Annotated in this window: 53 protein-coding genes (2 of these 53 running past the window's edge); 36 read left to right on the forward strand and 17 right to left on the reverse strand. The window is 67.1% G+C overall.

The genetic code is table 11. The features are described 5' to 3' along the window. The 7 genes from dxs to O4H32_RS08055 form a co-directional block, all read left to right on the forward strand. Window positions 1–1,288, forward strand: partial view of a 1-deoxy-D-xylulose-5-phosphate synthase gene (gene dxs / locus O4H32_RS08025; protein WP_269358179.1) — the 3' portion only. It extends 575 nt beyond the left edge of the window; only the last 1,288 of its 1,863 coding nucleotides appear in the window; its start codon lies beyond the left edge, outside the window; it ends in the stop codon at window positions 1,286–1,288. After that, window positions 1,285–2,097: a GTP cyclohydrolase FolE2 gene (gene folE2 / locus O4H32_RS08030; RefSeq protein WP_269358066.1), complete on the forward strand. Its 813-nt coding sequence runs from the start codon at window positions 1,285–1,287 to the stop codon at window positions 2,095–2,097. Before dxs ends, folE2 begins: the two co-directional genes overlap by 4 nt. A gap of 140 nt (window positions 2,098–2,237) precedes the next feature. Continuing rightward, complete coding sequence (rpsF, locus tag O4H32_RS08035) at window positions 2,238–2,609, forward strand: 30S ribosomal protein S6 (protein ID WP_269358067.1); 372 nt, start codon at window positions 2,238–2,240, stop codon at window positions 2,607–2,609. A 19-nt stretch (window positions 2,610–2,628) separates the two neighbouring features. Further along, the gene (gene priB, locus O4H32_RS08040; protein WP_269358068.1) at window positions 2,629–2,922 is read left to right on the forward strand and encodes a primosomal replication protein N; all 294 of its coding nucleotides are present in this window, start codon (window positions 2,629–2,631) and stop codon (window positions 2,920–2,922) included. A gap of 46 nt (window positions 2,923–2,968) precedes the next feature. After that, window positions 2,969–3,241 (forward strand): 30S ribosomal protein S18, encoded by a 273-nt coding sequence (gene rpsR / locus O4H32_RS08045; RefSeq protein ID WP_043683419.1) that lies wholly within the window; start codon window positions 2,969–2,971, stop codon window positions 3,239–3,241. 16 nt (window positions 3,242–3,257) lie between these two features. Continuing rightward, entirely contained in the window at window positions 3,258–3,713 is a 456-nt protein-coding gene (gene rplI / locus O4H32_RS08050; RefSeq protein WP_269358069.1) for a 50S ribosomal protein L9, read from the forward strand. Window positions 3,714–3,824: 111 nt separating this feature from the next. Next, window positions 3,825–5,195: a replicative DNA helicase gene (locus tag O4H32_RS08055; protein ID WP_269358070.1), complete on the forward strand. Its 1,371-nt coding sequence runs from the start codon at window positions 3,825–3,827 to the stop codon at window positions 5,193–5,195. A 42-nt stretch (window positions 5,196–5,237) separates the two neighbouring features. Here O4H32_RS08055 and O4H32_RS08060 read toward each other — a convergent pair whose 3' ends face one another. Genes O4H32_RS08060 through O4H32_RS08070 form a run of 3 tightly spaced genes read right to left on the reverse strand, consistent with a single transcriptional unit; the run spans window position 5,238 to window position 7,764 of the window. After that, the gene (locus O4H32_RS08060; RefSeq protein WP_269358071.1) at window positions 5,238–6,155 is read right to left on the reverse strand and encodes a TIGR01777 family oxidoreductase; all 918 of its coding nucleotides are present in this window, start codon (window positions 6,153–6,155) and stop codon (window positions 5,238–5,240) included. Between the two features lie 15 nt (window positions 6,156–6,170). Continuing rightward, window positions 6,171–6,755 (reverse strand): lipocalin family protein, encoded by a 585-nt coding sequence (locus O4H32_RS08065; RefSeq protein ID WP_407932634.1) that lies wholly within the window; start codon window positions 6,753–6,755, stop codon window positions 6,171–6,173. Window positions 6,756–6,789: 34 nt separating this feature from the next. Continuing rightward, the gene (locus O4H32_RS08070; protein WP_269358073.1) at window positions 6,790–7,764 is read right to left on the reverse strand and encodes a MerR family transcriptional regulator; all 975 of its coding nucleotides are present in this window, start codon (window positions 7,762–7,764) and stop codon (window positions 6,790–6,792) included. 120 nt (window positions 7,765–7,884) lie between these two features. Between O4H32_RS08070 and O4H32_RS08075 the strand changes: the two genes are divergently transcribed. Genes O4H32_RS08075 through O4H32_RS08115 form a run of 9 tightly spaced genes read left to right on the forward strand, consistent with a single transcriptional unit; the run spans window position 7,885 to window position 16,462 of the window. After that, entirely contained in the window at window positions 7,885–9,189 is a 1,305-nt protein-coding gene (locus O4H32_RS08075; RefSeq protein WP_269358074.1) for an NAD(P)/FAD-dependent oxidoreductase, read from the forward strand. Further along, window positions 9,186–10,016: a DUF1365 domain-containing protein gene (locus tag O4H32_RS08080; protein WP_269358075.1), complete on the forward strand. Its 831-nt coding sequence runs from the start codon at window positions 9,186–9,188 to the stop codon at window positions 10,014–10,016. Before O4H32_RS08075 ends, O4H32_RS08080 begins: the two co-directional genes overlap by 4 nt. Beyond that, the gene (locus O4H32_RS08085) at window positions 10,013–11,236 is read left to right on the forward strand and encodes an SAM-dependent methyltransferase (RefSeq protein WP_269358076.1); all 1,224 of its coding nucleotides are present in this window, start codon (window positions 10,013–10,015) and stop codon (window positions 11,234–11,236) included. The genes O4H32_RS08080 and O4H32_RS08085 overlap by 4 nt, the downstream gene beginning before the upstream one ends. Before the next feature lie 28 nt (window positions 11,237–11,264). Next, on the forward strand, window positions 11,265–11,876 hold the full coding sequence (locus O4H32_RS08090) for a chalcone isomerase family protein (protein WP_269358077.1): 612 nt from the start codon (window positions 11,265–11,267) through the stop codon (window positions 11,874–11,876). Beyond that, window positions 11,873–13,177 carry an MFS transporter gene (locus tag O4H32_RS08095; protein WP_269358078.1) on the forward strand — a complete coding sequence of 435 codons (1,305 nt, stop codon included), beginning with the start codon at window positions 11,873–11,875 and terminating at the stop codon, window positions 13,175–13,177. The genes O4H32_RS08090 and O4H32_RS08095 overlap by 4 nt, the downstream gene beginning before the upstream one ends. A 4-nt stretch (window positions 13,178–13,181) precedes the next feature. After that, a complete protein-coding gene (locus tag O4H32_RS08100) occupies window positions 13,182–13,718 on the forward strand; it encodes a DUF3833 domain-containing protein (protein WP_269358079.1) in 537 nt (178 codons plus the stop codon). 4 nt (window positions 13,719–13,722) lie between these two features. Then, window positions 13,723–14,505, forward strand: coding sequence for an SDR family NAD(P)-dependent oxidoreductase (locus tag O4H32_RS08105; RefSeq protein WP_269358080.1), 783 nt, complete (start codon window positions 13,723–13,725; stop codon window positions 14,503–14,505). Between the two features lie 5 nt (window positions 14,506–14,510). Then, on the forward strand, window positions 14,511–14,975 hold the full coding sequence (locus O4H32_RS08110; protein ID WP_269358081.1) for a nuclear transport factor 2 family protein: 465 nt from the start codon (window positions 14,511–14,513) through the stop codon (window positions 14,973–14,975). Beyond that, entirely contained in the window at window positions 14,972–16,462 is a 1,491-nt protein-coding gene (locus tag O4H32_RS08115) for a cryptochrome/photolyase family protein (RefSeq protein ID WP_407932633.1), read from the forward strand. The genes O4H32_RS08110 and O4H32_RS08115 overlap by 4 nt, the downstream gene beginning before the upstream one ends. 20 nt (window positions 16,463–16,482) lie before the next feature. Here the strand turns inward: O4H32_RS08115 and pdxA are convergent, their stop codons facing one another. From pdxA to O4H32_RS08135, 4 genes are read right to left on the reverse strand one after another with little or no spacing between them, the layout of a single operon-like run. Further along, on the reverse strand, window positions 16,483–17,499 hold the full coding sequence (gene pdxA / locus O4H32_RS08120; protein WP_269358083.1) for a 4-hydroxythreonine-4-phosphate dehydrogenase PdxA: 1,017 nt from the start codon (window positions 17,497–17,499) through the stop codon (window positions 16,483–16,485). A gap of 16 nt (window positions 17,500–17,515) precedes the next feature. Continuing rightward, on the reverse strand, window positions 17,516–19,291 hold the full coding sequence (locus O4H32_RS08125) for a PhoH family protein (RefSeq protein WP_269358084.1): 1,776 nt from the start codon (window positions 19,289–19,291) through the stop codon (window positions 17,516–17,518). 24 nt (window positions 19,292–19,315) lie between these two features. Next, entirely contained in the window at window positions 19,316–19,786 is a 471-nt protein-coding gene (locus O4H32_RS08130; RefSeq protein ID WP_269358085.1) for a peroxiredoxin, read from the reverse strand. Further along, entirely contained in the window at window positions 19,783–20,232 is a 450-nt protein-coding gene (locus O4H32_RS08135) for an Mth938-like domain-containing protein (protein ID WP_269358086.1), read from the reverse strand. Before O4H32_RS08135 ends, O4H32_RS08130 begins: the two co-directional genes overlap by 4 nt. 170 nt (window positions 20,233–20,402) lie before the next feature. Here O4H32_RS08135 and alaC point away from each other — a divergent pair, with 170 nt between their 5' ends. Genes alaC through thrC form a run of 3 tightly spaced genes read left to right on the forward strand, consistent with a single transcriptional unit; the run spans window position 20,403 to window position 24,288 of the window. Next, window positions 20,403–21,590 (forward strand): alanine transaminase, encoded by a 1,188-nt coding sequence (alaC, locus tag O4H32_RS08140; RefSeq protein WP_269358087.1) that lies wholly within the window; start codon window positions 20,403–20,405, stop codon window positions 21,588–21,590. Beyond that, a complete protein-coding gene (locus O4H32_RS08145) occupies window positions 21,587–22,891 on the forward strand; it encodes a homoserine dehydrogenase (protein WP_269358088.1) in 1,305 nt (434 codons plus the stop codon). Before alaC ends, O4H32_RS08145 begins: the two co-directional genes overlap by 4 nt. Then, on the forward strand, window positions 22,888–24,288 hold the full coding sequence (gene thrC / locus O4H32_RS08150) for a threonine synthase (protein ID WP_269358089.1): 1,401 nt from the start codon (window positions 22,888–22,890) through the stop codon (window positions 24,286–24,288). Before O4H32_RS08145 ends, thrC begins: the two co-directional genes overlap by 4 nt. A gap of 42 nt (window positions 24,289–24,330) precedes the next feature. Here the strand turns inward: thrC and O4H32_RS08155 are convergent, their stop codons facing one another. After that, window positions 24,331–24,756 (reverse strand): Lrp/AsnC family transcriptional regulator, encoded by a 426-nt coding sequence (locus tag O4H32_RS08155; RefSeq protein WP_269358090.1) that lies wholly within the window; start codon window positions 24,754–24,756, stop codon window positions 24,331–24,333. A 139-nt stretch (window positions 24,757–24,895) separates the two neighbouring features. On the opposite strand from O4H32_RS08155, the gene O4H32_RS08160 reads away from it, so the two are divergent. Beyond that, entirely contained in the window at window positions 24,896–25,981 is a 1,086-nt protein-coding gene (locus O4H32_RS08160) for an ornithine cyclodeaminase (protein ID WP_269358091.1), read from the forward strand. Between the two features lie 64 nt (window positions 25,982–26,045). Then, the gene (gene rocF / locus O4H32_RS08165) at window positions 26,046–26,966 is read left to right on the forward strand and encodes an arginase (RefSeq protein ID WP_269358092.1); all 921 of its coding nucleotides are present in this window, start codon (window positions 26,046–26,048) and stop codon (window positions 26,964–26,966) included. 54 nt (window positions 26,967–27,020) lie between these two features. Here the strand turns inward: rocF and hpnE are convergent, their stop codons facing one another. The 3 genes from hpnE to hpnC are packed head-to-tail and all read right to left on the reverse strand — an operon-like array spanning window position 27,021 to window position 30,068. After that, on the reverse strand, window positions 27,021–28,331 hold the full coding sequence (gene hpnE / locus O4H32_RS08170) for a hydroxysqualene dehydroxylase HpnE (RefSeq protein WP_269358093.1): 1,311 nt from the start codon (window positions 28,329–28,331) through the stop codon (window positions 27,021–27,023). Further along, complete coding sequence (gene hpnD, locus O4H32_RS08175) at window positions 28,328–29,191, reverse strand: presqualene diphosphate synthase HpnD (RefSeq protein ID WP_269358094.1); 864 nt, start codon at window positions 29,189–29,191, stop codon at window positions 28,328–28,330. The genes hpnE and hpnD overlap by 4 nt, the downstream gene beginning before the upstream one ends. After that, window positions 29,181–30,068, reverse strand: coding sequence for a squalene synthase HpnC (hpnC, locus tag O4H32_RS08180; protein ID WP_269358095.1), 888 nt, complete (start codon window positions 30,066–30,068; stop codon window positions 29,181–29,183). The genes hpnD and hpnC overlap by 11 nt, the downstream gene beginning before the upstream one ends. A 113-nt stretch (window positions 30,069–30,181) precedes the next feature. On the opposite strand from hpnC, the gene alr reads away from it, so the two are divergent. The 9 genes from alr to O4H32_RS08225 all read left to right on the forward strand — a co-directional run bounded on the left by alr (window position 30,182) and on the right by O4H32_RS08225 (window position 39,144). Further along, entirely contained in the window at window positions 30,182–31,297 is a 1,116-nt protein-coding gene (gene alr, locus O4H32_RS08185; protein ID WP_269358096.1) for an alanine racemase, read from the forward strand. Window positions 31,298–31,319: 22 nt separating this feature from the next. Next, window positions 31,320–32,036: an SDR family oxidoreductase gene (locus O4H32_RS08190; RefSeq protein ID WP_269358097.1), complete on the forward strand. Its 717-nt coding sequence runs from the start codon at window positions 31,320–31,322 to the stop codon at window positions 32,034–32,036. Continuing rightward, window positions 32,036–33,394 (forward strand): DNA repair protein RadA, encoded by a 1,359-nt coding sequence (radA, locus tag O4H32_RS08195; protein ID WP_269358098.1) that lies wholly within the window; start codon window positions 32,036–32,038, stop codon window positions 33,392–33,394. The genes O4H32_RS08190 and radA overlap by 1 nt, the downstream gene beginning before the upstream one ends. A 10-nt stretch (window positions 33,395–33,404) precedes the next feature. Then, a complete protein-coding gene (locus tag O4H32_RS08200; protein WP_269358099.1) occupies window positions 33,405–34,181 on the forward strand; it encodes a sulfite exporter TauE/SafE family protein in 777 nt (258 codons plus the stop codon). 262 nt (window positions 34,182–34,443) lie between these two features. Then, window positions 34,444–35,142, forward strand: a complete 699-nt coding sequence (locus O4H32_RS08205; RefSeq protein ID WP_269358100.1) for a 3-deoxy-D-manno-octulosonic acid kinase — start codon at window positions 34,444–34,446, stop codon at window positions 35,140–35,142. 14 nt (window positions 35,143–35,156) lie between these two features. Further along, window positions 35,157–36,254, forward strand: a complete 1,098-nt coding sequence (locus O4H32_RS08210; RefSeq protein ID WP_269358101.1) for a polyamine ABC transporter substrate-binding protein — start codon at window positions 35,157–35,159, stop codon at window positions 36,252–36,254. A gap of 5 nt (window positions 36,255–36,259) precedes the next feature. Then, window positions 36,260–37,384, forward strand: a complete 1,125-nt coding sequence (locus tag O4H32_RS08215; RefSeq protein WP_407932635.1) for an ABC transporter ATP-binding protein — start codon at window positions 36,260–36,262, stop codon at window positions 37,382–37,384. 48 nt (window positions 37,385–37,432) lie between these two features. After that, on the forward strand, window positions 37,433–38,338 hold the full coding sequence (locus O4H32_RS08220) for an ABC transporter permease subunit (protein WP_269358103.1): 906 nt from the start codon (window positions 37,433–37,435) through the stop codon (window positions 38,336–38,338). Next, the gene (locus O4H32_RS08225; protein WP_269358116.1) at window positions 38,335–39,144 is read left to right on the forward strand and encodes an ABC transporter permease subunit; all 810 of its coding nucleotides are present in this window, start codon (window positions 38,335–38,337) and stop codon (window positions 39,142–39,144) included. Before O4H32_RS08220 ends, O4H32_RS08225 begins: the two co-directional genes overlap by 4 nt. Here O4H32_RS08225 and O4H32_RS08230 read toward each other — a convergent pair whose 3' ends face one another. Beyond that, window positions 39,145–40,620 carry an inorganic phosphate transporter gene (locus O4H32_RS08230; RefSeq protein WP_269358118.1) on the reverse strand — a complete coding sequence of 492 codons (1,476 nt, stop codon included), beginning with the start codon at window positions 40,618–40,620 and terminating at the stop codon, window positions 39,145–39,147. It abuts the gene before it with no gap. Window positions 40,621–40,743: 123 nt separating this feature from the next. Continuing rightward, window positions 40,744–41,553, reverse strand: a complete 810-nt coding sequence (locus O4H32_RS08235; RefSeq protein ID WP_269358120.1) for an EcsC family protein — start codon at window positions 41,551–41,553, stop codon at window positions 40,744–40,746. 154 nt (window positions 41,554–41,707) lie between these two features. On the opposite strand from O4H32_RS08235, the gene rpiA reads away from it, so the two are divergent. Both rpiA and phoU read left to right on the forward strand, forming a co-directional pair. Then, complete coding sequence (gene rpiA / locus O4H32_RS08240) at window positions 41,708–42,388, forward strand: ribose-5-phosphate isomerase RpiA (protein ID WP_269358181.1); 681 nt, start codon at window positions 41,708–41,710, stop codon at window positions 42,386–42,388. A 128-nt stretch (window positions 42,389–42,516) separates the two neighbouring features. Then, window positions 42,517–43,260: a phosphate signaling complex protein PhoU gene (gene phoU, locus O4H32_RS08245; RefSeq protein ID WP_269358122.1), complete on the forward strand. Its 744-nt coding sequence runs from the start codon at window positions 42,517–42,519 to the stop codon at window positions 43,258–43,260. A gap of 32 nt (window positions 43,261–43,292) precedes the next feature. On the opposite strand, the gene O4H32_RS08250 is transcribed toward phoU, so the two are convergent. The 4 genes from O4H32_RS08250 to argA all read right to left on the reverse strand — a co-directional run bounded on the left by O4H32_RS08250 (window position 43,293) and on the right by argA (window position 46,961). Next, entirely contained in the window at window positions 43,293–43,565 is a 273-nt protein-coding gene (locus tag O4H32_RS08250; RefSeq protein ID WP_269358124.1) for an oxidative damage protection protein, read from the reverse strand. 75 nt (window positions 43,566–43,640) lie between these two features. Next, window positions 43,641–44,549, reverse strand: coding sequence for a dTDP-4-dehydrorhamnose reductase (gene rfbD / locus O4H32_RS08255; protein ID WP_269358126.1), 909 nt, complete (start codon window positions 44,547–44,549; stop codon window positions 43,641–43,643). Continuing rightward, window positions 44,536–45,609 (reverse strand): dTDP-glucose 4,6-dehydratase, encoded by a 1,074-nt coding sequence (rfbB, locus tag O4H32_RS08260; RefSeq protein WP_269358128.1) that lies wholly within the window; start codon window positions 45,607–45,609, stop codon window positions 44,536–44,538. Before rfbB ends, rfbD begins: the two co-directional genes overlap by 14 nt. Beyond that, a complete protein-coding gene (gene argA, locus O4H32_RS08265; RefSeq protein WP_269358130.1) occupies window positions 45,606–46,961 on the reverse strand; it encodes an amino-acid N-acetyltransferase in 1,356 nt (451 codons plus the stop codon). The genes rfbB and argA overlap by 4 nt, the downstream gene beginning before the upstream one ends. A 95-nt stretch (window positions 46,962–47,056) precedes the next feature. Between argA and hrpA the strand changes: the two genes are divergently transcribed. The 4 genes in view from hrpA to O4H32_RS08285 are tightly spaced (at most 28 nt apart) and all read left to right on the forward strand, a layout consistent with a single transcriptional unit that may run on beyond the window. Continuing rightward, window positions 47,057–50,896: an ATP-dependent RNA helicase HrpA gene (gene hrpA, locus O4H32_RS08270; RefSeq protein ID WP_269358132.1), complete on the forward strand. Its 3,840-nt coding sequence runs from the start codon at window positions 47,057–47,059 to the stop codon at window positions 50,894–50,896. 28 nt (window positions 50,897–50,924) lie between these two features. Beyond that, window positions 50,925–54,404 carry a DNA polymerase III subunit alpha gene (gene dnaE / locus O4H32_RS08275; protein WP_269358134.1) on the forward strand — a complete coding sequence of 1,160 codons (3,480 nt, stop codon included), beginning with the start codon at window positions 50,925–50,927 and terminating at the stop codon, window positions 54,402–54,404. Then, window positions 54,401–55,498 carry a glycosyltransferase family 4 protein gene (locus O4H32_RS08280; protein ID WP_269358136.1) on the forward strand — a complete coding sequence of 366 codons (1,098 nt, stop codon included), beginning with the start codon at window positions 54,401–54,403 and terminating at the stop codon, window positions 55,496–55,498. Before dnaE ends, O4H32_RS08280 begins: the two co-directional genes overlap by 4 nt. Continuing rightward, window positions 55,495–55,997 carry the 5' portion of a polysaccharide deacetylase family protein gene (locus tag O4H32_RS08285; protein WP_269358138.1) on the forward strand. Its footprint extends 340 nt past the window's final position, so 503 of the gene's 843 nt are visible here — the first part of the coding sequence; it begins with the start codon at window positions 55,495–55,497; its stop codon lies beyond the right edge, outside the window. The genes O4H32_RS08280 and O4H32_RS08285 overlap by 4 nt, the downstream gene beginning before the upstream one ends.

Raw genomic sequence — 55,997 nt, forward strand, 5'->3', positions numbered from 1 at the left:
CGCCCGGCTGCTGTCGGGTCAGTTCTATGCCCACGCCAAGCACATGGGGCGGGCCGTGCTGCAGCATGTGCCGCCCGTGCTGGCGCTGGCGCGCAAGCTCGAAGGCCACGCCAAGGGCATGCTGTCGCCGGCCACGCTGTTCGAGGAGCTGGGGTTCAATTACATGGGGCCGATCGACGGCCACGACCTGGACGTGCTGATCCCCACCCTGGAAAATCTGCGCCGCCTCGGCGGCCTGCAGTTCCTGCACGTGGTGACGCGCAAGGGCCAGGGCTACAAACTGGCCGAGGCCGATCCGGTCCTGTATCACGGTCCGGGCAAATTCGACCCCTCGGTCGGCATCCAGAAACCCGCCGCGCCCGCGCGCCGGTCGTTCACCCAGGTGTTCGGCGACTGGTTGTGCGACATGGCCGCCGCCGACACACGGTTGGTCGGCATCACGCCGGCCATGCGCGAAGGCAGCGGCCTGGTCGAGTTCGAGCGCCGTTTCCCGCAGCGCTATTTCGACGTCGGCATCGCCGAACAGCACGCCGTGACCTTTGCCGCCGGCCTGGCTTGCGAGGGCTGCAAGCCCGTGGTGGCGATTTATTCCACCTTCCTGCAGCGCGGCTATGATCAGTTGATCCACGACGTGGCCCTGCAGAATCTGGATGTGACCTTTGCCCTGGATCGTGCCGGGATCGTCGGCGCCGACGGGGCGACCCATGCCGGCAATTACGATATCGCCTACCTGCGCTGCGTCCCGAATCTGGTGATCGCCACGCCCTCGGACGAGCGCGAGGCCAGGCTTTTGCTCAATACTTGCTTTCTTCATCCCGGACCGGCCTCGGTCCGCTATCCGCGCGGCGCCGGCTGCGGCGCCGATCCGGGCGACAGCCTGGATCCGGTGGAGATCGGCCGGGCCGTGGTGTGCCGCGAAGGCCGGGACATTGCGCTGCTGGTGTTCGGCACCCTATTGCCGGAAGCCGCCCGGGCGGCCGAATCGCTGGACGCCACGCTGGTGGACATGCGCTTCGTCAAGCCCCTGGACGAGGCGCTGCTGCGGCGGCTGGCCGACGATCACACCCTTTTCGTCACGGTCGAAGAGGGCGCCGTCATGGGCGGCGCGGGCAGCGCCGTGGCCGAATGGCTGAGCCGGGAGGCGATCGTCCGCCCGATCCTGCAACTAGGCTTGCCGGATGAATTCATCGATCATGGGGACCAGAAGGCCATTCTCGCCGGGCTCGGCCTGGATGCCGATGGAATCGAGGCGTCGATACGCCAGCGCTTGAAAAGGAATGCTTCATGAACACCCTGCTGGACCCGGTGGCGATGGCGATGCCGGACGTGCAAAGCGGGCCGGACTCGCGCCGGGTCGCCATCCAGCGAGTGGGCGTGCGCGGCGTGCGCCACCCTCTGGTGGTGTCGGCCGGCGCCAGTCAGCCTCAGGCGACCGTCGCCGATTGGGAAATGACCGTGGCCCTGCCGGCCGACGAGAAGGGCACGCACATGTCGCGCTTCATCGCCTTGCTGGAATCGCGGCGCGCCCAGCCGATGACGCCCTCTGACTTGTGCGCCCTGGCGCAGTCCATGCTGGACCTGCTCCATGCCGACGCGGGCGATGTCGTGGCGGGTTTCCCCTATTTCATCGAGAAGCCCGCGCCGGTGTCCGGCGTGCGCAGCCTGATGGACTACCGGGTCCGCTGGTCCGTCCGCGCCCGTCGCGGCGAGACGCCGCGCTTCTCCCTGTCCGCCCAGGTGCCGGTGACCAGCCTGTGCCCCTGCTCGAAAGCGATCTCCGAATACGGCGCCCACAACCAGCGGTCACACGTGACCGTGGACCTGGAGTACGACACGGTCCAGTCCGTCGACCTGGACGCGCTGATCCGCGGCGTGGAATCCCAGGCTTCGTGCGAACTGTGGGGATTGCTCAAGCGCGCCGACGAGAAATTCGTCACCGAGCGCGCCTACGAGAACCCGAAATTCGTCGAGGACCTGGTGCGCGACGTCGCCGTGATGCTGCAGCGTCTGCCCGGCGTGGCGTCCTACCAGGTCACGGCGGAAAATTTCGAGTCCATTCACAACCATTCCGCCTACGCGGTGGTGAGCAGCCGCTAGATCTGCTAGAATGCCGGGTTACTTGCTCGACCGTGCCTGTGGCATGCCTTTTTTGGCGTGTCCGCGGCGTCCCGGAATGGGGGCCGCACGATGCCGGCGGGCTGTCTGTCAACATCACAGATATCCATAAGGAGTCTTACATGCGCCACTACGAAGTAGTGTTCATCGTGCATCCCGATCAGAGCGAGCAGGTGCCCGCCATGATCGAGCGCTACCAGGCCATGGTCACCAGCAATGGCGGCCAGATCCACCGCGTCGAGGACTGGGGCCGCCGCCAGCTGGCCTACCCGATCCAGAAGCTCGTCAAGGCCCACTACGTGTGCTTCAACATCGAGTGCGGCCAGGCCGCCCTGGATGAGCTCGAACACTCGTTCCGCTACAACGACGCGATCCTGCGCCACCTGTTCGTCAAGACCAAGCACGCCCACACCGAGCCGTCGATCATGATGAAGTCGGTCGAGCGCGAGGAAGCCCGCAAGGCGACCGCTACCGAGTCCACCACGAATTCCTGATCCGGAGCCCGCGCATTCCGTGAACCGGGTCGAAATCGCAGCGCGCGTGGCCGAGGCCGAGCCGCTGCGCCACACGCCGGCGGGCACGCCGGTGCTGCGGCTCCGGATGGCACATGAATCCGAGGTCCTGGAAGCCGGGTCTCCCCGCACCGTCCGCATGGAACTGCAGGCGGTGGCCCTGGGAGACGTGGCCCGGGAACTGGCCGCAGCGCCCATCGGCGCCCTCGTGCAGGCCATCGGGTTCCTGGCGCCCCTCCGGCAGGGTTCGGACCGGCTGGTGTTCCACATCCAGCGGATCGCGCAGGCACACTGAATGAACATGCCGGGCATGGCCCGGCCACAAAAGAAAGGCAATCATCATGGCTTACTTCAAGAAAACCAAGGAAAAGCGCAAGTTCGGGCAACAGAATCCGCTGTTCAAGCGTCGCAAGTTCTGCCGCTTCACCGTCGCCAAGGTCGAAGAGATCGACTACAAGGATCTGGACACCCTGCGCGATTTCATCCAGGAAAACGGCAAGATCATCCCGGCCCGCCTGACCGGCACCAAGGCGCACTACCAGCGCCAGCTGGACACCGCCATCAAGCGTGCGCGCTTCCTGGCCCTGTTGCCGTACACCGACAACCACAACTGATCCGAGGTCTCCCATCATGCAAGTCATTCTGCTTGAAAAAGTCGTCAATCTCGGCAACCTGGGCGATGTGGTCCGTGTGCGCGACGGCTATGCCCGCAACTACCTGATCCCCCAGAAGATCGCCCGCCGTGCGACCGACGCCGCCCTGAAGGAATTCGAGGCCCGCCGCGCCGAGCTCGAAAAGCACCAGGCTGAAAAGCTGGCCGCGGCCCAGGCCGTCGGCGAAAAGCTGTCCGGCTACGTGCTGACCATCAGCCAGAAGGCCGGCGTCGACGGCCGTCTGTTCGGTTCGGTCACCAACATGGACGTGGCCGCCGCGCTGCAGGCCGTCGGCTTCGCCGACGTGCACAAGGCCCAGGTCCGCATGCCCGACGGCGCCATCAAGACCGTGGGCGAGTTCCCGCTGCAGGTCGCGCTGCACGCCGACGTGGTGGCCGATATTTCGGTGACCGTGCAGGGCGAAATGGCCTGAGGCACCGCATCGCCGCGCCCCATGCCTCGTGGTAACGTAGGGATGGCGCGGCGCCGCTGAAAAGGGTCGGCGTATCGCCGGCCTTTTTTCATTTTGATCCGAGGACAAGGTTTGGAAATCGAAGCCGACGCGCAACTGGATTATCTGCGTGTGCCGCCGCATTCCATCGAGGCCGAGCAGTCGGTGCTGGGTGGCCTGCTGCTGGACAACGCCGCATTCGACCGGGTCGCGGACGTCCTCACCGAGGACGACTTCTACCGTTTCGACCACCGCCTTGTCTGGCAGCACATTACCCGGCTGGTCGGGCTGGCGCGGCCAGCCGATGTCGTCACGGTTCACGAATCCCTGGCCATGGCCGGCAAGGCCGACGAATGCGGCGGCCTGCCCTATCTGAACGCCCTGGCGCACAACACGCCCTCGGCCGCCAACATCCGCCGCTACGCGGAGATCGTGCGCGAGCGGTCCATGCTGCGCAAGCTGGTCTCCATCGCCGACGAAATCTCCTCGGCCGCCTTCAATCCCCAGGGCAAGGAAGCCCGACAGATCCTCGACGAGGCCGAGTCGCGCGTCTTCCAGATCGCCCAGGAAGGCGCGCGCGGCATGGCGGGTTTCCAGGAGATCCGTCCGTTGCTGGCCCAGGTGGTCGAGCGTATCGACGAACTCTACCATCGCGAGGGTGATTCCGACGTGACCGGGGTGCCGACCGGCTTCAATGATCTGGACCGCATGACCTCGGGCCTGCAGCCGGGCGATCTGGTGATCGTGGCCGGACGTCCTTCGATGGGCAAGACCTCCTTTTCCATGAATATCGGCGAACACGTCGCCATCGAGCAGGGTCTGCCGGTGGCGGTGTTTTCCATGGAAATGGGCGCGGTGCAACTGGCCATGCGCATGATCGGCTCGGTCGGCATGCTGGACCAGCACCGCATGCGCACCGGCAAGCTGAACCAGGACGACTGGCCGCGCCTGACCCACGCGGTGCAAAAGGTCGAGGAAGCCCAGATCTACATCGACGAGACCCCCGCGCTGACGGCCATGGAGCTGCGCGCCCGCGCGCGGCGTCTGTCGCGCCAGTGCGGCCAGCTCGGGCTGATCATCATCGACTACATCCAGCTGATGTCAGGCAATGGCGGAGAAAACCGCGCCACGGAAATCTCCGAGATCAGCCGGTCGCTCAAAAGCCTGGCCAAGGAACTGAACTGCCCGGTGATCGCGCTCTCGCAGCTCAACCGCAGCCTCGAACAGCGTCCCAACAAGCGGCCCGTGATGAGCGACCTGCGAGAATCCGGGGCCATCGAGCAGGACGCCGACGTGATCATCTTCATCTACCGCGACGAGGTCTACAACCCCGATTCGCCCGACAAGGGCACGGCCGAGATCATCATCGGCAAGCAGCGTAACGGCCCGATCGGCACGGTGCGCCTGACCTTCCAGGGTTCCAGCACCCGCTTCCTGAACTTCTCCGCCGCGCCGGGGTTCTGAACAGTCGCCAGCAAGGGCGGACCGGCCCCCGGGCTGCGATGATCAGTGCGCCGCCGGCGCTTTTGGAGCGTGCAGCAGTTGCGCCAAGGCCTCTGTCAGTTCCGGGTGCTTCCAGGTGAATCCCGCCGCTTCCGCCCTGATGGGCGCCAGTCTTTGACCGCCGAGCAGCAGCACGGACATTTCGCCCAGGGCCAGGCGCAGCGCCCAGGCCGGAACGGGCATCATCGCGGGGCGCCGCAAGGCTCGAGCCAACCTCCGGGTGAAGTCGCTGTTGCGCACGGCTTCGGGCGCGCAGGCATTGAACGCGCCGCTGCATTCGTGTCGCAGCAAATGGTCGATCAGTGCCACCTGGTCGTCGATGTGGATCCAGGGCATCCACTGCCTGCCGTCACCCAGGCGTCCGCCCAGTCCAAGGCGAAAGACGGGCAGCAGCCGTGTCAACATGCCGCCTTGCGCAGCCAGCACGGGCGCGGTGCGCAGCAGCGCGACCCGGACACCCCACTGACTCGCGCGTTGCGCTTCCTGCTCCCAGGCGACGCACAGGCGGCTGCCGAAATCGTTTTGTCCCGGCTCGCTGTCCTCGTTCAGCCATTCATCACCCCGGTCGCCATACCAGCCGACCGCCGAGCCCGACAGCAGGATACGGGGCGGAACGGTCTGCCGGCCCATCCAGTCCACCAGCGTACGCGTAAGATCCACACGGCTGCGCCACAGCACGGTGCGGCGGGCTTCGGTCCAGGGGCGGTCGACAATGGGCGCGCCCGCCAGGTTGATCACGGCGTCCATGGGGTCGACGTCATCGAGATCCTGCAGCCGCGCAATACCCTGTGCGCCACTGCACAGTTCGGGAACCTGGAGCGGATTGCGGCTCCAGACCCACAGTTGGCGCCCCTGTGACCGCCAGTATTGGCAGAGCGCCCGGCCGATCAGGCCGGTGCCGCCGGTGAGCAGAATGCGCATGGCGTTTTCCCTTCGTTACGATGCCGGGTCCCGGCGCGTCTGGGGCACCCAGATCAGTGCCGAAGTATCGACGCCCAGCGCCTGGGCGCGGGCCAGAATGGCTTCGCGTTGCCCGGCGTCGAGCTGTTTGTCGCGAGCGAGGATCCAGGCATAGCCTGTATCCGGTCCGATCACCAGCGACCACCGGTAGTCGGGATCGAGTGCGGCCACGTGGTAGCCACCGTAGAAGGGCCAGAAGAAAGAGACTTTGAGCGAGCCCGTCGTGGATGAACCGATGAACCGCGCATGTCCGACCGCTTCGCGCCATTGGCCCTTGGCGGGGAGAAAGCCGCGATTCACCACGCGCACGCTGCCATCTGGCAGCGGCGTATAGGTGGCCGAGACATCGGTCATGCCCCGCTCGAAAGAATGATCGAGCCGGGCCAGTTCGTACCAGTGCCCCTGGTAACGCTGCAGATCGAATGGGGTGACGGCGGTCACGCCGGGCGGGGGCCGGGTGCTGGCGCAGCCCGCCAGCAGCAGCGCGCAGCCGGCGGCCAGCAGGGAGGGAAGCGCCCGCCTTTGCTGGCGGGAAAGGCCTGCGAACAGGGTGCGGAGCATGTCGGAAAACGGGCGCATGATGTCCTCGATCGATTCAGTGGGCGTGCCGCCATTGGGATACCAGCGGCTGCAGGCCGGACAGGTGCCGGATGGCGCTGACGCCGGGCATGGACCATTGGTACAGGGCCGCGCATGAGCCGCCGACCCATAGCGCCGTCGCGGCGGGCAGTTGGGCACGAAGCGCGCGCAAGTGGGTGCGCACCTCCGCGGCTTTGTGCACATTGCTGAAGCTCAGGGCCACCACATCGGCTTTGTGGGCCTGTGCGGCCTGGACAATATCGGTCACGGGGGTCTGCGTGCCCAGAGAGACACAGGCGCAGCCTTCCAGCACCAGCAAGGCTTCGACCATCAGCAGACCGAGGCCATGCTGCTCCTGCGGCACCGTTGTGAGCAATACCTTGGGGCCCTGTGCAACGGGCTGGGGCGTCAGCGATGCGATGGCGTGACGCAGCACGCCGGTAATGATCTCGGTGTACAGGTGTTCTTCGTAAATCTCGAAGCGGCCTTGCGACCAGGCATCGCCGACAGCGGTGGTCAGCGGGGCGACCAGATCGGTCACGAAAGGCGCCAGACCCATGCGCATCTGGGCATGCCCGAGCCCATGCCGCAGGGTCCGTGGATCATGCGCGGCGATGGCCTCGAGCAGTTCCTCGATCAATGGATCAGTCGCTTGATGTTTATGCTTTGTCTTGGACAAATCAGAAGTGGCGTCAGTCGTACGCCGCGCCAGCATGTCGTGCAGCTGTTCAATCTCCAGCCCGACGACCTTTCCGGGCCGCATGCCGGCATCCAATAGCCGCGCGATCAGTTTGAGTCGTTGAACCTGCGCGGCGCTGTAGAGCCTGTCTCCGGACGCATCCCTGTCAGGTCTCGGAAAACCATAACGTTTCTCCCAGACGCGCAGCGTGTCTTTGGCCAGGCCTGTTTCGCGCGCGACGGTGGCGATCGACAAGCCGGCATCGTCTGCGGAAGGCTGTGTGTCGCTGGGGTTGGAAGCGATCTGGCTCATGATGGGCTGAAGAATGGGTTGATCGAATTGTCTAGGACAAAACTGGTTTTGTCTAGTATATTACGTCATCAGTGTAGCGTGCGGGGAGATGCCCGTGCGTGACGATGCATCGGGGAAATCATGAAAGTCGCTGTCATTGGATCGGGCATTTCAGGCTTGGCGGCTGCTCACCGCCTGAAAGGCCATGCGCGGGTGACGCTGTTCGAGGCGGGAGGCTATTTCGGTGGCCACACGCACTCCGTACAGGTCGACTTGCCGGATGTCCATGGCCGTCGGGTCTCTCATGCGGTCGACACGGGGTTCCTGGTTTTCAATGAACGGACGTACCCCGGGCTCATTGCCCTGTTCCAGGAGTTGGGCGTGGCTACCGCGCCTTCCGACATGTCGTTCTCCGTCCAGGTGCCGGGCGCCGGTCCGGCGGGCGCCCACGCCCTCGAATGGAGCGGCTCCAGCCTGGCCACGGTGTTCGCCCAGCGCCGCAATCTGCTGCGCCCGCGCTTTCTGGGGATGCTCTGCGAGCTGTTGCGCTTCAACCGCTTGTGCACCCAGCTCGCCACCCGGGGAGACGACGCCGTCCTGGTCCAGCCGCTGGGCGATTTTCTGGACCTTCATGGTTTCAGCGAAGCCTTCCGGCACTGGTATTTCCTGCCCATGCTGGGTTGCATCTGGAGTTGCCCCACCGATCAGATGCTGAGATTCCCCGTGGCCACCATGGTGCGGTTCTGTCACAACCACGGACTCCTCCAGGTCCAGGACCGGCCGCAATGGCATACTGTGGCCGGTGGCGCGCACCAGTATGTGGCCAGGATGCTCCAGGGCCTGGATGCCCGCCTGGCGACGCCTGTCGAGCGGGTCCGGCGCGACGAGGCCAGCGTATACATTCACGCAGCGGGTGAAACCGAGCGTTTCGATGCCGTGGTGCTCGCGGTGCACAGCGATCAGGCCCTGCGCATGCTGGAGCATCCCACCGTGCAAGAGCAGGCGGTGCTGGGGGCCATCCGCTATCAGGCGAATCGCGCCATCCTGCATACCGACACCGCCGTGATGCCGCGGCATCGCGCCGCCTGGGCCGCGTGGAACTATGAGCGTTCCACGGAGGGTGCGCGCGAGTCCGCCCGCGTCTGTCTCCATTACTGGCTCAACCGCCTGCAACCGCTGCCGTTCGCGCAGCCCGTGATGGTGTCCCTCAATCCGGTCCGCGACATCGATCCCGCGCGGGTGCTGGGCGAGTTCGATTACGACCATCCGGTATTCGACATCGGGGCCATGGCGGCGCAGAGGCGTCTGCCGCAGTTGCAGGGTGTATGGCGGACCTGGTACGCAGGCGCCTGGGCCGGCTATGGCTTTCATGAGGATGGCCTGCAGTCGGGCTACCGCGCCGCGGATCTTCTGCTGGCTCGATGGCGCCGCCGGGAGGCGGCATGAGCCCGGGCCTCGATCATCGTGCCTTACCGGGCAATCGGCCGTATATCGGCTTCGGCCATGTCTGGCATGACCGGCTGCGTCCGCGCCGCCATCGGTTCGTCGTGCCGACGTTTTTTCTCATGCTGCCCATGCGCGCATTGCGCCAGCGGCCAGCGTTGGCGAATCCCCTGGCGATGAACCGTGCCGGAGCGCTTTCCTTCCGGGATGCCGATCATGGCGATGGACGCGGTCCGGGAGAGGGGGGGGCGCTGGCCTGGCTGGAGGCGCTGTTGGGCGCCGAAGGCATCCACGATGCGCAAGGCGAGATCTGGCTGCAATGCTATCCCCGTGTGCTGGGATACACCTTCAAACCGGTCAGTTTCTGGTATTGCCACCGGGCCGATGACAGTTTGCGCGTCATCGTGGCCGAGGTGAACAATACGTTCGGCGAACGGCATGTCTACGTGCTGGATCACCCCCGCTATGGCCAGGTGCTGCAGGCGCGGAAAGTCTTTCATGTCTCGCCATTCTGCCCCCTGGAGGGCGGCTACCGTTTCGAATTCCGCCGCACCGGTTCCCAAGGACTGCGATCGGTCCGGGTGAAAATCGATTATCGCGACAACGAAGGCCCCATGCTGCTGACCGGCGTGGCCGGGCGTCTCGAACCGTTGAATGCCGCCAGCCGTCGCCGCGCGCTCTGGCGCTACCCCCTGCTGACGCTGGGCGTCATGACCCGCATTCTCTGGAATGCCTTTCTGCTCTGGTTGAAACGGGTCCCTGTTCACGCGAAACCCGAAGCGCCGGCGCAGTCCGTTTCCCGTTCCTTTCCCTCGGACGACTGGCAATGAACACTAAAACGTCTTCCTCATTCCCCTCCGGGTTTCCCGCCGACATGCCGGCCGCCGCGCGCACCTGCCTGAGCTGGTTGCAGCGCTTGCAGCATGGCACGCTCCATCTGGAGGCCCCTGACGGCCGCATGCTGCAGCTGGGCCAGGGGGGGCAGCCTCACGCCAGTTTGCGGCTGCGCGACTGGCGCGTCTTTGGCGCGGTGCTGCGCTCGGGCGACATCGGTCTGGCGCAAGGGTATATCGCGGGCGACTGGAGCACGCCGCATCTGGCCGATCTGCTGCGGCTGCTGATCGCCAATCGCAACACGCTGGAAACGCTGGTGTATGGAAGCTGGTGGGGGCGGCTGCTCTATCGCTTGCGTCACCTGATGCATCGCAATACCCGCCCCGGGAGCCGGCGCAATATTCAGGCCCACTACGATCTGGGCAATGACTTCTACCAGTTGTGGCTCGATCCGGGCATGAATTACTCCGCCGCCTGGTTTCAGGGGGATCCGTCGGGCGATCTGGCCCAGGCTCAGCGTGCGAAGATCGGCCGCGCCCTGCGATGCGCCGGAGTAGAACCCGACAGCCGTGTCCTGGAGATCGGCTGTGGCTGGGGCGCGTTGGCCGAAATGGCGGCGGGCGAGTTCCAGGCGCATGTCACGGGCGTCACCCTGTCCTCCGAGCAGTTGGCCTGGGCCCGGGAGCGGATGCTGCGCGCCGGGCTCGCGTCCCGGACCGACTTGCGCCTGCAGGACTATCGCGATATCCAGGACGAGCCGTTCGATGCGATCTGCTCCATTGAAATGATCGAAGCGGTAGGCCAATCCTATTGGCCCGACTATTTTGGCGCCCTGGCGCGCTTGCTGAAACCGGGCGGCAGGGCCTGCGTGCAGAGCATCGTCATCGACGATGCGCTGTTCGAACGGTATGTGCAGGGCACCGACTTCATTCAGCAGTATGTCTTTCCGGGCGGCTGCCTGCCCAGCCCGACGCATTTTCGTGCGCAAGCCCGACAGGCGGGCTTGCGCGTGACCGATGAATTCGCCTTCGGTGCCGACTATGCGGAAACGCTGCGCCGCTGGCGCCAGCGTTTTACTCAGCATCGCGCCGAGGTCCTGGCCAAAGGGTTCGATGCCGGTTTTCTGCGAACCTGGGAATTCTATCTTGCCTACTGCGAGGCGGCGTTCGATACCGGCAACATCGACGTGGTCCAGTACACGCTGGTGAAAGATTGAACACACGATGCCCTCACGACCGATACCCATGCCCGCTGGCCGCCCGGCCCCGTCCGGGCACTCCCCGCTGAGACGCCGTCTGCTCCTCTACGGCCTGGCCCTGGCGGCCCCGGGCGTGGCCGCCGAGCCGGGCCGGACGGCAGGCGCGGCGGGCGACCCGCCGGTTTTCGTGCGCCGGGTGCTGCCCGACGCGGCGCTGGCGGGGGAGGGGCGGCTGCGCTTTTTCGGGCTGCGCATCTACGATGCCCGTCTGTGGGTGGGGCGGCGGTTCGAAGCGGACAATTTCGGCGCCTATCCTTTGGCCCTGGAGCTGACTTATCACCGGGCTTTCGCCGGCGCCGACATCGCGAAACGATCCATCGAGGAGATCGGACATCAGGGCGGCCTGACGCCCGGTCAGGCGCTGCGCTGGCGCACGGAACTGGCCGGGTTGCTGCCCGATGTGCAGCCCGGAGATCGCCTCACGGGGCTGTATCTGCCCGGACGCGGGATGACGGTCTGGCAGGAGTCGCGGCGGCTTGGCTCCATCGAGGACGCCGAACTGGCGCTGAGGTTTTTTGGCATCTGGCTGTCCACCCGGACATCCGAGCCGGATTTGCGCAGCGCCTTGCTGGCCCGCCTCACGGAGGCCAGGCCATGAGCCGCCCCGCAGTCCTGGAACCGGCGCGTTCCCTGCCGCCGGGCGATGGCCTGGCCTACGGTCTGCTGGGGCTGCCCCTGGCTTTTGCCGCGATCCCGATCTATGTGGTGTTGCCCCATTATTACGCCAGTGATCTTGGACTGCCATTGGCGCTGGTGGGCTCGCTGCTGCTGCTCGTGCGCTTGATGGACGCGGGTGTCGAGCCCCTGCTGGGGCGTTTGAGCGATCACCTGTATCGTCACAGCATCCTGGCCGTGTTGTGGGTGGCGGGCGCTTCGGCACTGCTGCTGGGGCTGGGCATGGCGGGCCTGTTTTTCCCCCTGACGCAAGGGCGGACGTCCCTGGCGGCCTGGATGGTGGCAGGCCTTTTGTTCACTTGTCTGGCCCACAGCCAGCTGATCATCTCGCATCAGGCCTGGGGGGTGCGCCTCGGAGGGGATGCCGTTCAGCGCAGCCGCATCGTCGCCTGGCGCGAGGGATTGGGGCTGTTGGGCGTGATCACGGCCAGTGCGATCGCTGTGAACGGGAGCCCCCACAACATGCTGAAGGTTCTGGCCCTGGCGCTGCTGTTCGCCTGGCTCGCATTGTGGCACGCTCCGCGGCCGCCGGCGATGGCGCGGATCCGGGCATCGGCCGGTAAAGCCGCCGGAGCGTTCCTTCTCTGGGAGCCGCTGAAGGAGCGGCCATTCCGACGCCTGCTGGCCGTGTTTCTGTTCAATGGCATTGCCGGTGCCATTCCGGCTGCGCTGATGCTGTTCTTCGCGCAGGATCGGCTGCAGGCCGGTTCGTCCCAGGTCGCGCTTTTCCTGGTCCTCTACTTCGTCAGCGGAGCGCTTTCCATGCCGCTCTGGGTGCGGGTCGTGCGTCGCCTCGGCCTGGCGAGGACATGGCGCACCGGCATGCTGCTGGCCGTGGTCTGTTTTGGCTGGGTGGCGGGCCTGGACAGTGGCCAGGTGGTGGCGTTTTCCGTCGCCTGCGTGCTCTCGGGCGCGGCGCTGGGTGCCGATCTGGTCGTGCCGGGCGCGATGCTGGCTTTGCTGATCGAACGCCATGGCGCCCAAGGCATGCGCGACGGCGCGTACCTGGGATGGTGGAATCTGGCGACCAAACTCAATCTTGCGCTGGCCGCCGGGGTGACGCTGCCACTGCTGCAATGGCTGGGCTATGCGCCCGGCAGCCGGGATCCGCACGCGCTGCAGCTTCTGGCCTGGACCTACGGTCTTTTGCCCTGCGCGCTCAAGCTGGGCGCCGCCTGGCTGCTGCACCGGTTGTTCATTGTCTCTCACGCTAACGAAGGATGACATCATGACCACACGCCGCCATGTTCTTTGTGCCCTGATCGCGGGACCCGCCGTGCTGGCGGGATGCGCCGGCCCCAAAGTGGTCGACTATGCGGAACAACGGCCCAGACTGGAGCTGGACCGCTACTTCAATGGCCGTGTCAGGGCCCATGGCATTTTTCAGAAGCGCAGCGGGGAAGTCGCCCGCCGGTTCACCGTGATCATGGATTGCCGCTGGGAGGGCAATCAGGGGGTGCTCGACGAAGCCTTCACCTATTCGGATGGCACGAAGCAGCGACGTGTCTGGCATTTGACCAAACTCGACGGCGGCCGCTACGTGGGTCGCGCCGATGACGTGGTCGGGGAAGCCCGGGGGCAGGAATCCGGCAATGCCTTCCGCTGGAACTACACCCTGCGGCTGCCGGTGGACGGCAAGGAATACGAGGTGCAATTCGATGACTGGATGTTCCTCGTCGATGAGCAGGTGATGCTCAACCGGGCCACCATGAGCAAGTTCGGCATCACGCTGGGTGAAGTGTTGCTGTCATTCACAAAGGAATAGCGCGGTGTCTCTCAACCCTTCATTGACGGACTGGCGTGGAAAGCGCGTGTGGCTGGTGGGCGCGTCCAGCGGCATTGGCCTGGCGGTGGCCGAACAATTGCACGCGCGCGGTGCCCGGGTCATCGTGTCCGCGCGCCAGCAGCCTTTGCTGCAAGCGTTCGTCGAGGCCCACCCGGGCAGCGAGGCGGTGGCTTTGGACGTGACCGACGCACAGGCCGTGCGGGAGGCCGCCGTGGGCCTGCGATCCGAAGGCCCTCTGGATCTGGTCTGCTATTGCGCGGGCCACTATCGGCCCATGCGGGCGGATTCGCTGGCGCTGCCCGAGTTGCTGAAACATCAGCAGGTCAATCTGACGGGGGCGTTGCATGTGGTCGCCGCCGTGGTGCCGGGCCTGCTGGAGTCGGCGCGGGCCGGACGCGCGCCGCACCTGAGCCTGGTGGCCAGTGTGGCCGGCTGGCGTGGTTTGCCGCAAGGGCTGGCCTATGGTCCGACCAAGGCGGCGCTCATCAATCTGGCCGAGACGCTGTTCCTGGACTTGCGGCCTCATGGCATCGGCGTCAGTATCGTGAACCCCGGGTTCGTCGATACGCCCCTGACCCGCCAGAACGATTTCGCCATGCCCGCGCTGCTCACGCCGGCGCAAGCGGCGGATGCCATGCTGCGGGGTTGGGCCCGCGGTGGTTTCGAGGTGCATTTTCCGCGCCGTTTCACGTGCTGGCTCAAACTGCTGCGCGTCCTTCCCTACCGCTGGTATTTTGCACTCGTTCATCGCATGACAGGTCTTTGACGCGCATGAAATCCCCTGACTCCGACGTTTCCACCGATACCCGGGCCGCGTTGGCCCGTCTGGTGCGGCTCTACGAGCACCTCACGCCCGACCGCCTGGCACAGCTCGAACATTACTATGCGCCGGATGCGCGATTCAAAGATCCATTCAACGAGGTGCGCGGCGTGCCGGCGATCGCCCGGATCTTTGCGCATATGTTCGCCACGCTGGATCAGCCGCGATTTGTGGTCACACAGCAATGCGCGCAGGCGGATCAGGCCTTTCTGTGCTGGGAGTTCCACTATCGCATGCGGCGGTGGCGCGCCGGAGCGGATCAGTGCATCCATGGCGCGACCTGGGTGCGTTTCGATGCGCAGTGCCTGGTGGCCTGTCACCGCGATTATTGGGACGCGGCCGAGGAACTGTATGAAAAATTGCCCGTGATCGGTCGCCTGATGCGCTGGCTGCGCAAAATGCTCTCTGCCAAATGAAAGACTTGACCGATACCGCTGATCTTTCCGGTGCGCTCGTCTGGTTCCGACGGGACCTGCGCTGTGACGACCATGCCGCGCTTTATCATGCGCTGCGCAAGTATGGACGCGTCTATTGCGTGTTCGTGTTCGATACCGAGATTCTTGACGCGCTGCCCAGCCGGCATGATCGACGCGTGGAGTTCATTCATGCCAGCGTGCTGGAACTCGACGAGGCCTTGCGGTGCCTGGCGGCGCGCAGCGGGGCGCCCGGCGGCGGACTCATCGTGCGCCACGGTCCGGCGACGACCTGCATCGTTCAACTGGCCCAGGCGCTCGGTGTCCGGGAAGTGCTGGCGAATCGCGACTATGAGCCCCAGGCCATCGCGCGCGACCGGCGAGTGGCCGATGCCTTGCGCGCGCAGGGCATCGTTTTCAGCGAATATAAGGATCAGGCGCTGCTCGACCGGGATGAGGTGCTGACCCGGCAAGGCCGGCCTTACAGCGTATTCACCCCCTACAAGCGTGCCTGGCTCGAGAAGCTCGACGGATTCCAGCTCGAGTCCTATCCGGTCGAGCGCCATGCCGGCCACCTGGCCCCGCCGCCGCAGGGCGAGTCGCTTCCCGCGCTGTCACAGCTGGGGTTCGTCCCGACGAATCTGCAAGCATTGCCCCTGCCCACGGGGATCAGCGGTGCGCAGCAATTGTTGCGGGACTTCGTGCCGCGCATGGGGGCCTACCACGAGGCCCGCGATTATCCAGGTCGCAAGGGTGTCTCGTACTTGTCGGTCCATCTGCGCTTTGGCACCGTGTCCATTCGTCGATTGGCATCGCTGGCCGCCCGGCAGGCGGCCGGCGGGTGTCCGGGTGCGCAGACCTGGCTTTCCGAACTGGCGTGGCGTGACTTCTATTTCATGATTCTGTGGCATCACCCGCAAGTGACCACGCAGTCGTTCAGGCCGGAATTCGATCAGGTGCAGTGGGATGAGGCGCCCGATGCGTGGCAGGCCTGGTGCGAGGCGCACACCGGCTATCCGCTGGTGGATGCCGCCATGCGTCAGTTGCTGCATACCGGCTACATGCACAACCGCCTGCGCATGGTGGTGGCCAGTTTCCTGACCAAGGATCTCGGGATCGACTGGCGCCGGGGCGAGCGGTTCTTCGCCCTGCATCTGAACGACTATGACCTGGCGGCGAACAATGGCGGATGGCAGTGGGCGGCCTCCACCGGGTGCGATGCGCAGCCCTGGTTCAGGATATTCAACCCGGTGACCCAATCGCAGCGCTTCGATCCGGAGGGGCGCTTCATCCGGCGGTACGTGCCCGAACTGGCGCGCGTGCCGGATGCGCACATTCACTATCCCGCCGCCATGAAGCCTGCGGCGCTGTCGGCCTGTGGCCTGCGCCTGGGCGTCGATTATCCGCCGCCCATCGTGGACCATGCGCAGGCTAGGGAACGGACGCTGAGGCGGTTTTCCTTTCTTGCCGACAGGCGCAAAGCGGAGTAGCCGGCGCGGTGCCGCGCGGATCAGCCCGGCCGGATCGGTGCGAGACCGGTCGCATGGCCCGTCATGCGCAACGCCATGCGCATGGCCGCGCGCAGCGAAGCGGGGCTGGCGAGGCCTCGTCCGGCGATGTCGAAGGCTGTGCCGTGGTCCACGCTGGTGCGTATGAAGGGCAGGCCGACGGTGACGTTCACGCCTTCGTCCAGCCCCAGGTATTTGACCGGGATCAGGCCCTGGTCATGGTACTGGGCGACCACGATGTCGAATTCCCCCTGGCGGGCGCGCATGAACACGGTGTCGCCCGGCCAGGGGCCGCTGGCGTCCAGGCCCTCGGCGCGCGCGGTCGCGATGGCCGGCGCGATGTGGCGCGCCTCCTCGTCGCCGAAGGCGCCGCCTTCGCCCGCGTGCGGGTTCAGTCCCGCCACGGCGATGCGCGGGCGTTCGATGCCCGCCTGGCGGCAGGCCCGCTGCGCCAGGCGGATGGCGCGTAGTTCGGCTTCCTGGCTGAGTGCGGCGGGCACCCGGGACAAGGCGATGTGGATGGTCACCAGCAGTACGCGCAGTTCGTCGTTGGCCAGCATCATGGCGTAATCGGCCGTACCGGTGCGTCGCGCCAGGATTTCAGTGTGGCCCGGAAAATCGATGCCGGCCGCATGCAGCGCGCCTTTGTGCAGGGGCGCCGTCACCAGCGCCCGCACCTGGCCGGCCAGTGCGTCGTCGATGGCGTGGCACAGGTATTCGTAGGCGCCGCGCCCGGCGCGCGGGTCTTCCAGACCCCAGGGCAGGTCGGCAGGCAGCGCGTTCCAGCGGTTCAGCACACCGATCACCCCGCCTGTGGTGCCGGCGCCGGGGGCCTCCAGGGAGCGGACTTCCAGGCGGCTGTCCAGCCCCAGTGCATGGCAGGCGCGCCGCAGGGCGCCCGCGTCGCCGTAGACTACGGCGGGGTGGGGCAGGCCCTCCGCGAACAGGTGTGCGATCAGCTCCGGACCGACGCCCGCGGCGTCCCCCAGCGTGAAGGCCAGGGGCGTGCCGGTGGACATCGGCGGGATGCCGGGATCAGAGGGCGTCGCTGGCATAATCGGCCAGCCGGGACCGTTCGCCGCGCTGCAGGGTGATGTGGCCGGCGTGCGGCCAGCCTTTGAAACGGTCCACCACGTAGGTCAGCCCCGAACTGCCTTCGGTGAGGTAGGGCGTATCGATCTGGGCGATGTTGCCCAGGCAGACGATCTTGGTGCCGGGGCCGGCGCGGGTGACCAGGGTCTTCATCTGCTTGGGCGTCAGATTCTGGGCCTCGTCGATGATCAGGAACTTGTTGAGGAAGGTGCGGCCGCGCATGAAATTCATGGATTTGACCTTGATGCGGGAGCGGATCAGGTCCATGGCGGGCGTCTTGCTCCAGTCCTGGCCGTTGCCGTTGACGGAGACACCGAGCGCGCCGGCCGCGCCCTGATGCAGGACTTCCAGGTTGTCCTCGAGCGCGCCCATCCAGGGCAGCATTTTTTCTTCTTCCGTACCGGGCAGGAAACCAATGTCGTCGCCCACCGGCACGGTGGCGCGGGTGATGATGATTTCCGTGTAGCGCTTGGTCTCGAAGGTCTGGGCCAGGCCGCTGGCCAGGGCCAGCAGGGTCTTGCCGGTGCCCGCCTGCCCCAGGAGCGACACGAAATCGATGTCCGGGTTCATCAGCAGGTTCAGGGCGAAGTTCTGTTCGCGGTTGCGCGTGGTGACGCCCCAGACGCTGTTCTTAGCGTGGCTGAAGTCGCGCAGGGTGGACAGTACGGCGCTTTTGCCGGTGACCTCGCGTACCTGGGCGTACAGAGGCATTTCGCCTTCGTAGTAGACGAATTCATTGACGATGAACTGGCCGCACAGTGGTCCGCGTACGCGGTACCAGGTCAGACCGTTCTGCTGCCAGGACTCGATGTCCTTGCCGTGCTTGTTCCAGAAATTCTCCGGCAGCGGCATGACGCCGTCGTAGAGCAGGTCGGAGTCGTCCAGGACATGGTCGTTCAGGTAGTCTTCGGCCGGCAGCCCCAGCGCCCGCGCCTTCAGGCGCATGTTGATGTCCTTGGACACCAGCACGACTTCGCGTTTCGGGTTTTCCTGGCATAGCCCATGGACGACGCCCAGGATGACATTGTCCGCCTTGCCCATGGGCAGTTCCAGTGGCAGATGCGTGTCGGTGGGGCGGGTCTGAAAATGCAGCGAGCCCAGGGCGTCGGTGTTGCCCAGCGTGTCCAGGGGCACGCCCTTGGACAGGTCGGCCGTGCCGATCAACTGGTCCAGGTGGCGGCTGACCTGGCGGGCGTTGCGCGCGACCTCGGACATGCCTTTTTTCTGGTGGTCGAGCTCTTCGAGCACGATCATGGGCAGGAAGACGTCGTGCTCGGCGAAACGGAACAGGGACGAGGAATCGTGCAGCAGGACGTTGGTGTCCAGCACGAACAGCTTGCGTTGCGAGACCGGCAGACGTTTCGGTCGCGCGCGGGCGGCGGCTGGCCGGGCTGGCGCGGGCGCCGCCTTGCCGGGCGCGGCGGCAGGCTTGCCCTCGTGCGGGGCCTTGTCGACCGGCGCGGGCGCGGCTTTGGCGGCTGGTGCGGCGGCCTGCGCGGCCGCCGGGGCGGGCCGGGCTTCCGGCGTTGCGCGGTCGGAGGACCTGGACAGGATGGCGGCGACCGGGCGGGTCTTCGCCCCCCGCGCACGCGGCGCATCGAGGGACACGTCGAGAGCCGGTCCTGGGACGGCGCGCACCGGGGATGTCTCGGGCGTCGCGGCCAGGGCGGTGGTTTCGAGTGTGTCGCCCGGGCGGGTCGGCGGTTTCGGAAGGGGCATGCGGGCTCCAGGGGGCGACCGCGCTCAGGCGGCCAGGTTTTGCGCGGCTTGCAGGACTTCGTCGGCGTGTCCGGGGACGCGTACACCTCGCCATTCCTGGACCAGGACGCCCTGGCGGTCGATCAGGAAGGTGCTGCGCTCGATGCCGCGTACTTGCTTGCCGTACATGGTCTTCTGCTTCACGACGTCGAACAGGCCGCACAAGGCCTCGTCGGGGTCGGAGATCAGAGGAAAGGGCAGGGATTGCTTGTCGGTGAAATTCTGGTGGGATTTCAGCGTATCGCGCGAAATGCCGTAGATGGCGCAGTCCAGCGCCTGGAATTGCGCATGGCGGTCACGGAAATCCTGGGCCTCGGTGGTGCAGCCGGGCGTATTGTCCTTCGGGTAGAAATAGAGCACGAAAGGACGGCCTTGCAGCGAGGCGGTGTCGAAGGGGCCGTGGGTGGTTTCGGCCTTGAGCGGCGGCAGCGGACGGCCGATGGCGACAGGGGTCATGCAGGGTCTCCGGGTAGCAACAGGGCCAGCACGCGCCGTTCTTCGGACATGAGAATGTTGTAAGTGCGGGCGGCGGCCTGGGTGGTCATGGTTTCGACGCCGATGCCCAGCGCCAGCAGCGGGCGCAGCACATCGGGACGCAGGAAGGTCTGGCGCGGGCCGGTGCCGATCAGCAGGACTTCCGGCGCGTCGTCGGGCCGTTCGATGGCGGGGGGCTGCTCGTCGAGAAAGGCCAGGGGGTCGCGGGCGGCCGGCTTCAGGCCGAGCAGTTCCTGTAGGAAGGCGGCGTCGATGTCGGCGGCGGCGCGCAGGGCGACATCCCGGACGGGGCCTTCGGGAGAGAAGCAGACAGCGCCGTCATAGCGGACCCGATTGATTTCCAGGAACCCGTCGCCGTAGGCGGTGACGGTGTTGAGCGCGGGATTCAGGTCTTTTTGCAATAGCACGGGCAAGCTCCGGTGTTCCCGTGATGATAGCGCAATCGCGTCGGGCGCTTTTGGGCCGGGACCGGGGCCGTGGGGCGGAGATTTGCGAGTCGCTGGCGCATGCGATAGATTATCGAGTTTGCTGCACCGCATCCATCCGCACGACTCCTGCCTACCTGCCGAGGACCATCATGACGAGCTTTCCGCGCATCGAGCGCCTGCCCCCCTACGTGTTCAATATCACCGGGGAGCTCAAGATGGCCGCACGGCGGCGCGGCGAGGACATCATCGACATGTCCATGGGCAATCCGGACGGCCCCACGCCGCAGCACATCGTCGACAAGCTGGTCGAAGTCGCCCGACGCCCGGATACCCACGGCTATTCGGTGTCCAAGGGCATTCCGCGGCTGCGCCGGGCGATCTCGACCTGGTACGAGCGCCGCTACGGGGTGGACATCGACCCGGATTCGGAAGCGATCGTCTCCATCGGCTCCAAGGAAGGCCTGGCCCACCTGATGCTGGCGACGCTGGACCGGGGCGACACGGTGCTGGTGCCCAATCCCAGCTACCCGATCCACATCTACGGCGCGGTGATCGCGGGGGCGAACATCCGCTCGGTGCCGATGACGCCCGGCCTGGACTTCTTCGAAGAAATCGAGCGCGCGGTGCGCGAGACCATCCCCAAGCCCAAGATGATGATCCTGGGCTTCCCCAGCAACCCCACGGCCCAGTGTGTGGAACTGTCCTTCTTCGAGCGCATCGTCAGCCTGGCGCGCGAACACGGTATCCTGGTGGTGCATGACCTGGCGTATGCCGACATCACCTTCGACGGCTATGTGGCGCCGTCCATCATGCAGGTACCCGGCGCGCGCGACGTGGCGGTGGAATTCTTCACCATGAGCAAGAGCTACAACATGGCCGGCTGGCGCATCGGCTTCATGGTGGGCAATCGCGAACTGGTCAACGCGCTGGCGCGCATCAAGAGCTATCACGATTACGGCACCTTCACGCCCATCCAGGTGGCCGCCATCGCCGCCCTGGAAGGCCCCCAGGACTGCGTGTCCGAGGTCGTCGAGCAATATCGCAGCCGTCGCGATGTGCTGGCGCGCGGTCTGCACGAGGCCGGCTGGATGGTGGACGTGCCCAAGGCGTCCATGTACATCTGGGCGCACATTCCCGAGCCCTATCGCGCCCAGGGGTCGCTGGAATTCTCCAAGCGCCTGCTGGCCGATGCCAAGGTCGCCGTTTCCCCCGGGATCGGTTTCGGCGAATATGGCGACGAATACGTGCGTTTCGCCCTGATCGAAAACGAACAGCGTACCCGCCAGGCGGTGCGCGGCATCAAGGACATGTTCCGCAAGGACGGGCTGCTCAAATGAAGCCGATTCGCATAGGTCTGCTCGGTCTGGGCGTGGTCGGCGGCGGGGTCTGGACGGTGCTGGCCCAGAATGGCGGTGAAATCGCCCGGCGCGCCGGGCGACGCATCGAAGTGGCCGCCGTGGCCGTGCGCGACGTGGCCAAGGCGCGCGCGCTGGTGGGGCCGGACGTGGTCGTCACCACCGATGGCATGTCCCTGGCGCGGGATCCCGACATCGACATCATCGTCGAACTCATGGGCGGCGACACGCTGGCCCGCGACTGCATTCTTGAAGCCATCGACCGGGGCAAGCACGTGGTCACGGCCAACAAGGCCCTGCTGGCCGTCCACGGCAATGAAATTTTCGCCGCCGCCCAGGCGCGCGGCGTGATGGTCGCCTTCGAGGCGGCAGTGGCGGGCGGCATTCCCATCATCAAGGCGATCCGCGAAGGCCTGACGGCCAACCGGATCCAGTGGCTGGCCGGCATCATCAACGGCACGACCAATTTCATCCTCTCGGAAATGCGCCAGCGCGGTCTGCCGTTCGAGACCGTGCTCGCCGAGGCCCAGCGCCTGGGTTATGCCGAAGCCGATCCCACCTTCGACATCGAGGGAGTGGACGCGGCCCACAAGCTCACGCTGCTGGCTTCGCTGGCCTTCGGCATCCCTGTGCAGTTCGACAAGGCCCACATCGAAGGCATTTCCCGCCTGTCCTCCGAAGACATCGTGCATGCGGAACGCCTGGGCTACCGCATCAAGCTGCTGGGCATCACCCGCCGCCGACCGGAAGGCATCGAGCTGCGGGTCCATCCCGCCCTGGTGCCCGACCACTGCCTGCTGGCCAACGTCGAAGGCGCCATGAACGCCGTGCTGGTGCGCGGCGACGCGGTCGGGCCTTCGCTGTACTACGGCCAGGGCGCGGGCGCCCTGCCCACGGCCTCGGCCGTGGTGGCCGATCTGGTCGATGTGACCCGCCTGCAGATGGCCGACCCGGAGCACCGGGTGCCGCACCTGGCCTTCCAGCCAGACGCCATGGCCGACATTCCCGTGCTGCCCATGGCCGACGTGCGCACCAGCTTCTACCTGCGCTTGCGGGTCGACGATCAGCCCGGCGTGCTGGCCGATCTGGCGCGCGTGCTGTCGGACGCCGGCATCTCGGTGGGCTCCATGTTCCAGCAGCCCCATGGCGAGCACCAGGCCGACATCATCTTTCTCACCCACGAAGCGCGCGAGGGCGACGTGGACCAGGCGCTGCGCACGATCCAGAGCCTGCCTTTCGTGCGTTCGGACGTGACCCGCCTGCGCGTGGAGAACATCAATTGAAGTACCTGTCCACCCGGGGCGGCATGGCCCCCCAGCCCTTTTGCGACATCCTCCTCGAGGGCCTGGCGCCCGACGGTGGCCTGACGCTGCCCGAAACCTTGCCGACGCTGGACCCGGCCACCCTGGAATCCTGGCGCAGGCTGGACTATGCCGATCTGGCGGCCCGCGTGCTGGGCCTGTTCATCGACGATATCGCGCCCGATGACCTGTCCCGCATGACACATGCGGCCTACGCGTCGGATGTGTTCCCCCGCATCGCGCCGGTCAAGCCGCTGCGGCCGGGACTGGCGCTGCTGGGCCTGTCCGAAGGACCGACGCTTGCCTTCAAGGACATGGCCATGCAGTTCCTGGGCCAGGTCTTCGAATACGTGCTGGCGCGACGCGGCCAGACCCTCAACATCCTGGGCGCCACGTCGGGCGACACCGGCTCGGCGGCGGAATACGCGCTGCGCGGCAAGCGCGGCGTGGCCGTGTTCATGTTGTCGCCCCACGGGCGCATGAGCGCCTTCCAGCGCGCCCAGATGTATTCCTTGCAGGACGCCAACATCCACAACATCGCCGTGCGCGGCGTGTTCGACGAATGCCAGGATATCGTCAAGGCGCTGGCCGGCGACCTGGAGTTCAAGAGCGCCCATCGCCTGGGCGCCGTCAATTCCATCAACTGGGCGCGCATCGCCGCCCAGGTGGTGTACTACGTGTGGGGCTGGCTGCGGGCCTCACAGGGGCCCGGCCAGCCGGTGTCCTTCGCCGTGCCCTCGGGCAATTTCGGCAACATCCTGGCCGGCCACATCGCGCGCGAAATGGGCGTGCCGATCCGCCGCCTGGTGCTGGCCACCAATGAAAACAACGTGCTGGAAGAATTCTTCCGTACCGGCGTCTACCGGCCGCGCGCGGCCAGCCAGACGCATGCCACCTCCAGCCCGTCCATGGACATCTCTCGGGCCTCGAATTTCGAGCGCTTCGTCTTCGACCTGGTGGGCCGCGATCCGGTCCGCGTCCGGGGGCTGATGGAGGAACTGCGCGCCACCGGGCGGTTCGACCTGTCCGATCTGCTGCCTGAATTCACGGAACGCTACGGCTTCGTGGCGGGCGCGAGCACCCACGCCGACCGCCTGCGCACCATTCGAGACATTCGCCGCGAGACCGGCGTGCTGATCGATCCGCACACGGCCGACGGGGTGAAGGTCGCCCTGGAGCACCTGGAAGAAGGCGTGCCGATGCTGGTGCTTGAAACGGCCCTGCCGGCGAAGTTCGCCGAGACCCTCATCGAGGCCACCGGCGAGGCGCCGGAAGTCCCGGCCGCGCTGCGCGATCTGGACCGGCTGCCCCAGCGCGTCGAGGTCATGGACTGCGACGCCGGGCTTGTGGCCGACTACGTACGGCGCCACGCGTTGTAGCCAGCCTCATTCGCCCGGGGCGGTCCGGCGGGCAAAAGCCTTTCAAGCCGCCCGATACGTCTGCAAATGGATGCTGGTCTCGGACTGGCTGATGCCCCGGATCAGACGGATGCGTTCCAGTACCCGGGACAGTTCCTGCAGGTCGGCCGCCCGCAGCTCGGCCAGCAGGTCCCAGCGGCCGTTGGTGTCGTGCAGGGTGGCCACGCCCGGTTCCCCCAGCAGGCTGGCGATCACGGCGCGGGCCTCGTTGCCTTCGACGGCGATGCCCATCCAGGCGCGGATGGTCTGCGGTTCCGCGTCCGGACGCAGGCGCACCATATACCCCACGATCACTCCGGCGTCCTCCAGCCGGCGCATGCGCTGGGTGACCGTGCCGCGCGCCACGCCCAGTTTCCGCGCCAGGGTGGCCACGCTGGCGCGGGCGTTCCCGCGCAGCAGGCCGATCAGGGCCAGGTCGGTCGAATCCATGCCGGCATACTCCATTCTGTTCAGCGATGTCTGTCATTTTGACAGTTTCCTGCCAGAATGGCGGCAAAGTTGACGATATACATTGCCGGACCCTTGGGCCACACTGAAAGCAGCACATTCCATCCCGAGGAGACACGCCATGCAAGCCCATGTCCCGGTGCCGCTGCGCACCCTGTTTCTGGATACTCACGACGTGGCCCGGCTGATCGGCATCCTGGGCCTGCCCGCCTGCCTGCGGGGGCTGGCCGGGACGCTGCGGACCGATTACCTGCGCTGGCCGGATTTCGACAAGGCGGCCCGCATCGCGGCCTATTCCGAACAGGGCACGATCGAACTGATGCCCATCACCGACGGCACGCACTACAGTTTCAAATGCGTCAATGGCCATCCGGGCAACGGGCGCCGCGGCCTGCCCACCGTCATGGCCATGGGGGCGCTGCTGGACTGCGACACCGGCATGATCCGCCTGCTCGGGGAACTGACCCTGACCACCGCATTGCGCACGGCGGCGATGTCGGCCTTGGCCGCCCAGGTCCTGGCACGGCGCGACAGCCATTCGATGGCGCTGATCGGCAACGGGGCCCAGAGCGATTTTCAGGCCCTGGCTTTCGCCTGCCTGCTAGGCATCCGCGATCTGCGCCTCTACGACGTCGATCGCGGCGCCTCGGAACGCCTGGCGCGCAACCTGGCGGGGGCCGAGCTGCCTGGTCGTCCGTTGTCCGTGCGGATTTGCGATTCGGCGGCCCAGGCGGTCCGGGGCGCGGACATCGTCACCACGGTGACGGCTTTCCAGGGCCGCGCGCGGGTGCTGGACGCGCACCTGGTCGAGCCGGGCATGCACCTGAACGCCGTGGGGGGCGATTGTCCCGGCAAGACCGAACTGGATCCCGATATCCTGCGCCGTGCCGATGTCTTCGTCGAGTTTCCGCCTCAGACCCGCAAGGAGGGCGAGATCCAGCAGATGCCGGCCGATTTTCCCGTGACCGAGCTGTGGCGCGTCCTGGCGGGCGATGCGCCGGGGCGGACGCGGACGGAACAGGTGACCTTGTTCGACTCGGTCGGCTTCGCGCTGGAGGACTATTCCGCACTGCGTTTTCTTCAGGTCCAGGCTGAGGCCCACCAGGTGGGGACCTGGGTGGACGTCACGCCCGGACAGACCGATCCGCGCGACCTGTACGGCTGGCTGCTGGGCGCCATGCAGGATCTGCCGGCGCTGGCCTCGTGATGACGGGATCGACCGTGCGCGACGAGGCTTCCTGCTTGCAAGCCGACAGGCGGGGAGGCTAGTCATGAGCGTCGAAGTCGCCCTGGTGGGCGTGCCCACCGACATTGGCGCCGGTATGCGCGGCGCGTCGATGGGGCCCCAGGCCTTGCGGGTGGCCGGCCTGGCGGCCGCCCTGGAGCGCCAGGGATGCCGGATTCTCGACATGGGCGATCTGGCGGGGCCGGTCAATCCCTGGCAGCCGCCGATCCAGGGGTACCGTCATCTGGAGCAGGTCGTGGCCTGGAATGCCCTGGTTTTCGAGGCGGTGACGGATCAGTTGCAGGCGGGCCGCCTGCCGCTGGTGCTGGGCGGTGACCATTGCCTGGGCGTCGGATCGGTAGGGGCCGTGGCGCGGTATTGCCGGCGCCAGGGGCGACCGCTGCGGGTGTTCTGGCTGGACGCCCACACGGACTTCAACACGGCCTGGCTGACGCCCAGCGGCAACCTGCATGGCATGCCGGTGGCCTGCCTGTGCGGCTTCGGCCCCCCCGGCCTGGTGGACCTGGGCGGGTCGGAGCCGGCCCTGCGGCCCGACATGTTGCGGCTGATCGGCATCCGCAGTGTCGACGCGGGCGAGCGTGAGTTCGTTCACGAGCAGGGGCTGGATGTGTACGACATGCGCACGGTCGACGAGCGCGGTATGCGCGCGATCATGGAGGACGCCCTGGAAGGGCTCCCCGGGGACGCCCATGTCCACGTGAGTTTCGACGTCGATTTCCTGGATCCGGATTATGCGCCGGGTGTCGGCACCACGGTCCGGGGCGGGCCGACCTGGCGCGAGGCGCAGTTGTGCATGGAGATGCTGGCCGATACGGGCCGGGTGGGCTCGGTGGACATCGTGGAACTGAATCCGGCCCTGGACGTGCGCAATGGAACGGCCAAGGTCGCCGTCGAACTGGTCGAGAGCCTGTTCGGCAAGAGTACCCTGGTCCGCCGGCCGCGATGACCTCAAGGCGGCGCGGCGTTGTCCCCGAGGACCATGCAGGCCTTGCCCGCCTGATCAGCGTGATGCCAGGACCGCGTCGGCCGCCCTCAGCCCGCTGCGCACCGCGCCTTCCAGTACGGCCGGGTAGCCGGTGTCGGTCCAGTCGCCCGCCAGCAGCAGGCCTGGCCACGGGGTGATCGCGCCGGGCCGCCGAAGACCCGGTACCGCGTCGAAGGTGGCCCGCCGTTCCGTCACCAGGGCGTGCGTTTCGATTTCCGGCAACGGCGGATGCGGCCCCGCCGCCTGGGTGCGGACCTGTTCGATGACGCCGGCCGCTATGCGCGCCGGATCCCGGCCCGCATAGCGGTCCGCCGTGCCGATGACGACGTGGATCAGCCGCCGTTCGACGTCCGTACGGGCGCTGGCGCTGCGGTCGAAAAGCCATTGACCCCAGGCATCTCGCGCAGGCTCGTCGCGCAGCAGCAGCATGGGGTGGCCCGAATTCCAGGGCCGGGCAAGCCGCAGGGTCAGAGTGCCGATGGCCGAATGCGCGCAGTCCGCCCAGCCGCCCATGAATGCCGTCGCGCCGGGCAGTGACGCCAGCAGGCGCCGGGCCTCGGTGACGGGCACGGCCAGGATCACATGTCCATGCGATTCGTCATCCACCCGCCATCCGCCCGCCGGGTCCGGCGTGATCGCGCGAACCCGGCGGCGCAGCAGATCGCCGCCGAGCAGGGCGCAGACGTGGGCGGGCCAGAGCGCGTGCAGGCCATCCCGGGGGATGAGGATGCGGCTGGCGGCAGGCCCCGCGCCCAGGCTGTCGGCCAGTACCCTGACGAACAGGCGCGCCTGCGCCACGTGCGCCGGGGTGTTCGTGGCCGCCAAGCACAGGGGTTCCCACAGGCGCGTCATCAGTCCGGGCGGGCAGTCCAGGCCGGCCAGCCAGTCCGACACGGCCTCGGACGGATCGACGCGATCCGGGTCCAGGGCATCGAACACCCGGGCCAGGTGGCGGCGGCCTCGCCAGCCATCCAGCCCGTGGCTGCCCAGGAGGACGCCCAGGCGGTGCAGGGGTGGGGGCAGGGGCCAGAAGCGCAGGCTGAGGCTGCCGTCGGCCGATCGCAGCGCCAGATCCTGGGCCATCAGGGCGTGCCCGGGATCCACGCCCAGTTCCCGCATCAGCGCCAGGGTGTCGGCATAGGCGCCCAGCAGAATGTGCTGTCCATTGTCCAGGCTCAGCCCCAGTCCGGGGTGATCGATTCGTCGCGCCCGGCCCCCCGGCGCGGCGGCGGCCTCGTAGACCCGGACGGCGCGGCCCGCCCGCCGCAGGCGCGCGGCGGCGGCCAGTCCTGCCCAGCCGGCGCCGATGACGGCGATGGTGTTCATTGCGCCAATCGGCGCACCAGCCCCCGGCCCCCGCCGACCCAGGTCTTCCAGGCGAGCCAGAATTTGCGGATCGGCGTCAGGGCGATGCGCTGATCGAGCACATGCCAGCCGTCGCGTTCGATCTCGTCGAGCAGGGCGGCATAGATGGCGGCCATCATCAGGCCGGGTCGCTGCGCGCGGCGGTCGGCCTCCGGCAGGGCGCGCATGGCGTCGCGGTACAAACCGCGCGCCCGCGCGGTCTGCTGCAGCATCAGGGCCTGGAACCCTTCGGTGTGGCGGCCATCGAGGATGTCGTCCTGGGTCACGCCATGACGTGCCATGTCGTCGGCCGGCAGGTAGATGCGGCCGCGCCGGGCGTCGTCGCCCACGTCGCGGATGATGTTGGTCATCTGAAAGGCCAGGCCCAGCGTTTCGGCGTATTCCAGCGTGCGCGGGTCTGTGTGGCCGAAGATGCTGGCCGACAGATCGCCCACCACGCCGGCGGCGCGCCAACAGTATTCCCGCAGGGCGGTCCAGTCGGCGTAACGGAACTGGTCCAGGTCCATTTCCATGCCCTCGATCACGGCGTAGAAGGGCTCGGGGCGCAACCCGAAGGCGCGGATGTGGGCGGCCAGGGCGATGGCCACCGGGTGGTCGGGCGTGCCGTCGAACATCAGGCCGACCTGGTCGCGCCACCAGGCGAGCTTCATCCGCGCGACCGAGGCCTCTTCGACCTCGTCCACGATATCGTCCACCTCGCGGCAGAAGGCATAGAGCGCCGTGATGGCACGGCGCCGTTCCGGCGGCAGGAACAGGAAAGCGTAGTAAAAGCTCGAACCGCTGCGGGCGGCTTTCTGCTGGCAGTATTCGTCAGGCGTCATGGTGGCGGAGTGATGCGATGTCCGGGCGCGGCGTAAAGAATGCGCGCCAGCATAGCAGGAAGGCGTCGGCGCGGCCCAGGATGGGCCGGTTGCCCCAAGGGTCGTAGCCGCCCGCCGCCAGCTTGTCGAGTATCCGTAGCCCGCCATGCACCACCAGCCGCAGTTCCAGGCCGATTCGGCCCGGCAGGCGCCAGGCGAGCGGGCTGCCGGCCAGCAGGGCGCGTCGGGCCTGGTCCGCCTGCTCCCGCATCGCGGACCGCCAGGCGGCGGAAGGCGGCGAGGGGGGATCGGCGCACAGCGCGTTCATGTCTTCCGGAGCGAGGCCGTGGCGCGCCAGGCAGTCCAGCGGGATGTAGCAGCGGCCCTTGGCGTGGTCCAGGGCCACATCCTGGCAGAAATTGACCCGCTGCAGCCCGGTGCAGATGGCGTCGGATTGGGCCAGGTCCCCGGGGGCGGTCCGGTCGAACAAATGCAGCATCAGCCGTCCGACCGGGTCGGCCGAGCGGCGGCAATAGTCCAGCAGGGCGGGCTCATCCGCGTAGCGGGTGACACTCAGATCCTGGGTGAAGGCCGACAGCAGATCGAGCAGCGGCTGGATGGGCAGCCGGTGGCGCGCGAGCGTGTCGCCCAGCCGGGCGAAGACCGCCCGGTCGTCGGCGGACAGGGGCGACTGGATCGACCGCCCGGCGCCCAGGTCGCGGACCGCGCCCCGCCAGGCCTCCAGCCGTTCCAGTCGCGCCGCCGGAGCGGCGTCGCCTTCGTCAGCGATGTCGTCCGCGCCGCGCGCGAAAGCGTACAGATCGCGGACCGCCGGACGCAGCCTGGCAGGCAGCAGCAGGGATGCGACGGGGAAGTTTTCGTAGTGATCGACAGCCATGATGAGGCAGTATACTTAGGGCCTTTCCGAGCCGGCAGCCTGACTCCGAACAATTTGTGCCCAGACCCGGTTCCGGGGCAGCCGCTTCACTTGTCCGCTTTCCGGGGGATTTCATGCCGCGTCCGATTCAGGCGACGATCGACACCGAAGCCTTGTCCCACAATCTGGGGACGGTGGCCGATCGCTTGCGGCGGGACGCCTCCGGCGCGGCGCCCTTCATCTGGGCGGTGATCAAGGCGCGCGGCTATGGGCACGGCATCGAGGCCGCGATGGCGGGCTTCGGCGAGGCCGACGGCCTGGCGATGCTGGATCTGGAAGAGGCCGTGCGCTGCCGCGAACTGGGCTGGAACGGTCCACTGCTTCTCCTCGAAGGCTTCTTCGAACCCGGTGATCTCGACGCGCTGGTCCACTACCGGATCGGTGCCGCGCTCCACTGCGCCGAACAGCTGGACATGCTGGAATCGAGTCCGCTGGCCCGGCAGATCGACGTCTTCGTCAAGCTGAACACCGGCATGCACCGGCTGGGGTTCCAGCCGCACGAATTCCGCGCGGCCCGCGATCGCGCTCTGGTCCTGCAGGCCGACGGCGTGCTGGGGCAGGTCGGCGCGATGACCCATTTCGCCCGTGCCGACGACGATGCCGCCGTCACGCAAGCCCAGATCGACTGTTTCCTGCGGACGATCGACGGCCAGGCCGGCCCGGTCAGCCTGTGCAATTCGGCGGCAACGCTGACGCCCGGGCTGGCGGCGGGGATCGCCGCGGGCCCCCAATGGGTGCGTCCCGGTATCTGCCTGTACGGATCCTCGCCCTTCGCCGACCGGCCGGCCGACGTGTTCGGCCTGCGTCCCGCCATGACCCTGTCCGCCCGGCTGATTGGCGCGCATCGGGTGCCGGCGGGCGAATCGGTGGGTTATGGGCACACGTTCCGCGCCCCTCGCGACATGCGGATCGGCATCGTCGCCTGTGGCTATGCCGACGGCTATCCGCGCCATGCGCCGACCGGGACGCCGGTTTCGGTGGGCGGGACGCGCACCCGTCTGGTCGGGCGCGTGTCCATGGACATGCTGGCCGTGGACCTGGACCCCGTGCCCGACGCGGCGGTGGGTACCCCGGTCGTGTTGTGGGGACGGGACGGCCCGTCCGTGGACGAGGTTGCCGCCGCCTGCGGCACCATCGGTTACGAACTGCTCACCGCCGTGACCCCCCGGGTGCCGCGTCGCGTCCTGTGAATTCCGGCCAGAGGAACTTTCCATGAAGAACAGTTGTGTGCTCGTCACCGGCGCGACCAAGGGCATTGGCTGGGCAGTCAGCCAGCGTCTGGCGGACCAGGGTTGCCACGTCGTCGGCCTGGCCCGGCACGTGGCCGACATCGATTTTCCCGGCTACCTGTATGCCTGCGACCTGGCCAATGCCGGCGAGACCGAGGAGCTGCTGCGCGTCATCCGTGAAAAGTATCCGGTCGACGCCGTGGTGAACTGCGTGGGGCCGGCGATGCCGGAACCCCTGGGCGAGGTCGATCTGGCGTCGCTCTACCAGGCCTTCGATCTGAACGTCCGCGTGGCGGTGCAGGCGGTGCAGGCCTTCGTGCCCGGCATGAGGGCCCGCAAGTCCGGCCGCATCGTCAATCTGTGCGGCCGGGTGGTGCATGGCCAGGCCGGGCACACCAGCTATGCGGCGGCCAAGAGCGCGCTGCTGGGCTGTACGCGCACCTGGGCCCTGGAATTGGCGCCCTACGGCGTCACGGTCAACGCGGTCTCGCCCGGCCCGGTGGAGACCGGCCTGTTTCGCGCCGAATGCCCCGTCGGCAGCGACGCTGAAAAGACCGTGCTGGCGACGATCCCCATGGGGCGCCTGGCCCAGGCCGACGAGGTCGCCGCCGCCGTGGTGTTCCTGCTCGGCGACGGAGCGGCATTCATCACCGGCCAGGAAATCGGCGTGGATGGCGGCGGCAGCCTGGCGGGCCGCTGATGGCCAAGGCCCGGACCCTGTTCCTCTGTTCGGATTGCGGCGGCACCGCCGCCAAATGGGAAGGCCGCTGCCCGCATTGCGGCGCCTGGAACACGCTCCAGGAAACCCGCGAATCCCCGACGGCGGCATCAGGCCACCGTTACGCGCCGCTGGCCGCCTCCACCCCGGTGCGCCGCCTGGCCGACATCGAGGCCCGCGAACAGGCCCGCAACCCCACGGGCATCGAGGAATTCGACCGCGTCCTGGGCGGCGGTCTGGTGGCCGGCGCCGTGGTGTTGATCGGCGGCGACCCGGGGATCGGCAAATCGACCTTGTTGCTGCAGGCGCTGGCCAGTCTGTCCGAACGCGGTCCGGTGCTCTACGTGACCGGCGAGGAATCCGCCGAACAGGTCGCCCTGCGCGCCCAGCGCCTGGGCGTGTCGGGCGATGGCGTGGACCTGCTGGCCGAGATCCGCCTGGAACAGATCACCCAGGCCCTGGTCGAGCGCCAGCCCGGCGTGGCCGTGATCGACTCGATCCAGACCCTGTATTCCGGTGAGCTGACCGCGGCGCCCGGCTCGGTGTCGCAGGTGCGTGAATGCGCGGCCCAGTTGACCCGCATCGCCAAGCAGACCGGCGTCACCCTGATCCTGATCGGCCACGTTACCAAGGACGGCGCGTTGGCCGGCCCGCGCGTGCTGGAGCACATCGTCGACACCGTGCTGTACTTCGAGGGCGACACCCATTCCTCGTTCCGCCTGGTGCGTGCCATCAAGAACCGCTTTGGCGCCGTCAACGAACTGGGTGTGTTCGCCATGACCGACCGCGGCCTGCGTGGCGTCAGCAATCCGTCCGCGCTGTTCCTCGCAGGGCATTCCAGGGACGTCGCCGGTTCCTGCGTCATGGCCACCCAGGAAGGCACCCGGCCGCTGCTGGTCGAGGTCCAGGCTTTGGTGGACACGGCCCACGTGCCCAATCCTCGCCGTCTGTCCGTCGGCCTGGAAAGCAGCCGCCTTGCCATGCTGCTGGCCGTGTTGCACCGCCATGCGGGGGTCGCCACCTACGACCAGGACGTCTTCGTCAACGCCGTCGGCGGGGTTCGCATCATGGAGCCGGCCGCCGACCTGGCCGTGGCCCTGGCGATCCTGTCGTCCATGCGTGACCGTCCGTTGCCGGCGGGCCTGCTGGCCTTCGGCGAGATCGGCCTGGCGGGCGAGATCCGCCCGGCTCCGCGCGGGCAGGAACGCCTCCGCGAAGCCGCCAAACTGGGTTTCGAGCAGGCCGTCGTGCCGCGCGCCAACCTGCCGCGCCAGCCCATCGAGGGGTTGATCATCCGGGCCGTCGACCGCGTCGAGGACGTGCTCGGCGTGTTGTCCTGAGAGGCCCGCGATGGACGGTTTCTGGCTGATTTCCGCCTGTCTCGCGGCGGGCGGCCTGATCGGGTTTTCCGGCGGCGTGCTGGGAATCGGCGGCGGTCTGTTCGCCATTCCCCTGCTGGGGCTGATCCTGGGCTACGAGCAGCAGGCGGCCCAGGGAACCGCGCTCATCATGGTGTTGCCGGCCATCCTGCTGACTTTGCGCAAATACCACCAGCGCGCACCCATCGACTGGCGTTCGGCGGCGGCTGGCGCCGTCAGTTCCATCGTGTGCACCTGGATCGGCGCCCGGATCGCACTGGGACTGGACCCCTGGCTTCTGCGACGCATCTACGCGGGCTTCGTGTTCCTGATCGCTGTGTTCTATTTCCGCGAGAGCCTGGGGCGCCGCGCCCGGCCCAGGCCGGCCGCGTTCTACCGCGAGGTCGGCCAAGTGCGCAAGCTTTGGTATTTCTGCGTCGGTGTCTGCGCCGGACTGGCCGGCGGGATCTTCGGCGTGGGCGGCGCCGTGCTGGCGGTGCCTTTCCTGACCTCGTTCTTTCACCTGCGCCAGACCTCGGCCCAGGCGGTGGCGCTGGCGATGATCGTGCCGGGCACCTGCGTGGCGCTGGCGACCTATGCCTGGCATGGCCAGGCGCACGGCCTGGTGGGCATTCCCCTGGCTGTCGGAAGCCTGCTGTGCGTGCCCTATGGGGTGCGCCTGGCCTACGCGCTGCCCGAGGCGCGCCTGAAACTGATCTTCGCTTGCATGCTGCTGGTCATCATGGGCCTCCTGCTGATGCGGGGATGAGATCGGACATGGAACAGTCCCTGCGGACTGTTCCATGCCGATCGAATCCGAGTGCCTTGCAAGGCACGAGGTGGAGGGATGTTTCATGTTGGGATGTTCCATGCCGATCGAATCCGAGTGCCTTGCAAGGCACGAGGTGGAGGGATGTTTCATGTTGGGATGTTCCATGCCGATCGAATCCGAGTGCCTTGCAAGGCACGAGGTGGAGGGATGTTTCATGTCGGGATGGGCCATGCCGATCGAATCCAAGGAGACAGGAATCATGAATTGCATTTCGCCGGGCTGGGTGACACACCAATTCGCCGGCGGCGCATTCTGCGTGCCCGCGCGCTTCGCGGACCAGGCGGATCCCGGCTGGTTCGACGCCCGCCGGCCCGATGCCGAGCCGGTGGGCGAGGGCGGCCGCCAGGCCGCCTGGTTCGTCGACGGCTCCCACGGCCCCGCCGTCCTGCGCCACTACCGGCGCGGCGGCCTGCGCGCCCGGATGGGGGGGCGCCAGTCCTACCTGTGGCTGGGCGAATCCAGGGTGCGTGCCTTTGCCGAAGTCCGGGTGCTGGATCATCTGCGCCGGGCCGGGCTGCGCGTGCCCGAGCCGTTGGGCGCGGCGTACTGGCGCCCGGCCGCTTCCCCGTTCTACCGCAACGCCATCCTGATCGCTCGGGTCGAGGGTGCGCAGACCCTGGCCGGCCGCCTGGACCGGGCCGATCCCGCCGCCGTCGCGCAGGCCATCGCCGCGATGCACACCGCCGGCGTCTGGCATGCGGACTTGAACGCCTACAACATCTTGTTCGACGTCGACGACCAGGTCTGGCTGATCGATTTCGATCGTGCGCGCCTGGGTGTGGTGTCCCCGGGACAGGCGTCAAAAAACCGGTTGCGCCTGCGGCGGTCTTTGGTTAAGGTAGCCGGCGCGCGCGGAGCGCAGTGGTGGGATGCTATGTCCCGTTGTTTACCTCCATGATAGGGGCCCATGCCATGAAAATCGGCACCGTACACACCCTGTTGGCCGCCGCCGCGTTGATCGCCGCGGTTCCGGCGAACGCCCAGGATCGCGTCGTCAACGTCTACAACTGGGCCGAATACACCGCGCCCGACACCCTGTCCGGTTTCGAAAAAACCACCGGCATCAAGATCCGCTACGACGTCTACGACACCAACGACACGCTCCAGGCCAAGCTGCTGACGGGCAAGTCGGGCTACGACGTGGTCGTGCCGTCCACGCATTACGCCGCTCGTCAGATCCAGGGCGGCCTGTTCCAGAAGCTGGACCGCTCCAAGATCCCCAACTGGCAATATCTGGACCCGGACCTGATGGCCCTGGTCGCCACGGTCGATCCCGGCAACCAGTACCTGGTCCCCTGGGGCTACGGAACCAACGGCCTGGGCTACAACGTCACCAAGGTGCGCGAACTCATGGGCCAGGACGCGCCCCTGAATTCCTGGGACATGCTGTTCAAGCCTGAAAACGCGGCCAAGCTGCAGTCCTGCGGCATTTCCATTCTGGACGAGGCCGCGCAGGTCTTCCCGGCCGTGCTGCATTATCTGGGCAAGGATCCCAACAGCAGTGATCCCAAGGACTACGAGGCCGCGCTGGCCCTGCTGAAGTCCATCCGCCCCTACGTGCGCCAGTTCAGCTCCTCGGGCTACATCGACGAATTGGCCTCGGGCGGCCTGTGCATGGTCTATGGCTTTTCGGGCGATGTGATGATCGCCTCGTCCCGCGCGAAGGAAGCCAAGAAATCCTATGCCATCGACTACTATATTCCCGATGGCGGGGCGCCGGTCTGGTTCGACACCATGGCTATTCCCAAGAGCGCCGAGCACGTGGACGAGGCGCACGCCTTCATCAACTACATCGAGACGCCCCAGGTGCATGCGGCGATCACCAACACCATGTATTACCCCAACGCCAACAAAGAGGCGCGCAAGTACGTGGTCGATGAGGTCGCGAGCAATCCCATGATCTACCCCCCGGCGGAAGTCTCCCGCACGCTGTTCGTCATCAAGCCGCAGCCCCTGAACATCCTGCGCCTGCAGACGCAGATGTGGGCGCAGCTCAAGACCGGGCGCTGACGGCGATGCAGGATCCGCGCGGCATGTCTCGCCAGGGCGAGGCCGACGACTTCGTCCGCATGGAGGACGTCGTCAAGATCTTCGGCGATACGGTGGCGGTCAAATCCGTCTCCCTGTCGGTGCGGCGGCACGAGATCTTCGCCCTGCTGGGCAGCTCGGGCTGCGGGAAATCGACTTTGCTGCGCATGCTGGCGGGTTTCGAGGAACCCACGTCCGGGCGCATCATCCTGGACGACGAGGACATCACGGCGCTGCCGCCGCATCGCCGGCCGGTCAACATGATGTTCCAGTCCTACGCGCTGTTCCCGCACATGTCGGTCGAGGCCAACGTCGCCTTCGGTCTGAAGCAGGAAGGCGTGCCGCGCCACGAGATCCACGAGCGTGTGTTCGAGGCCCTGGACCTGGTGCAGATGGCCGGCTACGCGCGCCGCCGACCGCACCAGCTCTCCGGCGGCCAGCAGCAGCGCGTGGCCCTGGCGCGCAGCCTGGTCAAGCGACCCAAGCTGCTGCTGCTCGACGAGCCGATGTCGGCGCTGGACAAGCAGATCCGCCAGGCCACGCAGATCGAACTGGTGAGGATTCTGGGTCAGGTCGGCGTCACTTGCATCATGGTCACGCACGACCAGGAAGAGGCCATGACCATGGCCAGCCGCCTGGCGGTCATGACCGAGGGCCAGATTGTCCAGTGCGGCACGCCGCACGACGTGTACACGTTTCCCAGCACACGCTTCGTCGCCGGCTTCATCGGTTCCACCAATCTGTTCACCGGCACCATCGTGGTCGACGAGCCCGATCACGTGCTGATCGAGACCGATGCGCTGTCTCGACCGCTCTACGTCAGCCACGGCATCAGCGAGCCACTGGGCATGGAGGTCCACGTCTCCATCCGGCCCGAGCAGATCCGCGTCGGCCGCCAGGCGCCCGAAGCCGAGTCCAACTGGGGGCATGGCATGGTGTCGCATGTCGCCTGGATGGGCAGCACCACCCGTTACCAGATCCGTCTGGACGCCGGCCAGACCATCGAGGCCAGCGTGCCCAGCCTGGACTGGAGCCAGTCCGACGCGCCCGGCGTGGACGAAGAAGTCTACGTCACCTGGTCCCACGACGCCGGGACCGTGCTGGCCTCCTGAGGACCGCCGGTTCCGCGCTTTCACCGATCCCAGCGTCCGGAGACGCCGATGCATCTGAAACTTCCCGGTCATCGCCCCAGCGCCCGCCAGTTCGCCATCGGCGTACCTTTTGTCTGGCTGGCGCTTTTCCTGCTGGTGCCCTTCCTGCTGGTGTTGAAGATCAGCCTGTCCGACTTGCAGTTCGGCATTCCGCCCTATACGCCGATCGCCACGCTGCAGGACGAAACGCTGTCTCTGGCGCTGCACCTGCGCGGCTATGTGCTGCTGTTCACCGACAGCCTCTACGCGGCCGTGTACCTGAATTCCGTGAAGATTGCGCTGGTCACGACCGTCTGCTGCGCGCTGATCGGGTACCCCATGGCCTACCACATCGCCCGCGCGCGTCCGGAGATCCGCAACCTGCTGCTGCTGGGCGTGATCCTGCCGTTCTGGACTTCGTTGCTGCTGCGCGTGTACGCCTGGGTCGGCATCCTGCGCAACGACGGCTTGCTGAATCACCTGCTGATGAGCCTGGGGCTGATCGATGCGCCGCTGGAGATTTACCGCACCGACCTGGCCGTCTACATCGGCCTGGTCTATGCCTATCTGCCTTTCTTCATCCTGCCGTTGTACGCCAACCTGGTGAAGCTGGACCACCGCCTGCTCGAAGCCGCCTACGACCTGGGCGCGCGGCCCTGGAACGCGTTCCTGCGGATCACGTTGCCGCTGTCGATGCCCGGCGTGGTGGCGGGCGCCATGCTGGTGTTCATCCCCTCGGTGGGAGAATACGTCATCCCCGAGATGCTGGGCGGGGCCAACACCCTGATGATGGGGCGCGTGATGTGGAACGAGTTCTTCAACAACGCCGACTGGCCGATGGCTGCGGCCGTGACCTGCGTGATGGTCCTGCTGCTGCTCGTCCCTCTGTCCATCTTCCAGTACAACCAGGCCCGGCAATTGGGGGGACGGTCATGAGGCGCGGCGGCGGCTGGTTCCGCTTTCTGACGCTGGTGGTCGGCTACGGCTTTCTGTACGTGCCGATCGCCTGCCTGATGGTGTTCTCCTTCAACGATTCCACGCTGATGACTTCCTGGTCGGGCTTCTCGTTGCGCTGGTACGGAGAACTGTTCCAGGACGATGCCTTGCTGGCGGCGGCGAAGCTGTCTCTGCTGATCGCCACCCTGACCGCCACGGCGGCGGTGGCCATCGGCACCTGGGCCGGCTACGTGCTGGCTCGCATGGGGCGGTTCCGGGGCTTCGGCCTGTACATCGGCATGCTCAGCGCTCCGCTGGTCATGCCCGAGGTCGTGCTGGGCATTTCGCTGTTGCTGATGTTCGTCGAGATGTCCAAGGTGTTCGGCTGGCCCGACGGCAACGGCATGTTCACCATCTGGGTGGGGCACGTGACCCTGTGCACGGCTTACGTCGCTGTCATCATCCAGTCACGGGTGCGCGACCTGGACCGCTCGCTGGAAGAGGCCGCCCTGGACCTGGGGGCTTCGCCGCTGCGGGTGTTTTTCCAGATCACGCTGCCCCTGATCGCTCCGGCCCTGCTGGCCGCGTGGCTGCTGTCCTTCACCCTGTCGCTGGATGACGTGGTGGTGGCGTCCTTCCTGTCCGGGCCGGGTTATACGACCCTGCCGCTGGAAGTCTTCTCCCGAGTGCGCCTGGGCCTGAAGCCCGAGATCAACGCCCTGGCGACCTTGTTCATGGTGGCTGTGGGCGTGGTCGTCGTGGCGGTCAACCGCATGCAGATCCAGGCGGCGAAGCGGGCGGGGTAGTCACACGCCCAACAGCCAGACCGCCGCGCTGAACAAGCCCGCGGACAGCAGCATGCTGGCCGGAAAAGTCAGCACCCAGGCGAGCAGGATGTTGCGCACGGTCCTTGCGTGCAGGCCGCTCTGGTTGGCGACCATGGTGCCGGCCACGCCGGAGGACAGGACCTGGGTGGTCGAGACCGGCAGACTGAACAGATTGGCCACGCCGATGGCGCCGACGGCGGTGATCTGCGCGGCCATCCCCTGGGCGTAGGTCATGCCCTGCCTGCCGATTTTTTCGCCCACGGTCAACACCACGCGTCGCCAGCCCACCATGGTGCCGATGCCCAGGGCCAAGGCGACCGCGACGATCACCCAGAGCGGCGCGTACTCCGTCGTCACGCTCAGGTCGGCGCGCAGGCGCCGCAGATCGGCCTGTTCGTGAACGGGCAGTGTGCCCAGACCGGCCACTTTGCGGGCGGTGTCGTCCAGGCAGAGCAGGGCGCGGCGCATGCGTCCGCGCGTCTCGGGCGGCAGGTCGTCATAGGCGCGCACGCCGTCGAGGTTGCGGCGCACTGTCTGAATGGTGGTCAGGGTGTTCTTCGGATCGCAGTGAAGGGATTGAGGCAGGTCGGTGCCGGGCGGACGGTCGAGCGCCAGATAGTCCCCCAGGGTGTCCGCATTGCGCAGGTAGAGGTCGCTCAGGTGGCCGGCGGCGTCGTAAGTGCGCTGGATCTGGTAGGGCGTGCTGGCGGGATCCAGCACGAATTTGGCCGGCACGATGCCGATGAGCACCAGCATGATCAGGCCGATGCCTTTCTGGCCGTCGTTGGAGCCGTGCACGAAGCTGACGCTCATGGCTGACAAAACCAGCACCAGCCGGTTCCAGAACGGCGGGTGTTTCTTATTGTCGATGGCGCGGCGTTCTTCGGGTGTCTTGTGCATCTTCGAGTCCGCGAACAGCCTCTTGAACCCCAGCAGCAGCAGCGCCGCGACGATGAAACCGGCCAGGGGCGACAGGAGCAGCGACAGGCCGATGTCGATGGCCTTGCCCCAGTTGATGCCCGCATTCACGGGCAGTCCGGTGAGCAAGGCGTTGGCCAGACCCACGCCCAGGATCGCACCGATCAACGCATGCGAACTGGAGGCCGGGATGCCGAAATACCAGGTGCCGAAGTTCCAGGCGATGGCGGCGACCAGCATCGAGAACACCATCACCTGGCTGCGTCCGCTGTCCAGATTGAGCAGCAGTTCCACAGGAAGCAGATGGACGATGGCGTAGGCCACCCCCACGCCGCCGAGCAGCACGCCCAGGAAGTTGCAGATGCCTGAGAAGAGCACCGCCAGATGCGGCGGCATGGCCTTGGTGTAGATGACCGTGGCGACGGCGTTGGCGGTGTCGTGAAAGCCGTTGATGAATTCAAAGACCAGGACGAGGGCCAGCGCGAGAACCAGGCTGAGCCCTACCGTGAGGGACAGGCCGGAGAATAGGTCGAGCATGATGGGGGAATATTCGGAAGACGCGGAATTATTGCAAATTTGTGAAGGAACGTTTGAATAACCCTTCGGCGTGTCCTCGCGGCCGCGCCCGTGCCGGCCGGAACACCGGCGTTTTCGCGGTAATCAGTCTTTGCCGCGTTGGTCCAGGCTTTCGTACGCCAGCCGCACGGCTTCTTCCCCATAGTGCCGGTCCAGCCGGCGCATGATGAAATGGCCGCGGGCCATGTCCTGGAAGTGGTCGATGAACAGGGTGTTGATCAGGGCGCCGCCGGCCGCGCCGAGGGCGGGGATGGCCTGCGCGGCGGCTTTTTCCGTGATCTGGATGCCGAATCGCTCCGCCACCAGGGTGATCAGGCGCATCAGGGCGGGGGGGGCGGCCTTTTCGACGGCGATGCGGCCGCCGGCGTACTCGGCGGCCTGGCTGACGGCGTGCGCCAGCGCCGCGCGGACGACGTAGTAGCCGCTTTCTGCGCCGTCGTCGGACTCGTTCGCTCCGCCCAGGGCGAAAACCTCCAGGCAGGCGAGCCGGGTGTCCGGGGCGACCAGCGATTCGCCTTCGCTGCGGGCGATGTCCGCGATTGAACGCATCATGATCGTGGTGGAAATCGGCAACTCCACCGCCAGACCGGCCAGGCCGAAGAATCCACCGGCGCCGCCGGTGGCGGCTGCGCCGAGCTTGTGCCACTGGTTCGAGCTCACGCCCCCGGGCTTGTCCGTGAGCGTGAACAGGGCGGCGTCGGCGGCCTTGCTCAGGGCCAGCCGGGTGGCCTGGCCGATCCGGGCGTTCCAGCTCGCGGGCAGCCGGTCCAGGAATTTCTCGACGGGGGCGCCGATCAGGTTCGTGATGCGCGCGGCAAGGCCCGGATTTTCCAGCAGGGCGTGGGCCTGGCGCAGGGCGTCGAGGTCGGCGGGGGAAAGGCGCGTGTCTTCCATGGATGAAGTGGCGGAGTCTGCGTGAATGGGCCCATTATGGCGCCTGCGCGCCGCAGTGTGTGCCGCGCGCGGCGCGCGGCCCCGGTGCGCTCCGGCATGCCGCGTCCTGACGACACTACAATACGATTCTTCCAGCCCCCGATCGGACATGCCCATGCTCACCCAGGACGAACTCAAGCAACAGGCGGCCCAGGCCGCCCTCGACGATGTGCTGCCCCAGTTGCGGCCCGACAGCGTCCTGGGCGTGGGCACGGGGTCGACCGTGGACCGTTTCATCGATCTGCTCGCCCCCCACCGCGGAGCCTTCCGCGCGGCGGTGTCCAGTTCGGAGCGCAGCACGCGCCGCCTTCAGGCGGCCGGCATCCAGGTGCTGGATCTGAACGAGGTGGCCTCGCTGGCGCTGTACGTGGACGGCGCGGACGAGATCGACCATCAATTGAACATGATCAAGGGCGGCGGCGGCGCGCTGACGCGCGAGAAGATCGTGGCCTCCGTGGCGGACCGTTTCCTCTGTATCGTCGACGAGTCCAAGCTGGTCGAACGGCTGGGCGGCTTTCCACTGCCCATCGAGGTCATCCCCCTGGCGCGCGAAGCCGTCGCCCGCGAGGTCCGCCAGCTGGGCGGGCAACCGCGCCTGCGCGAAGGCTTCACCACGGACAACGGCAACCAGATCCTGGACGTCTCCGGTCTGCGCTATGACGACCCCGCCGAATTCGAGGCGGTGCTGAACAACATTCCGGGCGTGGTCTGCTGCGGCCTGTTCGCGATCGCCGGCGCCCAGGTGGCGCTGGTGGCGGGGCAGGCGGGCGTTTCGCGGCTGGAATTGCGCGACTGAATCCAGGCGGGTCCACCGTCATGATCCTGTCACAGGATGCTGCTATGCTGGGGCATTCTTTCCAAGCGGCGGACGTGATGGTACGCTTTGCGATCGTTGAACCGCCTGACGGCAGACAGAGGTCCCGGATGCTGGAACACACCAACAAGCAATTTCACAGCGAACTCGAAACGACGCGGTCCATGTTCCTGCAGATGGGCGGACTGGTCGAATCCATGGTCCTGGACGGCATCCATGCCCTGGCCCGGGGCGAACTGCATCTGGTGGACCGGGTCCGCGAGCACGAGCGGCAGGTCAATCAGTTCGAGGTCGACATCGACGAGCGCATCAGCCAGTTGATCGCCCGCAACCAGCCCACGGCGGGCGATCTGCGCCTGCTGCTGTCGGTCTCCAAGATGCTGACCGACATGGAACGCTGCGGCGACGAGGCCGAGAAAATCGCCAAGGTCGCCCGCCGTCTGCATGAATCCGACTCGTCCTACGAGCCAGTGGTGGAACTGCGCCATATGGCCGATGCGGTGGCCAGCATGATCCGTGCGGCGCTGGACGCCTTCGCGCGCGAGGATCCCGTCGCCGCCGCCCAGGTCGTGCGCAACGACAAGGATGTGGACAAGGAATGGAAGGCCTCCCTGCGTCACATCATCACCTACATGATCGAGGATCCGCGCACGATTTCGCGTTCCATAGACCTGATCTTCATCGCCCGCGCGCTCGAGCGCATCGGCGACCACGCGAAGAACATGGCCGAGCGCGTGATCTACATGGTGCGCGGCGACGATGTGCGGCACACGGGTGTCACCAACACGGAACGCCTGGCGCGCGGCGAACCGCCCGAGCCGCCTGAAAGCGGCGAGATGGAACGCCGAAAGTAAAGCCCGGAATCAGCCGGACAGAACACCTGGAATCAGGCCGAGGGCGGCACGTAGCCCTGGGCCTCGACGTCCTGGTCGTCGAACAGGAACGCCTGCATGCGACCGGCCAGGAATTTCCGGGCCTCGGGATCGGCCAGGCTCAGGTGGTGTTCATTGACCAGCCGCGTCTGGATGTCCAGCCACTTGGCCCAGGCGTCCTTGGAAATCTCGCGCCAGATGCGTGCGCCCAGTTCTCCCGGGTACGGGGGATAGTCCAGGCCCTGGGCCTCGCGTTTGAGCTTGCGGCATTGGATCATGCGTGCCATGTCGGGTACCTCTTCGGTATTCGATCGGGGAAGCCGGCATTGTAGATGAGTCCGGACACGGAACAGGCTCCGCGGTCAGAATCCCTGCGCTCGCCAGACATCCAGGACCTGGTCCAGTCCGATGCGCCAGTCGCGCTCCAGAGGCCCCAGCAGGGCCTCCAGCCGGGCGCAGTCCAGGCGGCCGTTGGCCGGCCGGGGTTCGGGCGAGGGCCAGTCGGCGGAGGCGATCGCCTCCACCCGGGGCCGGCGGGCAATCAGGCCCCGGGCGTGAGCCCGGCCCAGGATCTCAAGCGCGAAGCCGTGCCAGCTGACCCAGGGCTGGCCGCCGAAGTGGTACAGACCGCCCGGCACGCCCTCGTCGGGTCGCAGGGCCAGGGCGTGCAGGACCCGTGCCAGGTGGCCGGCCCAGGTGGGGCCGCCGATCTGGTCGTCGATCACGCGCAGAGTGTCGCGCTGCGCGCCCAGGCGCACCATCGTACGCACGAAATTGCCGCCCCAGGCGCTGAAGACCCAGCCGGTCCGCACGACGGCGGCGCTGGGGGCGGCGGCCAGGACGGCCCGCTCGCCCTCCAGTTTGCCTTGCCCATAGGTGTTCAGGGGTGCGGTGGGGTCGTCTTCCCGGTAGGGGCGATCCAGCCGTCCGTCGAAGACGTAGTCGGTGGAGACGTGCAGCAGGCGGATGCCGCGTGCCGCGCAGGCGTGCGCCAGCAGGCCGGGCGCATCCGCATTGATCGCGCGGGACAGTGCCGGCTCGGTGGCCGCGCGGTCCACGGCCGTGTAGGCGGCGGCGTTGATCAGGCGGTCGACGGGGTGGGCGTCCAGTCGGGCGGCCACGGCGTCGGCCCGTGTGACGTCCAGTTGCCGCCGGCTCAGGAATTCATACCGGGCTTCATCGAAGCGATGTTCGGCCAGCGCGCGCAGCGAGTGTCCCAACTGGCCATCGGCGCCCGTGACCAGGATGCGCGGCGGATCAGACCGCCGCATCGCCGAGGCCCAGCCGCTGGCGCTGGTAGCTGCCGTCCTGCACGCGGCGGCACCAGTCGAGGTGCTCCAGATACCATCGCACCGTCTTGCGCAAACCGGTGGCGAACGTTTCCCGAGGCGTCCAGTCCAGTTCGCGGGCGATCTTGCCGGCGTCGATGGCGTAGCGCAGATCGTGCCCCGGACGGTCGGGCACGTGGGTGATCAGGTCGGCGTATCGCGCCACGCCGGCCGGGTGTTCGGGAGCGAGTTCCTCCAGCAGGTCGCAGACGGCGCACACCACGTCGATGTTGCGCTGTTCATTATGACCGCCGATGTTGTAGGTTTCCCCGGGTACGCCCGATTCGAGCACGCGCAGCAGGGCGCGGGCGTGGTCTTCGACATAGAGCCAGTCCCGGACTTGCAAGCCCTGGCCGTAGACGGGCAGGGGCTTGCCTTCCAGCGCGTTCAGGATGACCAGCGGGATCAGCTTTTCGGGGAAGTGGCAAGGACCGTAGTTGTTGGAGCAATTGGTCACCAGCACCGGCAGGCCGTAGGTGCGATGCCAGGCCCGTGCCAGGTGGTCCGATCCCGCCTTGGTGGCGGAATAGGGAGAACTGGGCGCGTAGGGCGTGGTTTCCGTGAACAGGTCTTCGGTGCCGGCCAGGTCGCCGTAGACCTCGTCGGTGGAGACGTGGTGGAAGCGGAAGGCGACCCGCGCGGCGGCGTCCAGCCTGTTCCAGTGGGCACGGGCGGCCTCCAGCAGCGTGTAGGTGCCGACCAGGTTGGTCTGTACGAAGGCGGCGGGACCGTCGATGGAGCGGTCCACATGGGACTCCGCCGCCAGATGCATCACGGCGTCGGGATGGTGGCGCTCGAAGACGTCGGCCAGACCGGCCGCGTCGCAGATGTCCAGATGGACGAAAGCGTAGCGGGGATTCTGTGCCACGGACGCCAGGGATTCCAGGTTGCCGGCGTAGGTCAGCTTGTCGACGTTGATGACCGAGTGGCCGCTGTGGCCGATCAAGTGCCGGATCAGGGCCGAGCCGATGAATCCTGCGCCGCCGGTGACAAGGATCTTCATAGCCGCTTGATGAAGATCAGGCTGTTGCGCGAATGGTTGTAATGGGCGCGCTTTTCATGGGGCAGGTCGGAGACGCCGCCCTGGACGAAGCCGCGCTTCAGGAACCAGTGCGAGGTGCGCGTGGTCAGCACGAACAGGCGCCGGGCGCCCTGGGCGCGGGCGCTGGTCTCGGCGTGGCGCAGCAGCTTTTCGCCGTCGCCCGTGCCTTGCCATTCCGGATGCACGATCAAACAGGCCATTTCGGCCATGCCGTCGTCCAGGTACGGGATCAGGGCCACGCAACCGTAGATCACGCCGTCGTGTTCCAGCACCGTGAATTTTTCCACATCGCGCTCGATCACGGCGCGGCCGCGCGGGACCAGGGTGCCGTCGGCCTCCAGGGGTTCGATCAACTGGACGATGGCGCCCACATCGTCGGCCACGGCCGGGCGCAGGTCTTCGAGGGTGTCCTCGACCACCATGGTGCCCACCCCGTCGTGGGTGAAGATTTCCAGCAGGATGCTGCCGTCCATGGTGTAGGGGACCAGGTGCGCGCGCGCCACGCCGCGCTTGACCGCCAGGGACGCGTGGCGCAGGAAGGCGGAGGTGTCTTCGTCCAGGATGTCCTGGGCGAGCAGGTCGTCGGCGTCCTTGCGGGCCAGTTCCGTGTCCACCGAACCGTCGGTTTCGGTGACGGTACGGTTCTGGGTCAGGAAGATCAGCTTTTCGGCGCGCAGCGCCACGGCGGCGTTGGTGGCCAGGTCCTCCATGGCCAGGTTGAAAGCCTCGCCGGTGGGGGAAAAGCCCAGCGGCGAGAGCAGCACGATGGCACCTTGGCTGATGACGTTGCGCATGGCGTCGATGTCCAGTTTGCGCACCGTGCCGGCGCGCCGGTAGTCCACGCCGTCGATCACGCCGACCGGTCGCGCGGTGACGAAATTGCCTGAAATCACGCGGATCTTGGCGTGCGACATGGGCGTGTTGGGCAGCCCTTGGCTGAACGCGGCCTCGATGTCCAGGCGGATTTCCCCGGCGGCCTCCTTGGCGCATTCCAGCGCTTCCGGGCTGGTGGGCTCCGTCCCCCGGCCGAACTGGGTGGTGTGGCCTTTCAGGCGCAGTTGTTCGTTGACCTGGGGGCGCGAGCCGTGCACCAGGACCAGCTTGATCCCCAGGGCGGACAGCAGCGACAGATCCGCCACCAGATCCTCCAGGCCGCCGTCCTCGATCAGTTCGCCGCCGAAGGCCACGACGAAGGTCTTGCCGCGGAAATCGTGCACGTAGGGGGCGACCTCGCGGAACCATCGCACGAACTGCGCGGGGGCGAATTCGGGAGCGTCCTGGGCTGAATAGGTGTCGGTTTCTACGGAACTCATGGCGGGCGGCGGGGCTCGGGTCTCGGGGGCGGGGGCGGGCATCGGTTTCTTACGATAGCGAAATTATAATGAGCGATTGCCTTTTTCCCGACCGTATGCCAGAAAATCCATCGCGACCGGCCCGCCCTGCGCCCGGCCGGCCCGTTTCGCCGCGTCCGCCTGCGGGCGCGGGCGACCGGCTCCTGCCGCCCATCCAGTACCCGGAAGACCTCCCCGTCAGCGCCTGCCGCGAGGAAATCGCGCGTGCCATCGCCGATCATCCGGTGGTCATCGTCTGCGGCGAGACCGGTTCGGGCAAGACCACCCAGTTGCCCAAGATCTGCCTGGAACTGGGGCGCGGGCGAACCGGCATGATCGGCCATACCCAGCCGCGCCGCCTGGCCGCCACATCGGTGGCCCAGCGCGTGGCCGAGGAACTGCGGACGGAGATCGGCGACTGGGTGGGCTACCAGATCCGGTTTTCCGAGCGCGCCGGCCCGGCCACGGCCATCAAGCTGATGACCGACGGCATCCTGCTGGCCGAGACTCAGCGCGATCCCCTGCTGCGCCGTTACGACACCCTGATCATCGACGAGGCGCACGAGCGCAGCCTGAACATCGATTTCCTGCTGGGTTTCCTGAAGCGCCTGCTGACGCGCCGCAAGGATCTGAAGCTGATCATCACCTCGGCCACCATCGATGCCGACCGCTTCGCCCGGCACTTCGGCGCGCCGGACCGGCCGGCCCCGGTGATCCAGGTCTCGGGCCGCCTGTTTCCGGTGGAGCTGCGCTACCGCCCCGTGCGTCGGGATGACGAGGACGCTCCCGCCGGCCGCAAGCCGGGGCAGGGCGACGAGGAGCGCGATCTGGTCGACGCCGTGGTGGACGGCGTGGATGAGTGCGCCCGCCATGGAACCGGCGACGTGCTGGTCTTCCTGCCAGGCGAACGCGAAATCCGCGAATGCGCCGAGGCCCTGCGCAAGCGCCATCCCGTGGGTGCGCTGGTGCTGCCGCTGTATGCGCGGCTGTCGCGTGCCGAACAGGAGCAGATCTTCCATCCGCGCGGCAACGCCCGGCGCATCGTGCTGGCCACCAACGTGGCCGAGACATCGCTCACGGTGCCGGGCATCCGCTACGTCGTCGACAGTGGCCTGGCGCGCATCAAACGTTATTCCTGGCGCAGCAAGGTCGAGCAGTTGCGCATCGAGCCGATCAGCCAGGCTTCGGCCAACCAGCGCGCCGGACGCTGCGGCCGGCTGGGGCCGGGCGTGTGCGTGCGCCTGTATGCCGAAGAGGACTTCAAGGGGCGCCAGGCCTTTACGGATCCGGAGATCCTGCGCTCGTCGCTGGCCTCGGTCATTTTGCGGATGAAATCGCTGCGGCTGGATGACATCGAGGCCTTTCCCTTCGTCGAGCCGCCCACGGGCCGGGCCGTCGCCGATGGCTATCAGTTGCTGCAGGAACTGGGCGCGCTGGACGAGCGCAACCGCCTGACCGGAGTGGGACGCGCCCTGGCGAAACTGCCAGTCGATCCACGCATCGCGCGCATGGTCTTCGCCGCGCACGAACACCAGTGCCTGGCGGAAATCCTCGTCATCGCGGCGGCACTGTCCGTTCAGGATCCGCGCGACCGTCCCATGCAGGCGCGCGAGGCGGCCGACAACGCCCATGCCCAGTTCAACGACAAGCAGTCGGAGTTCCTCGCCTGGCTGAAGCTCTGGCAATGGTACGGCGACCAGGTCGCGCACAAGGCTTCGCAGCGCAAACTGGTGGACCAGATCCGCGCGAAATTCCTGTCGCCCATCCGGTTGCGTGAATGGCACGACACGCACACGCAACTGCTGACCCTGGCGCGGGAACAGGGCTGGCGGCTGAACGAGACGCCCGCCACGCGCGAGCAGATCCACATGGCGCTGCTGGCCGGACTGCTGGGCAACATCGGCATGAAGTCCGAGGATGGCGGCCTGTACCAGGGCGCGCACGACATCCGCTTCGCCATTCACCCGGGGTCGCCTCTGCAGAAAAAAGCCGGCCGCTGGGTGCTGGCGGCCGAACTGGTGGAAACCACCCGCCTGTACGCACGCTGTGTGGCGCAGATCGAGCCGGCCTGGGTCGAACGGGCGGGGGCGCACCTGCTCAAGCGCGCCTGGTCCGATCCACGCTGGGAAAAAAAGGCCGGCCAGGTGGTCGCCAACGAGCGTGGCACCGTCCATGGGCTGCCGGTGTATACCGGTCGCCGCGTGCACTATGGCCGCATCGACCCCAAGGCCGCGCGGGAAATCTTCATCCGCGATGCCCTGGTCCCCGGGGACATCGACAGCAAGCTGCCTTTCATCGCCCACAACCGGCGGCTGATCGCGTCCATCGAACGGCTGGAACATCAGAGCCGGCGTCCGGACATCCTGGTGGACGATGCGCTGATCTACGCCTTCTACGACCGTCAGATCCCCGTCGACGTGAGCCAGACGGCCACGCTCGAGGCCTGGTACAAGGGACTGGACGCCGAGGCGGCCGCGCGGTTGAACCTGAGCCGCGATGAACTCATGCGCCATGACGCCGCGGGCGTCACCACGGAGGTCTTCCCGCGCCGACTGGCATGGGCCGGGACCGACCTGGCTGTGGACTACCATTTCGAACCCGGTTCGCCGCGCGATGGCATGACGCTGACCTTGCCGCTGTTCGCGCTCAACCAGATCGACGCCGCGCGCTGCGAATGGCTGGTGCCCGGCATGCTCAAGGAAAAAGCTCTCCTGTTGCTGAAATCGCTGCCGCAGAAGTTGCGCCGCCACTGCGTGCCGCTGCCAGAATATGCGGCCGGTTTCCACGAACGCTGGTTCGAGCGCGCCGCCGATCCTGGCATGGGCTTGCTGGAAGCGCTGGCGCGGGATATCTGGGAGCAGTGCCGGGTGCGCGTCCAGACGACCGACTTCAAGCTGGAGACACTGCCGCCGCACCTGTTCATGAATTTCAAAGTGGTGGACGAGCATGGCCGCATGTTGTCGGGCGGTCGCAATCTGGATCAGTTGCGCGCCGAGCATGGCCGTCAGGCCCAGGTCTCGTTCCAGCAAGTGGCGGCCCGCGATCAGCAAGCCGCCCGGGTTCTGGATCACGAGGGCCTGACGGCCTGGACCTTCGGCGAGCTGCCGGAATTGCTGGAGATCCAGCGCGGAGGCCAGTCCCTGATCGGCTACCCGGCGTTGCGCGATCGGGGCGAATCCTGCGACCTGGACGTCTTCGACGATCCCCAGGAGGCCCGGCGCGTGCATGCGGTCGGCTTGCGCCGGCTGTTCCGTCTGGCCCTGCGGGAGCAGGTCCGCTATCTGGAAAAGAACCTGCCGGACCTGACCCGCATGGGCATGCTGTACATGGACCTGGGAACCCAGCAGGAACTGCGCGACCAGTTGATCGACGCGGCGCTGGACCAGGCATGCCTGATGGATCCCTGGCCCGCCGACGCGACGGCCTTCGAGCAACGTTGCGGCGAGGGCCGTGCGCGCCTGGGCCTGCTGGCCCAGGAACGGGCCCGGCTGGTTGGCGTCATCCTGGCCGAGCGCGCCGCCCTGGTCAAAAAACTGCCCCAGGCACGTCCCTGGCCGCAGGCGCAGCAGGACCTCCGCCAGCAACTCGACGCGCTCTTGGGGCCGGCCTTCGTGCGCGACACGCCGCCGGAGCAGCTCGGGCACCTGCCGCGCTACCTGAAGGCCGCGCAGATGCGCATCGACAAGCTGCGCGCCGACCCCGCGCGCGACGCCGCCGCGATGGCCGACATCGCCCGGCTCGCCGCGCCCTGGCAGCGGGCGCGGGCGGCGCTCAAGGGCGCGCCCGACGCCCGGCTTGACGCCTTCCGCTGGCAACTGGAGGAGCTGCGCGTGGCGCTTTACGCCCAGACGCTGCGCACCCCCTTCCCGGTCTCGGTCAAGCGCCTGGAAAAGGCCTGGGCCGCCATGCCGCGATAGCGCCCCTGACAATCGATACAATCCCCCCATGACCCTGTCCCCAGACACCCCCCTGTTCGTCCATCTGCGCTGCCATTCCGAGTTTTCCGTGGTGGACGGAATCGCGCGCATTCCCGACCTGATCGACCGGGCGCGGGAATTCGGCCAGCCGGCCATGGCGATCAGCGATCTGGCCAATCTTTTCGGCTGGATCAAGTTCTACAAAGCGGCCCGCAAGGCGGGCATCAAGCCCATCGCCGGCTGTGACGTCTGGCTCCACAATCCGGCCGACGAGGACAAGCCCTTTCGCGTGCTGCTGCTGGCCACCGATCATGCCGCCTATCTGGACCTGTGCGAACTGCTGGCGCGCGCCTGGACGGAAAACAGCCAGAGTGGGCGGGCGGAAATGCGTCGCGAATGGCTGTCGGGACGGAATGGCCTGATCGTCCTGTCGGGCGCGCGCGCGGGCGATGTGGGGCAGGCCCTGGAATCCGGTCGCGAAGACGAGGCCCGCCGCCTGGCGCGCCAATGGGCCACCGATTTTCCCGACGCGTATTTCATTGAATTGCAGCGTGCCGGCTTTGATGGCGACGAAGCCTACGTCCAGTCGGCGTTGCGCCTGGCGGCGGACTGCGGCCTGCCGGTGGTGGCCACGCACCCGATCCAGTTCATCGCGCCGTCCGACTTCCGCGCCCACGAGGCCCGCGTCTGCATCGCCGAAGGCGAACTGCTGGGCAATCCGCGCCGCGTCCGGCGCTTCACCGCGGAACAGTACATGCCCGACAGCGCCGATATGGCGCGCCGTTTCGCGGACGTGCCTTCGGCCCTGGCCAACGCGGTACAGATCGCCCGCCGCTGCAACCTGACCTTGACCCTGGACGAGCCGCAACTGCCGCGATTTCCCACGCCGGACGGCGTGTCGCTGGACGACTATCTGGTGCGGCTGGCCCACGAGGGGCTGGCCCGCCGCATGGTCCAGCTGTATCCGGACGCCGACGAGCGCGCCCGCCGGATGCCCGCCTACCAGGACCGCCTGGACCTGGAATGCAAGACCATCATCGGCATGGGCTTCCCCGGCTACTTCCTGATCGTTCAGGATTTCATCAACTGGGGCAAGAGTCACGGCGTGCCGGTGGGGCCGGGCCGGGGTTCGGGCGCGGGCTCGCTGGTGGCCTTCAGCCTGGGCATCACCGATCTTGATCCGCTGCGCTATGACTTGCTGTTCGAGCGTTTCCTGAACCCCGAGCGCGTGTCCATGCCCGACTTCGACGTGGACTTCTGCCAGGACAACCGCGAACGGGTCATCGAATACGTCAAGGAAAAATACGGTCGCGACGCCGTCAGCCAGATCGCCACCTTCGGCACTCTGGGTGCCAAGGCCGTGGTGCGCGACGTGGGCCGCGTGCTGGAGATGCCCTACAGCGTCTGCGACCGGCTCTCGAAAATGATCCCCTTCAATCCGGCCGATCCCTGGTCGCTGGACCGTACGCTGGAGCACGAGCCCGCTTTCCGCGAACTGTACGACACCGACGAGGAAATCCGCGCCCTCATCGATTTGGCCAGGCCCCTGGAAGGCCTGACGCGCAACATCGGCATGCACGCCGGTGGCGTCCTGATCGCGCCGGGCAAGCTGACCGACTTCTGCCCTCTGTATTGCCAGCCGGGCAGCGAATCCAGCGTCGTGTCCCAGTTCGACAAAGATGATGTCGAGGCCGCCGGCCTGGTCAAGTTCGACTTCCTGGGTCTGCGCAACCTGACCATCCTGGACTGGGCGGTGCGGTACGTGCGCGAATTCAATCCTGACCAGCGCGACTTCGATCTGATGGCGCTGCCGCTGGACGACCAGGCCACCTACGACCTGCTGTCGGCCGCCAACACCACGGCGGTGTTCCAGCTGGAATCGCGCGGCATGAAGGAACTGCTGAAAAGCCTGCGGCCCAACACGTTCGAAGACGTGGTCGCCCTGCTGGCGCTGTTCCGGCCCGGGCCGCTGGAATCCGGCATGGTGGTCGACTTCGTGAATCGCAAGCACGGCCGCGCCGAAGTCGATTATTTCCACCCCGACCTGGAACCCGTGCTCAAGAGCACCTACGGCGTCATCGTCTACCAGGAACAGGTGATGCTGATCTCGCAGATCGTCGGCGGCTATTCCCTGGGGGGCGCCGATCTGCTGCGCCGCGCCATGGGCAAGAAAAAGCCCGAGGAAATGGCCAAGCACCGCGTGATCTTCCAGGAAGGCGCGGCCAAGAAGGGCTACGACCCGGACCTGGCAGCCCATCTGTTCGATCTGATGGAGAAATTCGCGGGCTACGGCTTCAACAAGAGTCACTCGGCCGCCTATGCCCTGATTTCCTACCAGACCGCGTGGCTCAAGGTCTATCATCCGGCGGAATTCCTGGCCGCGACCATGCTGTCCGACATGGACGACACGGACAAGATCCAGATCTTCTGGCGCGACGCCCTGGAAAACGATGTGGCCGTCCTGCCGCCCGACGTCAACGAATCCGGCTACCGCTTCGCGCCGGTGGCCGACGCGCACACCGCCCAGGGCCGGCCGCCGCGCACCATCCGCTACGGCCTGGGCGGGGTCAAAGGGACGGGCCAGTCCGCCGTCGAGGCCATCATCGCCGCCCGCGAGGCTGGCGGCCCGTTTACCGGATTGTTCGATTTCTGCGCCCGGGTGGACCGCCACGCCGTCAACCGGCGCACCATCGAGGCCCTGATCCGCGCCGGCGCCTTCGACGCCCTGGAGTCCAACCGCGCGGCCCTGCTCGAAGCCCTGGGCAGCGCCATCGAGGCCGCCGAGCAGGCCGAACGCAACGCCAACCAGGTCTCGCTGTTCGACGACAATACCGATCAACTGGTGGCGGACGAGGTCGCGCGTGTCGCGCCTTGGGATCTGGAAACCCATCTGCGGGAAGAAAAGACCGCCCTGGGTTTTTATTTCAGCGGTCATTTGTTCGACGCCTGGCGCGACGAGATCCGCCGGGTGGCGCCCACGCCGTTGGCGCGGTTGGCGCCTTCGCGCGGCCAGCAGTGGCTGGCGGGCGTGCTGGCGGAAGTGCGCGTGCGCATGACCCGGCGCGGCAAGATGCTCTACGCCTTGCTGGATGACGGCAGCGCCCAGATCGAGGTCGCGATCTTCAACGAGTTGTATGAGCAACACCGCCTGAGCCTCAAAGAGGACCGCCCCCTGGTGATCCAGGGGCGTGTCAGCCACGATGACTATTCCGGCGGGTTGCGTGTGTCGGCCGACGATCTGTACGATCTGCAGCGCATTCGTGAAAGCCGCGCGCGCAGCCTGCGCCTGTCCGTGTCCGACGGGCTGGACCCCGGCCGCCTGCAGGATCTTCTGGCCCCCTGGCGCTCGGCCGAATCCGGCGTGCCCGTGGAACTGCGCCTGCGTGGCCCGCGCTTTTCCTGCCTGCTGCGGCTGGGCGAAGACTGGCGCGTGCGCATGGACGAGACGCTGATCGCGGATGCGCGGCAGTGGCTGTCCCGCGACGATGTGGAGATCAACTACGGATGAAGCCGCTGCGTATCCTGCATTCCGAGGCGGCGACCGGTTTTGGCGGTCAGGAGAACCGCATCTTCAAGGAAATGTGTGCCATGCGAGCCGCAGGCCATCACCTGGAGGCGCTGTGCCAGCCGCACGCCCGCCTGACGCAGCGCCTGCGTGAAGAAGGTTTCCATGTTCACACGATGTTGATGGACGGACCGCGCAACTATTTCCGGGGCGTGTTCCGGGTGCGCCGCATCCTGCGCGAAGGCCGTTTCGATGTGCTGAACACGCACAGCCGGCGCGATACGATGTTGGCGGGGGTGGCGGCCCGCCTGGCGGGCACGCCTTTGATCGTGCGCACACGGCATCTGGCGGTCAAGCCGGGTTCGCTGCTGTCCTATACGGTCGTGCCGCATCGGGTGACGACGGTCAGCGAGCATGTGCGGCGCTTGCTGCTGGATCGCGGCGCCGCGCCGGAGCGCGTGGCCACTGTGTATTCCCCGATCCCGCTGCCGGCCCCGGTCGAGCACTCCACCCTGCGCGCCGAATTGGGCCTGCCCGACGGCGCCGTCGTGGTCGGCTGCGTGTCCGTGATGCGCGAGAAAAAGGGCCATCGTGCCCTGATCGACGCGATGGCCGGCCTGCTCAAGCGCTCCGAGGTCTTCCTGGTGCTCGTGGGCGACGGCTCTCCCACCCTGGAGAATCTGCAGGCCTATGTGCACACGCTCGGGTTGGACGACAAGGTCCTGTTCACCGGGCGCCGGTCCGACATTCCCAACGTGCTGGCCGGCTTCGATGTGTTCGCCCTGGCGACCGAGCAGGAAGCCTCCGGTACGGTCTTCGTCGAGGCCGCCGCCGCCGGTCTGCCGGTGATCGGTACGGACGTCGGCGGGGTGTCCGAGATGCTGCGCGACGGCGAGACCGGCCTGCTCGTGCCCTTGCGTGACGCGGCGGCGCTGACGGCGGCGCTGACGTCGCTGATCGACGACCCCGATCGGCGCCGCGCCATGGGCCGGGCCGGGATGCGGGCGGTCCGCGAAGGCGAGCGCTTTACCCTGGAAGGCCTGGTGCGCCGCACCGAGCAATGCTATGGACAATGGCTTGAGGAGCGCGTCCCATGAGCGGAAATCGTACGGTCCCCGTGCTGATGTACCACCACGTCACCCCTGCGGGGGGGGCCATCAACGTCACGCCTGGGCATTTCCGCGACCAGCTCGCCTGGCTGCGCGACCATGGCTATCGCGGACTGACGTGCGAGGAATTCGCCGCGCATCTGGCGGGCGCGGCCGCGCCTGAACGCTCCGTGCTGATCACGTTCGACGACGGCTACCTGGACAACTATGTCCATGCCTGGCCGCTGCTGCGTGAATATGGCTTCCATGCCGTGATCTTTCTGGTCACTTCCTGGATCGGCGACGGGCCCGCGCGGCCTTGTGCGGACGAACGCGGGGCGGCGTTGCCTGAAACCCCCGATCACGCCGAATGCATGCGCCGCATCGCGGCGGGGGATGCCGCCGGGATTGCCCTGCGCTGGTCAGAGATCGAACGAATGCGGGTTGACGGGCAGGTCGAATTTCACAGCCATACCCATACCCATACCCGCTGGGACAAGCAGGAAGG

The sequence above is a fragment of the Castellaniella denitrificans genome (genome assembly GCF_027214045.1).
Taxonomy (GTDB): Bacteria; Pseudomonadota; Gammaproteobacteria; order Burkholderiales; family Burkholderiaceae_B; genus Castellaniella; species Castellaniella denitrificans_A.

Excerpts from the sequence above, each read along its gene's own strand:
- rpsF (WP_269358067.1), top strand. The coding sequence starts at position 2,238 with ATGCGCCACTACGAAGTAGTGTTCATCGTGCATCCCGATCAGAGCGAG.
- O4H32_RS08065 (WP_407932634.1), bottom strand. The coding sequence starts at position 6,755 with ATGCTCCGCACCCTGTTCGCAGGCCTTTCCCGCCAGCAAAGGCGGGCG.
- O4H32_RS08100 (WP_269358079.1), top strand. The coding sequence starts at position 13,182 with ATGACCACACGCCGCCATGTTCTTTGTGCCCTGATCGCGGGACCCGCC.
- O4H32_RS08060 (WP_269358071.1), bottom strand. The coding sequence starts at position 6,155 with ATGCGCATTCTGCTCACCGGCGGCACCGGCCTGATCGGCCGGGCGCTC.
- hpnE (WP_269358093.1), bottom strand. The coding sequence starts at position 28,331 with ATGAACACCATCGCCGTCATCGGCGCCGGCTGGGCAGGACTGGCCGCC.
- rpiA (WP_269358181.1), top strand. The coding sequence starts at position 41,708 with ATGCTCACCCAGGACGAACTCAAGCAACAGGCGGCCCAGGCCGCCCTC.
- O4H32_RS08125 (WP_269358084.1), bottom strand. The coding sequence starts at position 19,291 with ATGCCCCTTCCGAAACCGCCGACCCGCCCGGGCGACACACTCGAAACC.
- O4H32_RS08225 (WP_269358116.1), top strand. The coding sequence starts at position 38,335 with ATGAGGCGCGGCGGCGGCTGGTTCCGCTTTCTGACGCTGGTGGTCGGC.
- O4H32_RS08250 (WP_269358124.1), bottom strand. The coding sequence starts at position 43,565 with ATGGCACGCATGATCCAATGCCGCAAGCTCAAACGCGAGGCCCAGGGC.
- O4H32_RS08280 (WP_269358136.1), top strand. The coding sequence starts at position 54,401 with ATGAAGCCGCTGCGTATCCTGCATTCCGAGGCGGCGACCGGTTTTGGC.
- O4H32_RS08230 (WP_269358118.1), bottom strand. The coding sequence starts at position 40,620 with ATGCTCGACCTATTCTCCGGCCTGTCCCTCACGGTAGGGCTCAGCCTG.
- O4H32_RS08080 (WP_269358075.1), top strand. The coding sequence starts at position 9,186 with ATGAGCCCGGGCCTCGATCATCGTGCCTTACCGGGCAATCGGCCGTAT.
- O4H32_RS08145 (WP_269358088.1), top strand. The coding sequence starts at position 21,587 with ATGAAGCCGATTCGCATAGGTCTGCTCGGTCTGGGCGTGGTCGGCGGC.
- O4H32_RS08200 (WP_269358099.1), top strand. The coding sequence starts at position 33,405 with ATGGACGGTTTCTGGCTGATTTCCGCCTGTCTCGCGGCGGGCGGCCTG.
- O4H32_RS08190 (WP_269358097.1), top strand. The coding sequence starts at position 31,320 with ATGAAGAACAGTTGTGTGCTCGTCACCGGCGCGACCAAGGGCATTGGC.
- rplI (WP_269358069.1), top strand. The coding sequence starts at position 3,258 with ATGCAAGTCATTCTGCTTGAAAAAGTCGTCAATCTCGGCAACCTGGGC.
- rfbD (WP_269358126.1), bottom strand. The coding sequence starts at position 44,549 with ATGCGGCGGTCTGATCCGCCGCGCATCCTGGTCACGGGCGCCGATGGC.
- alr (WP_269358096.1), top strand. The coding sequence starts at position 30,182 with ATGCCGCGTCCGATTCAGGCGACGATCGACACCGAAGCCTTGTCCCAC.
- hpnD (WP_269358094.1), bottom strand. The coding sequence starts at position 29,191 with ATGACGCCTGACGAATACTGCCAGCAGAAAGCCGCCCGCAGCGGTTCG.
- O4H32_RS08205 (WP_269358100.1), top strand. The coding sequence starts at position 34,444 with ATGAATTGCATTTCGCCGGGCTGGGTGACACACCAATTCGCCGGCGGC.
- O4H32_RS08070 (WP_269358073.1), bottom strand. The coding sequence starts at position 7,764 with ATGAGCCAGATCGCTTCCAACCCCAGCGACACACAGCCTTCCGCAGAC.
- alaC (WP_269358087.1), top strand. The coding sequence starts at position 20,403 with ATGACGAGCTTTCCGCGCATCGAGCGCCTGCCCCCCTACGTGTTCAAT.
- pdxA (WP_269358083.1), bottom strand. The coding sequence starts at position 17,499 with ATGTCCACCGGCACGCCCCTGGCCTTCACGCTGGGGGACGCCGCGGGC.
- O4H32_RS08085 (WP_269358076.1), top strand. The coding sequence starts at position 10,013 with ATGAACACTAAAACGTCTTCCTCATTCCCCTCCGGGTTTCCCGCCGAC.
- O4H32_RS08090 (WP_269358077.1), top strand. The coding sequence starts at position 11,265 with ATGCCCGCTGGCCGCCCGGCCCCGTCCGGGCACTCCCCGCTGAGACGC.
- phoU (WP_269358122.1), top strand. The coding sequence starts at position 42,517 with ATGCTGGAACACACCAACAAGCAATTTCACAGCGAACTCGAAACGACG.
- O4H32_RS08215 (WP_407932635.1), top strand. The coding sequence starts at position 36,260 with ATGCAGGATCCGCGCGGCATGTCTCGCCAGGGCGAGGCCGACGACTTC.
- rocF (WP_269358092.1), top strand. The coding sequence starts at position 26,046 with ATGAGCGTCGAAGTCGCCCTGGTGGGCGTGCCCACCGACATTGGCGCC.
- O4H32_RS08210 (WP_269358101.1), top strand. The coding sequence starts at position 35,157 with ATGAAAATCGGCACCGTACACACCCTGTTGGCCGCCGCCGCGTTGATC.
- O4H32_RS08160 (WP_269358091.1), top strand. The coding sequence starts at position 24,896 with ATGCAAGCCCATGTCCCGGTGCCGCTGCGCACCCTGTTTCTGGATACT.
- O4H32_RS08220 (WP_269358103.1), top strand. The coding sequence starts at position 37,433 with ATGCATCTGAAACTTCCCGGTCATCGCCCCAGCGCCCGCCAGTTCGCC.
- hrpA (WP_269358132.1), top strand. The coding sequence starts at position 47,057 with ATGCCAGAAAATCCATCGCGACCGGCCCGCCCTGCGCCCGGCCGGCCC.
- O4H32_RS08235 (WP_269358120.1), bottom strand. The coding sequence starts at position 41,553 with ATGGAAGACACGCGCCTTTCCCCCGCCGACCTCGACGCCCTGCGCCAG.
- O4H32_RS08115 (WP_407932633.1), top strand. The coding sequence starts at position 14,972 with ATGAAAGACTTGACCGATACCGCTGATCTTTCCGGTGCGCTCGTCTGG.
- O4H32_RS08110 (WP_269358081.1), top strand. The coding sequence starts at position 14,511 with ATGAAATCCCCTGACTCCGACGTTTCCACCGATACCCGGGCCGCGTTG.
- O4H32_RS08130 (WP_269358085.1), bottom strand. The coding sequence starts at position 19,786 with ATGACCCCTGTCGCCATCGGCCGTCCGCTGCCGCCGCTCAAGGCCGAA.
- O4H32_RS08155 (WP_269358090.1), bottom strand. The coding sequence starts at position 24,756 with ATGGATTCGACCGACCTGGCCCTGATCGGCCTGCTGCGCGGGAACGCC.
- argA (WP_269358130.1), bottom strand. The coding sequence starts at position 46,961 with ATGAGTTCCGTAGAAACCGACACCTATTCAGCCCAGGACGCTCCCGAA.
- rfbB (WP_269358128.1), bottom strand. The coding sequence starts at position 45,609 with ATGAAGATCCTTGTCACCGGCGGCGCAGGATTCATCGGCTCGGCCCTG.
- folE2 (WP_269358066.1), top strand. The coding sequence starts at position 1,285 with ATGAACACCCTGCTGGACCCGGTGGCGATGGCGATGCCGGACGTGCAA.
- rpsR (WP_043683419.1), top strand. The coding sequence starts at position 2,969 with ATGGCTTACTTCAAGAAAACCAAGGAAAAGCGCAAGTTCGGGCAACAG.
- radA (WP_269358098.1), top strand. The coding sequence starts at position 32,036 with ATGGCCAAGGCCCGGACCCTGTTCCTCTGTTCGGATTGCGGCGGCACC.
- O4H32_RS08075 (WP_269358074.1), top strand. The coding sequence starts at position 7,885 with ATGAAAGTCGCTGTCATTGGATCGGGCATTTCAGGCTTGGCGGCTGCT.
- O4H32_RS08095 (WP_269358078.1), top strand. The coding sequence starts at position 11,873 with ATGAGCCGCCCCGCAGTCCTGGAACCGGCGCGTTCCCTGCCGCCGGGC.
- dnaE (WP_269358134.1), top strand. The coding sequence starts at position 50,925 with ATGACCCTGTCCCCAGACACCCCCCTGTTCGTCCATCTGCGCTGCCAT.
- hpnC (WP_269358095.1), bottom strand. The coding sequence starts at position 30,068 with ATGGCTGTCGATCACTACGAAAACTTCCCCGTCGCATCCCTGCTGCTG.